Source organism: Mycobacterium paraintracellulare, from assembly GCF_000276825.1.
GTDB lineage: Bacteria > Actinomycetota > Actinomycetes > Mycobacteriales > Mycobacteriaceae > Mycobacterium > Mycobacterium intracellulare.
Genome location: NC_016948.1, coordinates 1,361,787 through 1,419,457, shown reverse-complemented (window position 1 = coordinate 1,419,457; position 57,671 = coordinate 1,361,787). Strand labels below are relative to the sequence as shown.

Genomic DNA, 57,671 nt, shown 5'->3' with positions numbered 1-57,671 from the left:
GCGGCGGCGGCCCGCGCCGAAGCGGTCGCCGCGCTCAGTGAGATTTCGGAGACGGCGTCGCGGGTGCTCGCCTCGTTCGGGCCGGCCATCCCCGACCGCACCGACGTGGTGTGGCTGGAACACGAGGAGAACCGGGGTGCACCGCGCCCGGTGTTGCGGGTGGCCCCGCTCTCGGTCGCCGGGCTACTTCGCCGACGCGTGTTCTCGCGTTCGACGGTTGTGTTGACATCGGCGACGCTGACGATCGGCGGCTCCTTCGACGCCATGGCCGCGGCGTGGGGCCTGACCGCTCCCACGAGCGACGACGGCGGCGACGCACGCTGGCGCGGCCTCGACGTCGGCTCGCCGTTTCAGCATGCCAAGGCCGGCATCCTGTACGTGGCCGCGCACCTGCCGCCGCCCGGGCGCGACGGCGTCGGCTCGGCCGAGCAGCTGGCCGAGATCGCCGAGCTCATCACCGCCGCCGACGGGCGCACCCTGGGCCTGTTCTCGTCGATCCGGGCGGCCCGCGCGGCCGCCGAGGCCATGCGCGAACGGCTGTCGACACCGGTGTTGTGCCAGGGCGACGACAGCACGTCGGCGCTGGTCGAGCAGTTCAGCGCCGACCCGCAGACCTCGCTGTTCGGCACCCTGTCGCTGTGGCAGGGCGTCGATGTGCCCGGGCCGTCGCTGTCGCTGGTGCTGATCGACCGCATCCCGTTCCCCCGCCCCGACGACCCCCTGCTGGGCGCGCGCCAGCGGGCGGTCGCCGCGCGCGGCGGCAACGGCTTCATGGCCGTCGCGGCCAGCCACGCGGCGCTGCTGCTGGCGCAGGGCTCCGGCCGGCTGTTGCGCCGCGTGACCGACCGCGGGGTGGTCGCGGTGCTCGACTCGCGCATGGTCACCGCCGGCTACGGCGGCTACCTGCGGGCCTCGCTGCCGCCGTTCTGGCAGACCACCAACGGGGCGCAGGTGCGTGAGGCGCTGCAGCGGCTGCGGACAGCAGAGGACTCGCAAGAAGGCCTGTCCGCCTGAGCGTTCCGGCTACCGGGCCAGGGTGACCAGACCGAGCTCGTTGCTGGCGGCCAGCATCGGATGGCGGGGCAGCACGCGCACGGTGTATCCCACCGATCCCGCCAGCGGCAGCGGTGTGGTCGTCGAGAACACCTGGTTGCCGCCCTCGGCGGTGCCGGTGTACGACATCTCGACGGTAATCGGCTCCAGCAGCGCATCGCCGGCGTCGACGCGGCCGACCACCGCCTGGACCGTGACCTCCTCGGGCGCCAGCCCGGCCAGCTGCACGGTGGCGGTCAGGGTCAGCTTCGAGCCGAGCACCGGGCTGTCCGGCAGGCCGGTGCTGTCGACGTCGGTGATCACGATCTTCGGCCAGGCCTCGTAGGCGCGCCGGCGATAGGCGGCCAGCTCGCGGGCGGCGCCGAACTCGCCGCCGCCGTCGGCGGGCGCGAGCGTCTTGCGCAGCGATTGCGCCGCGGGCGTGTAGTACTGCTCGACGTAGTCGCGCACCATGCGGGAAGCCAGGACCTTCGGGCCGAGCGTCTGCAGGGTGTGGCGCACCATTTCGATCCAGCGCGGCGGTACCCCGTGCTGGTCACGCTCGTAGAACTTCGGTGCCACGGCTTCTTCCAGCAGCCGATACAGCGCGCTGGATTCCAGGTCGTCGCGGCGCTCCGCGTCGGCCACGCCGTCGGCAGACGGTATCTCCCAACCGTTTTCGCCGTCGTACCATTCATCCCACCAGCCATCGCGGATGGACAGGTTCAGCCCGCCGTTGAGTGCGCTCTTCATTCCCGAGGTGCCGCAGGCCTCCAACGGGCGCAGCGGGTTGTTCAACCAGACGTCGCAGCCCCAATAGAGCAGCCTGGCCATGGACATGTCGTAGTCGGGCAAGAACGCGATGCGGTGGCGCACCTGCGGCCGGTCGGCAAATCGCACCACCTGCTGGATCAAGGCCTTGCCGCCGTCGTCCGCCGGGTGCGACTTACCGGCGACGATCAGCTGGATCGGCCGTTCGCTGTCCAGCAGCAGCTGCTCCAGCCGATCCGGATCGTGCAGCATCAGCGTCAACCGCTTGTACGTCGGCACCCGCCGGGCGAACCCGATGGTCAGCACTTCCGGATCGAAAGCTGTTGCTATCCAACCCAATTCGGCGTCCGAGGCGCCGCGTTCCAACCACGAGCGCCGCAGCCGGCGCCGCACGTCGTCGACCAGCAGGGACCTCAATTGCGAACGAATCCACCACAGGTGACCCGCATCGACCTGCTGCAGGCGCAACCACACGCCCGGATCGCTGAACGAATCCGACCCGGCCAGCTCGTAGCCCAGCTGCAGCCACTGCGGCGCCGCCCAGGTGCGCGCGTGCACCCCATTGGTGATCGACCCGATCGGCACCTCCCCGGGGTCGAATCCGGGCCACAGCTCGTTGAACATCGCCCGGCTCACCCGGCCGTGCAGCGACGAGACCCCGTTGGCCCGCTGGGCCAGGCGCAGACCCATGTGCGCCATGTTGAATTTCGTCGGGTCGTCCTCGGCGCCGAGCGCCAGGATGCGCGCCGTCGGCACCCCCGGCAGCAACACGGGCGCGCTCGTCGCGTCGGCCGCCGTGCCGTCGCCGCCGGATGCCGATTCGTCGGCAAGATGGTCGTCGAAGTACAGCCGCACCATGTCGATGGGGAAACGGTCGATGCCCGCGGGCACCGGGGTGTGGGTGGTGAACACGGTGCTCGAGCGCACGACCGCCAGCGCGGTGTCGAAGTCCAACGCCGCGCCCGTCATCAGCTCGCGAATGCGCTCCGCGCCCAGGAACCCGGCGTGCCCCTCGTTCATGTGGAACACCTCCGGCGCGGGCAGGCCGTGGATGGCGGTGTAGGCGCGGATCGCCCGCACGCCGCCGATGCCGGCCAGGATCTCCTGCCTCATCCGGTGTTCCTGATCGCCGCCGTACAGGCGGTCGGTGACACCCCGCAGATCGTGCTCGTTCTCGGGGACGTCGGAATCGAGCAGGAGCAGCGGGACCCTGCCCACCTGCGCGACCCAGATCCGGGCGTGCAGCTGCGCGGAGTCCGGCAGCATCAGCTCAACCAGGGCGGGGTCGCCGGTGGCATCGGTCAGCAACCGCAACGGCAGCCCCTGCGGGTCCAGCGACGGGTAGTTCTCGTGCTGCCACCCGTCGGCGGTCAGCGACTGCCGGAAGTAGCCGGACCGGTAGTAGAGCCCGACCGCGACCAACGGCACGCCCAGATCGGATGCGGACTTCAGGTGGTCACCGGCGAGGATGCCCAAGCCGCCGGAGTAGTTGGGCAGCACCTCGGCGATGCCGAACTCCATCGAGAAGTAGGCGATGGCGGCCGGCATCTCGGCGCCGTGGTCCTGCTGTTGCTGGTACCACAGCGGGCGGTTGAGGTAATCGTTCAATTCGGCGGTCAGCTCGTCGAGCCGGCGAAGGAAGGTCTCGTCGATCGCCAATTCGTCGAGTCGCGCCGGCTTGACCGCCCCCAGCAACGCCACCGGATCGCAGCCGCATCGCTGCCACAGGTCCGGGTCGATGCTCGCGAAAAGGTCCTGGGTCGGCGTGTCCCATGACCATCGCAAGTTGGTCGAGAGCTGGTCCAGCGCGGTCAAACGCTCGGGAAGGTGAGCACGGACGGTAAACCGGCGGAGGGCTTTCACGCGTCCCTACCTTACTGAGGATTCCGGCCCGCGCACGGCGGCGCGAAAGACCGCTTTTCGTTCGCTTTCCGTGGCGGGGTGTGACCGAAGACTAGGGTGGGTATCGGTTAGTTATCGGGGTCGCAACGATGCTTCCCCGCATAGAAAGTTCCCCACGACAGGAAGTTTCCCGACGAGCGGCGTTCCGCGCGGAGCACACCCCGGACTGGCCGCACACAATCTGGATCGCTCCCGGTGACGATGCGGCCCGCGGCGCGGGGCGCGGAGGAAGCGGGAAAATCGGAACGGAGTGGTGGTGCCCGGTCGTGTCGAGATCGATAACGTCCAGCCGGTCGTTTCCTGTGGCGCGTTTCCCGCGAAAGCCGTGGTCGGCGAGGTCGTGCCGGTCAGCGCCGCGGTGTGGCGGGAAGGCCACGAAGCGGTGGCCGCAACCCTGGTCGTGCGCTACCTCGGGCCGGGCTATCCGCAAGTCACCGAGACCCGGCGGGTCAAAGCGGTTCAGGCTCCGGCAAAGCCGGTGACCGATCGCGACGGCAAGGTCGACCAGCAAAAGGTCAAGCCGCTGGCGCTGCCGATGACGATGGGTCTGGAACCCTATGTGTTCCACGGCCAGTTCACCCCCGACCAGGTGGGGCTGTGGACCTTCCGCGTCGAGGGGTGGGGCGATCCGATCCACACCTGGCGGCACGGGCTGGTCGCCAAACTGGACGCCGGTCAGGGCGAGAAGGAACTGTCCAATGATCTTCTGGTAGGCGCCGGGTTGTTCGAACGCGCCGCGAGCGAGGTGCCGCGCGCCCGGCGCGAACCGCTGCTGGCCGCCGCCGCGGCGCTGCGCACCCCCGGCGACCCGGTCACCCGAACGGCGCTGGCGCTGGGGCCGGAGATCGAGGAAATCCTGGCGGACCACCCGCTGCGCGACTTCGTCACGCGCGGCGAGCAGTACAGCGTCTGGGTGGACCGGCCGTTGGCCAGGTTCGGCTCCTGGTATGAGATGTTTCCCCGCTCGACCGGCGGATGGGACGCCGACGGCAACCCCGTGCACGGCACATTCGCCACCGCAACCGCCGCGCTCGGGCGCATCGCGGCGATGGGGTTCGACGTCGTCTACCTGCCGCCGATCCATCCGATCGGCAAGGTACATCGCAAGGGGCGCAACAACTCCCCCACCGCCGCTCCGACAGATGTGGGTTCTCCCTGGGCGATCGGCAGCGACGAGGGCGGCCACGACGCCGTCCACCCGGATTTGGGCACCATCGAGGACTTCGACGCGTTCGTCGCCGCGACACGCGAATTGGGCATGGAGGTGGCGCTGGACCTGGCGCTGCAATGCGCGCCGGACCATCCCTGGGCGCGTAACCACCGCAACTGGTTCACCGAATTGCCCGACGGCACCATCGCCTACGCGGAGAACCCGCCCAAGAAGTACCAGGACATCTATCCGATCAACTTCGACAACGACCCGGCCGGCCTCTACGACGAGGTGCTGCGCGTGGTCCGGCACTGGATGGACCACGGCGTCAAGGTTTTTCGCGTCGACAACCCGCACACCAAGCCGCCGGACTTCTGGGCGTGGTTGATCGCCGCGGTCAAGGCCATCGACCCCGACGTGCTGTTTCTCTCCGAGGCCTTCACGCCGCCGGCCCGCCAGTACGGGCTGGCCAAACTGGGCTTCACGCAGTCGTACAGCTACTTCACCTGGCGCACGGCGAAGTGGGAGCTGACCGAATTCGGTAACGAGATCGCCGCTTTGGCCGACTTCCGCCGGCCCAACCTGTTCGTCAACACCCCCGACATCCTGCACGCCATCTTGCAGCACAACGGGCCCGGGATGTTCGCCATCCGTGCGGTGCTGGCCGCGACGATGGGACCGGCCTGGGGCGTGTATTCGGGATACGAGCTGTTCGAGCATCGCGCGGTGCGCGAAGGCAGCGAGGAGTACCTGGACTCCGAGAAGTACGAGTTGCGGCCTCGCGATTTCGCGGGTGCGCTCGCCGAGGGACGCTCGCTTGAGCCATTCATCACGCAGCTCAACGCGATTCGCCGACTCCACCCCGCCCTCGAGCAGCTGCGCACCATCCATTTCCACAGCGTGGACAACGACGCGCTGCTCGCCTACAGCAAGTTCGACCCGGCCACCGGCGACTGCGTGTTGGTGGTGGTGACGCTCAACGCCTTCGGCCCCGAGGAAGCGACCCTGTTTTTGGATATGGCCGCACTGGGTATGGAGCCCTACGAGCGCTTTTGGGTGCGCGACGAGATCACCGGCCAGGAATTCCAATGGGGACAAGCCAATTACGTTCGCATCGATCCCGGGCAGGCGGTCGCGCACATCATCAACATGCCGCGCGTACCGCATGACGCTCGAATGACGCTGCTGCGCAGGCATTGACACCAGACATGAAACGGACCGGAGGCGAAAGGGACATGAGCCAAGCCGACCAACTCGCTCGGACGCACCTGGCGCCCGACCCCGCCGACCTGTCGCGCCTGGTCGCCGGCACGCACCACAACCCGCACGGCGTGCTGGGGGCCCACGAATACGGCGACCACACCGTCATTCGGGCGTACCGGCCCCACGCGGTCGAGGTCGTCGCGATCGTCGGCGACGACCGATTCCCGATGCAGCACGTCGAGTCCGGGCTGTTCGCCGTGGCGCTGCCGTTCACCAACCTGATCGACTATCGGCTCCAGATCACCTACGAGGGCGCCGACCCCTACGTCGTCGCCGACGCCTACCGTTTCCTGCCCACCCTCGGCGAGGTCGACCTTCATCTGTTCGCCGAAGGGCGCCACGAGCGCCTCTGGGAAGTCCTTGGCGCGCATCCTCGCTCGTTCACCACGGCCGACGGCGTGGTCAACGGGGTGTCGTTCGCGGTGTGGGCGCCCAACGCCAAGGGCGTCAGCCTGGTCGGCGAGTTCAACGGCTGGACCGGCAACGACGCCCCGATGCGGGTGTTGGGCTCCTCGGGCGTGTGGGAGCTGTTCTGGCCCGGCTTCCCGCTGGAGGGGCTGTACAAGTTTCGCGTTCATGGCGCCGACGGAGTGGTCACCGAACGCGCCGACCCCATGGCCTTCGCCACCGAGGTGCCGCCGCACACGGCCTCCCGGGTGACGCGCAGCAAGTACACCTGGGAAGACGCGGACTGGATGACGCAGCGCGCCGGGCGCAACCCGGTGTTCGAGCCGATGAGCACCTACGAGGTTCACCTGGGTTCATGGCGACCCGGGCTCAACTACCGCCAGTTGGCCCGCGAGCTGACGGATTACGTTGTGGAGCACGGATTCACCCACGTCGAGCTGCTCCCGGTCGCCGAACATCCCTTCGCCGGATCCTGGGGATACCAGGTGACGTCGTACTACGCCCCGACGTCCCGGTTCGGCACCCCGGACGAATTCCGGGCCCTGGTCGACGCCCTGCACCAGGCCGGTATCGGCGTGCTGGTGGACTGGGTGCCGGCACACTTCCCGAAGGACGCGTGGGCGCTGGCCCGCTTCGACGGCACCCCGCTTTACGAACATTCCGACCCGCAACGCGGTGAGCAACTCGACTGGGGCACCTACGTTTTCGACTTCGGTCGCCGTGAGGTACGCAACTTCCTGGTGGCCAACGCCTTGTTCTGGCTCGAAGAATTTCACATCGATGGACTACGTGTGGACGCGGTCGCGTCGATGCTGTACCTGGATTACTCCCGCCCCGAAGGCGGCTGGACGCCGAACATCTACGGCGGGCGGGAGAACTTGGAGGCGGTCCAGTTCCTGCAGGAGATGAACGCCACGGCGCACAAGAGCGCCCCGGGCATCGTCACCATCGCCGAGGAGTCGACCTCCTGGCCCGGGGTCACCCGGCCGACAAACCTTGGCGGCCTGGGCTTTTCAATGAAGTGGAACATGGGCTGGATGCATGACACGCTCGACTACATCAGCCGCGATCCGATCTATCGGAGCTATCACCACCACGAGATGACGTTCTCGATGCTTTATGCGTTCAGCGAGAACTATGTGCTGCCGATCAGCCATGACGAGGTGGTCCACGGCAAGGGAACGCTGTGGGGACGCATGCCGGGCAACAATCACGTCAAAGCCGCCGGCCTGCGCAGCCTGCTCGCCTACCAGTGGGCTCACCCGGGCAAGCAATTGCTGTTCATGGGCCAGGAATTCGGCCAGCGCGCCGAGTGGTCCGAAGAGCGCGGTCTGGATTGGTGGCAGCTCGACGAGCAGGGATTCTCCAACGGCGTCCTACGCATGGTGCGCGACATCAACGACATCTACCGCAGCCACCCGGCGCTGTGGAGCCAAGACACCGTGCCCGACGGCTACTCCTGGATCGACGCCAACGACTCGGGCAACAACGTCTTGAGCTTCCTGCGTTACGGCAAGGACGGCTCGGTGATGGCGTGCGTGTTCAATTTCGCCGGTGCCGAGCACGGCGGCTACCGGCTGGGCCTGCCGTCGGCGGGGCGGTGGCGCGAGGTGCTCAACACCGACGCCACCGTCTACAACGGTTCGGGGGTCGGGAACATGGGCGGTGTCGATGCCACCGAGGACCCGTGGCACGGGCGCCCGGCCTCGGCGGTGCTGGTGTTGCCGCCCACGTCGGCGCTGTGGCTGGAACCGGAGTAGGGCCCCTTAACCCCATCGCCGAACGTGGACTAGTTGCGCGATTTCGGCGCTGTTGGCGCCAACAACTCGACGTTCGTGAGCCGATTTCGCGTCAGTACAGCGCGTTGGCGAGGTTGCGTCGCCCGACGACGACCTCGGGATCGGCCGGGTCGAACAGTTCGAACAGCTCCACCAGGCGGGTGCGCACCAACGCGCGATCATCGCCGGATGTGCTGCGCACCAAGGCGATCAGTCGCTCGAACGCGGCGGCGACCTCTTGGTTGAGGATCTGCACGTCGGCGGCCGCGAGGGCGGCTTCGATGTCGGTCGGCGCCGCGTCGGCGACCGCGACGGCGTCCGGGCGCTGGGCGGTCGCGCGCGTCAGGAACTCGATCTGGCGGATCGCGCCCTTGGCCTCCGCGCTGGCCGGGTTGGCATCCAGGATCGACTGATAGGACGCCTTGGCGGCCTCGAAGTCACCGTCCTCCAGCTGCTGGCGCGCCGCGGCCAACTCGGGGTCGACGACGTCGGGTTCCGCGGAACCCGTTGCGCCCCTAAGCTTCCCGGCGGTCGCGGAGAGGATCTGGTCCAGCCAGCCGCGCAGTTGCTCGGCCGGCTGCACGCCTTGGAAACTCGAGATCGGCTGCCCGGCCGCCAAGGCCACCACGGTGGGGACGGCGTCGACGCCGAAGATCTGGGCGACCCTGGGCGCGACATCGACATTGACGGAGGTCAGCGACCATTTGCCGTTGTCCTGGCCGGACAGCCCGGACAGCGTGTCGAGGAGCTGGACGCACGCGTCGCTGCGCGGCGACCACAGCAACACGACGACCGGCACTTCCTCGGACCGCAGCAGAACCTCGGCCTCGAAGTTGGCCTCGGTGACCGCGGTGATGCCACCCCCCTCGGTGGTCGGGGGCGTGGGCCCTCCCGGAGCGGCGCCGGGCGACTGGGCGCGCTGCTTGAGACCGGACAGATCGACAGCACCGGTCAGTGCGGGGCCGATGGAAGGTCGCGGACGCGTCACGCCGTCAAGTTTGTCATGCGCGCGGGCTACCGATCCACCCGGTGGCGGCGCCGCTTGGGCACGGCCGGGACGGGGCCGAAAATCCCCTCAAAAAGGGGCGTGATCGGCCCGTATGACGAAGATCACAAAATTCTTGCCGCCGCACGGCGCCAGCAACGTCGCGGGGAGCGTCGATCCCTGGCTAACCCGCCCGCAGAACCAGGGCGTCGCCCTGCCCTCCGGCCCCGCAGAGCGCCGCGACGGCGTATCCGGACCCCCGCCGCGCCAATTCCAGGGCCGCATGCAGCGTGATGCGCGCCCCCGACATGCCGATCGGATGCCCGACCGCGATCGCGCCGCCGTTGACGTTGACGATGTCGGGATTCACGCCGAGTTCGCGGGTCGAGGCCAGCGCGACCGCGGCAAACGCCTCGTTGATCTCCACGACATCGAGCTGGTCGACGGAGATGCCCTCGCGGCTGATGGCCTTCTTGATCGCGTTGGCCGGCTGCGACTGCAGGGTGGAGTCCGGACCGGCCACCACCCCGTGCGCGCCGATCTCGGCCAGCCAGCTCAGCCCCAGCTCCTGCGCTTTGGCCTTGCTCATCACCACCACCGCGGCGGCGCCATCGGAGATCTGGGAGGCCGAACCGGCGGTGATGGTGCCATCGCGGCGAAACGCCGGCTTGAGGCCGGCCAGCGACTCGGCCGTGGTGTTGGCGCGGATGCCTTCGTCCTCGGTGAACTGCAGCGGATCACCCTTGCGTTGCGGGATGTTGACCGGCACCACCTCGTCGGTGAAGACGCCGTCCTTCCACGCCGCGGCCGCCTTCTGATGCGACCCGGCAGCGAACTCGTCCTGCTCCTGGCGGGTGAACTTGTCGACGTCGTTGCGCTGTTCGGTGAGCGCGCCCATGGGCTGGTCGGTGAACACGTCATGCAGGCCGTCGTAGGCCATGTGGTCGAGGACCGTGACGTCGCCGTACTTGTAGCCCGAGCGGCTGTCCATCAGCAGGTGCGGCGCCTTGGACATGGACTCCTGGCCGCCGGCGACCACCACGTCGAACTCCCCGGCGCGAATGAGCTGGTCGGCCAGCGCGATGGAGTCGATTCCGGACAGGCACATCTTGTTGATGGTCAGCGCCGGAACGTCCCAGCCGATGCCGGCGGCCACGGCCGCCTGGCGTGCGGGCATCTGGCCCGCCCCGGCCGTCAACACCTGGCCCATGATCACGTAGTCGACCAGCGAACCCGGCTCTTGAACATTTGGGAAGGCCTTCTCCAGCGCGCCGGCGATCGCGATGGCGCCCAGATCGCTGCCCGAGAAATCCTTCAGCGAACCCATCAGCTTGCCGATGGGTGTGCGCGCTCCAGCAACGATCACCGACGTCGTCATGACTCTCTCCTAAGGCCTGCTGGGCGCTCCCCCGACGGCCGATTCGGACTCCCGGAGAAGCGCAATCTTTGCCGCCAGGTTACCGTTATGTGATGACGACCGATCAAGTTGACGCCCGTCAGATCCTGGCCACCTCACTGGTGACGGCGATCGATCACGTCGGCATCGCAGTCGCCGACCTGGACTCCGCCATCGACTGGTACCACGACCACCTCGGCATGATCCTGGTGCACGAGGAAGTCAACGAGGAGCAGGGAATCCGCGAAGCCATGCTGGCGGTGCGGGGCGCCCCGGCGGGCACCGCGCAGATCCAGTTGATGGCCCCGATCGACGAGTCCTCGACGATCGCGAAGTTCCTCGACAAGCGCGGGCCGGGCATTCAGCAGATGGCCGTTCGGGTCAGCGACCTCGACGCCATGGTCGAGCGGCTCCGCGAGCAAGGCGTGCGGTTGATCTACGACGCGCCCCGGCGCGGCACGGCAAACTCCCGGATCAACTTCATCCACCCCAAGGACGGCGGCGGAGTGCTGATCGAGCTCGTCGAACCGGCCGCCTGAAAGCCGGTAGTCAAGACCACTTCCTGGTGGGACCGCGGGTGGCGCGGTGCGCCCAGCACGGCGTGTGCCAATGCCGGCGGTCCTCGACGTGACCCGCGCCTGTCCCGGACACCGAATCGATCGGCCACACCACCAAATGAGCTGAGCCGGAGCGGATTTCGTGATCACAGCCCGGGCAGCGATAGGTCTTGACCGCTCGGGCCGCCGCGACGGGACGGACCTCGTACTCGTGTCCGTCGGGCCCGACCTCCACCCGGCGCAGCAGCGGCGCCGACGGCCGCTGCCTGCGTGGCGGTGGGCGGCGCCGAGGCATGCGATCAGTCTAGTGACGGGCTTCAGAACAGCCGGTACTCGTCGTTGTCCATGCCCCGCATCTTGTCGTAATCCAATGTCACACAACGGATCCCGCGATCGACGGCCAGGGTGCGCGCCTGCGGCTTGATCTGCTGCGCCGCGAAGACCCCTTGCACCGGCGCCAGCAGGCTGTCCCGGTTGAGCAGCTCGAGGTAGCGGGTGAGCTGCTCGACGCCGTCGATCTCGCCGCGCCGCTTGATCTCCACCGCCACCGAGCCGCCGCGTTCGTCGCGGCACAGCAGATCGACGGGGCCGATGGCGGTCATGTACTCGCGACGCACCAGCGTGTACCCCTCGCCGAGCAGCTGGACGTGCTCGGCGAGCAGCGCCTGCAGGTGCGCTTCGACGCCGTCCTTGACCAGCCCCGGGTCCACGCCGAGATCGTGGCTGGAGTCGTGTTCGATCTCCTCGACGGTGATGCGCAGTTGTTCGCCCGCCTTGTTTTCGACAACCCACACCGGGGGGTCACCGGCCTGCTCGCTCAGCCAGCACGGCGGGCTCATCCAATTCAGCGGTTTGTAGGCGCGGTCGTCGGCGTGCACACTGACCGATCCGTCGGCCTTGAACAGCAACAGCCTGCGCGCGGAGGGCAGGTGCGCGGTGAGCCGGCCGACGTAGTCCACGGTGCATTGAGCGATCACTAGACGCACCCGACTCACCTTAGAGCGTGGCCGACAAATTAGGCTGACGCCACCATGTCGGCCAACACGTCCTTGGCACAACGAATAGGCCGGGTGCTCGAGCGCGTCACCCGTCAGAGCGGCCGTCTGCCAGAGACGCCGGCGTACGGCTCCCTGCTGCTCGGTCGGGTGTCGGAAAGCCAGGGCCGCCGCCGGGTGCGCATCCAGATCATCATGACGGTGCTGGTGCTGGGCGCGAACCTGATCGGCATCGCCGTCGCGCTGTTTTTGGTGACGGTCGCCATCCCGGTGCCGAGCGTGTTCGACGACGCGCCGGCGTGGATCACGTTCGGTGCCTCCCCGGCCTACATCGTGGCGGCCTCGGCGTGGGGCACGTACTGGATCACCCGCCGGACCGTGATCGCCCTGCGCTGGGCGATCGAAGAGCGCGAGCCGACTCCAGAGGACGAGCGCAACACCTTTGTCGCGCCGTGGCGCATCGCCCTCGTCGACCTCGTCTTGTGGGGCGTCGGGACGATACTGCTGACGACGCTGTACGGCATGGTCAACACGCTCTTCATTCCGCGATTCCTGCTCGTCGTGAGCTTTGGCGGGGTGGTGGTCGCCACCGCTAGTTACCTGCTCGCGGAGTTCGCGCTGCGGCCCGTCGCCGCCCAGGCGCTCGAGGCCGGTCCACCGCCACGACGGTTCGCGGCGGGCATCATGGGCCGCACGATGGTCGTCTGGTTCCTCGGTTCGGCCGTGCCCGTCATCGGGATCATGATGCTCGCTCTGTTCGAGCTCGTGCTGCGCAATCTGACCCAGACGCAGTTCGCGGTGGCCGTGTTGATCGTGTCGATGGCTCCGTTGATCTTCGGGTGCGTCCTGATGTGGATCCTGGCCTGGCTCACCGCGACACCGGTGCGGGTGGTCCGTGCGGCGCTGGCGCGCGTCGAGCGCGGCGATCTGCGGGGGGACCTCGTGGTGTTCGACGGTACCGAACTCGGTGAGCTGCAACGCGGCTTCAACACGATGGTCGACGGCCTGCGGGAGCGGGAACGCGTCCGCGACCTCTTCGGCCGCCACGTCGGGCGTGAGGTGGCGCTGGCCGCGGAACGCGAACGGCCGAAGCTGGGCGGCGAAGAACGCCACGTCGCGGTCGTCTTCATCGACATCGTCGGGTCGACGCAGCTGGTGACGAGCCAGCCGCCGGCCGAAGTCGTTGCGGTGCTGAACCGTTTCTTCGCGATCGTCGTCGAGGAGGTCGACCGCTACTGCGGGCTGGTCAACAAATTCGAAGGCGACGCGACGCTGGCCATCTTCGGCGCGCCCAACCGCCTGGACAGTCCCGAAGATGCGGCGCTGGCCGCCGCGCGGTGTATCGCCGAGCGCCTGGCGGACGAGATGTCCGACCTCGAGGCCGGGATCGGCGTGGCCGCGGGCCAGGTCGTCGCCGGAAATGTCGGCGCCAAAGAACGATTCGAATACACCGTCATCGGGGAGCCGGTCAACGAGGCGGCGCGGCTGTGCGAGCTCGCCAAGTCACACACCAACCGTCTGCTCGCGACGGCCGACGCCATCGAGGGCGCAAGCGAAAACGAGCGGGCCCGTTGGTCATTGGGCGAAACGGTCACCCTGCGCGGGCACGAGCGCCCCACCCGTTTGGCGTCGCTCGTCGACGCCCCTTCATCCGCTCAGTAGGGCTTCGGCGGGCTCAGACCGCCACCTGGCGGTGGCGACTCTGGTTGCCGCCGCACCGTTTGGCTTCATACATCGCGGTGTCGGCCTGGGCGACCAATTGGTGGAACGCGTGCTCGGCATAGTCCGAGACGACGCTGCGCAACGCGAGGGTGGCGATCCCGACGCTGGCGGTCACCGATGCGTTCATCGCGGCTATCGCGTCACAGAGCTGTCGGCCCCACTCTGGCAGCTGGTCCGCGGTGACGATGTCGGCGACCAGGAACTCCTCCCCGCCGACGCGGCCGACGATCGCGGTCTCTCCGCAGGCGGTCGTCAGGGTGCCGGCCACCTCGATGAGCGCCTCATCGCCGGCCGCGTGCCCGCGGGTGTCGTTGAGCTCTTTGAAGCGGTCCAGATCGACCATGGCCACCGCCAAGAACATGTGATGCGCGCCCGCGAGCATCCGGCCGACTATCTCCCTGTCGCAGGCTCGCCGGTTCAGCAGGCCGGTCAGCGGATCGCGGTTGGCACGCGAGAGATCAACCCACAGGGCGCGCACCACGACCTGGATGGCGAGCGGAACGACCACGTTGAGTTCCAGAACCAGGAAGTAGCCGGTGAAGGCCAACACTGCTTGCCCCTCGGCGGCCAGACGCACCGCCTGCCAGGCCCCGATCGCGCTGGCCACGCCGAGGTTCAGCGCCATGAGCCTGGTGGTGTGGAAGAACGCGATGTAGCCGCCGGTCACCGAGAGCGCCGAGCAGGACATCAGCCCGACGAGCGGCTGGGGCTGCCACAGACAGCCGCCGCCAATGGATACGCAGCCGGTCATGATGTAGAAGATCGACTGGCGCCGGGTGGGCCATCCGCTCAACCACAGCACCGCCATGCCCAGTCCGATCACGGCGGACACGACCGAAACCGTCAGCGCCACATGGGGATACAACGGCTCGGGACCCCAGTACACATTGACGGGCACCAGCACCAACGAGGACGCCACGACAGCCAACACCCTGCGGGTGTTGGTGCTCAGCCCGTGCGCTTGCAAATAACCTGTCAGCCAATCGAAGTGGTCGTCCTGCCCCCACCACGTCGCCAGCCGCTTCATCGGTTCGCCTTTCCCCGAACTCACTCACCCCGTCGGGTCACGCCGTCAGAGCCGGCGAGTTGGGTCACAGTAAATACCATCGCGTGCGGGAAGTACCTCGAATCGACAAGAAAGCCGCTCCGACGTGAGGCCAACCGACACCGCCCACCACGATGTCGCTTTCCCGCTAGTTTTGTCGGTGCCCGGGTGTAAGTCTGGAAGCGTGCACGACGATTTCGACCGCTGCTACCGCGCCGTCCAGTCCAAGGACGCCCGGTTCGACGGCTGGTTCGTCACCGCGGTGCTGACCACCCGGATCTACTGCCGGCCCAGCTGCCCCGTGCGGCCGCCGTTCGCCCGCAACGTGCGGTTCTACCCCACCGCGGCGGCCGCCCAGCGGGCCGGCTTTCGGGCCTGCAAACGGTGCCGTCCCGATGCCTCTCCGGGTTCCCCCGAATGGAACGTGCGCGGTGACGTGGTGGCGCGCACGATGCGGCTGATCGCCGACGGCACCGTGGACCGCGACGGTGTGGGTGGTCTGGCCGCCCACCTCGGTTACACCACTCGCCAGCTCGAACGGCTCCTGCAGGCCGAGGTCGGCGCCGGCCCGCTGGCACTGGCCCGGGCGCAGCGCGCCCAGACCGCCCGCGTGTTGATCGAGACGACGGACCTGCCGTTCGGCGACGTCGCATTCGCCGCGGGCTTTTCCAGCATCCGTCAGTTCAACGACACCGTGCGATCGGTGTTCGAAGGCACACCGAGCGCCCTGCGCCGGCGCGCGGCCGCCCGTACCGCGTCCGAGGCCAATTCGCCTGGCACCGTGTGCCTTCGGCTCCCGGTGCGCACACCCTTCGCCTACGAGGGCGTCTTCGGCCATCTCGCGGCCGGCGCCGTTCCCGGTTGCGAGGAGGTCCGCGATGGCGGGTACCGACGCAGCTTGCGCCTTCCGTTCGGCAACGCCATCGTGACCCTGACGCCCGCCGTCGACCATGTCCGTTGCGTCCTCGTGCTCGACGATTTCCGCGATCTGACCACGGCGATCGCCCGCTGCCGGCGGCTGCTGGACCTCGACGCGGACCCGGAGGCGGTCGACGAAGCGCTGGGCGCGGACGCCGGTCTGCGACCCGTCGTGGCCAAGGCGCCCGGGCAGCGCATTCCGCGCACCGTCGACGAAGCCGAACTCGCGGTGCGCGCAGTGCTCGGGCAGCAGGTGTCGACCAGGGCCGCGAGCACCCATGCCGGCCGGCTGGTCGCCGCGTACGGACGGCCGGTCAACGACGCCGAGGGAACGTTGACCCACACCTTCCCCTCGGTCGAGGAGCTCGCCGAGATCGATCCCGTCCATCTGGCGGTGCCCAAGGCCCGCCGCCGCACGCTGAGCGCATTGGTTGCCGGCCTCGCCGACGGCAGCATCGTGCTGGACACCGGATGCGACTGGGACAGTGCCCGCAGACAGTTGCTCGCGCTGCCCGGGGTGGGCCCCTGGACCGCGGAAGTGATCGCGATGCGCGGCCTTGGCGACCCCGACGCCTTCCCCGCCAGCGACCTCGGGCTGCGCCTGGCCGCCAAACAGCTGGGATTGCCGTCCGACGAACGCTCCCTCGTGGAACGCGGCGCCCGTTGGCGCCCCTGGCGTTCCTATGCCACCCAATATCTTTGGACCACTCTCGAGCATCCCGTAAACCATTGGCCGCCACAGGAGGTCGCATGATCGAGTACCGCACCATCGACAGCCCCATCGGATTGCTCACCCTGGCCGGTCGCGGCTCCGTATTGACGAACCTACGGATGGTCGACCAGACCTATGAGCCGAGCCGCGCCGGCTGGTCGCCGAACCCGCGGGCGTTCGGCGCCGCCGTCGAGCAGCTGGCCGCCTATTTCGCCGGCGAGCGCACCGACTTCGATTTCGAGTTCGACCTGCACGGCTCCGAGTTCCAGCGGCGCGTGTGGAAGGCGTTGCTGACGATTCCCTATGGGGAGACGAGGTCATACGGATGGATCGCCGAGCAGATCGGCGCTCCGGGGTCCGCGCGCGCCGTGGGATTGGCCAACGGGCACAATCCGATCGCGATCGTGGTGCCCTGCCACCGGGTGATCGGCTCGAACGGCAGCCTCACCGGCTACGGCGGCGGCCTGCAGCGCAAGCGCGCCCTGCTGGATCTGGAAAAGACCCACAGTTGCGCAACGCTGTTCGACTGACCGCCGGCGGTGGTCGCGTTTCTTTTGCGAGGTCCGTCGTACGACGCTATCGTCCATATTTGTGGACGACAGTGCGAAGGATCCGGCGGTGGTGCTGCCGTATCTGGTCGGTAGACCCCTGGCGGCCACCGAGGTCTACGAAGCGTTCGGCTACCGCAAGTCCGCGTACTACAAGGCGGCTCGCGAGGGCAGGCTGATCACCGCCGACAACCTGATCAGGGCGGCCAAGTATTTGGGGTTGAACCCGGTCGACCTGCAGGTCCGCTACGGTCTGATCGACCCCGACTCGGTCACCGAGTACCTGGAGTCCCAGACCGGCCCGCCCAGGCTGCGCGACCTTCGCCCCGATCCCAACAGTCCGCCCGTCTGAGCGGCACTGCCGGACCGTTTGGATGATCAAAACCGCACTCATCGTCGTCACCTTGGCCGCCCTTCTGTGCAGCCTGTGGATCCGGCGTTACACCTGGCGCTCCCGATGGGAGGCCGGCGCCACCCGCAACATCGCACTGCATGGCTGCGCGGTGCTGCTGATGTCGCACTGGGCCGCGGCCGCGCTCGGACCCCCGCTACACCGCGTCTTCGGGCTGTGGAACGTGCAACACCTGCTCGGACACATCTGCTGGATCTTCGCGGTGACGGCGATCATCCGCCATGGGCTCATCCGCCTGGTCGACGAAGCCCACGAGAGCGAGCTGTTGCGCAAGCACGTCACGCGCCCGCTACGCATCGCGGTTCCGCTGCTGGTGGTTCTGTTCGTCATCGCCGACGAGGGCCATCACCTCGACTTCTTCGCGGCCCCCGCCGACTTCTGGCTGCTGGCTTACTGGCTGGTCCTGGGCGCCCTGATGATCTACCTGCTCTCCTACGCCGGGCGAGTGCTGCTGATCCTGCGGACGGATCCCCGCTCAACGACGACCGTCGACCTCTACCTGATCTCGGCGGGATTCGGGGTGGCGGCGAGCGTGATTCAAATCGGCACCGCCTGGGCGGGCACGGACATCGCCTTGCCCGTCTGGTTGTGCGCCTGCCTGAGCGCCATCGGCTTCGCCTACGGATCCGCGCGATCGTGGCAGGCCAAGGTGGCCTGGTTCACGTCCGGCAAGTAGGCCATCCCGCGCCTTCGGCGACCTGAGCGTTTATCCGCCCACCACGTGCCGCGCTACCACCATCGGGCGGAACCCGTACCGCTGCCCGACGATCTTGCCCCCGGCCCCCCGGCCCGTGCCCGACAGCGGGATGCCGCGGAGCAACCCGCTTCCCTTGGCTTCGGCGCCGGCGCCGACGGTGCTCACCGCCGGCGCGGCTGTGTCCGCGCTTGCCGCCGGAGCCGCGGCGGCCCAACTCTGCGGCACCGACAAGTGACCCACCGTGGCCGCCCTGCCCAGACCCGCCGACACGGGCGAGGACGCACCCGAGGACACCGGGCCACCGCCGAGCGTTCCACCCACACCGCGCAAGCTTGCCGCGGCCGTCGCGCCTTTGCCGTCACCGGCGGCCGGCATCACGCCTTCCCAGATCTTCATCATGTGCTCCCAGTCGCCCGCGTGGTTGTAGGCCATACCAAGGTGGTTGGTATACAACGAGGTCAACTTTTTCCAGGACTCCGATGCCGACGATTCGGATGCCCCTGACGAGCCTTCCACCACTGCGCTGGAGACCAACGTTGGGTTTGCTAACCCCGAGGTGGAGGCACCGGGTTGCGTGCTTGTTTCGGCCGCCGTGTCGGCGGCATGGGCGACCGCGGCCGCTTGACCGCCCTCCCCCGCCGGGTTGGTGGTGGAGGGCGGCTGGTCGAACGGGGGCAACGCCGAGGCGCCGGCCGACGCCGCGGCATAGCCATACATCGCGGCCGCGTCCTGGGCCCACATCTCGGCGTAGTGGGCCTCGGTGGCCGCGATCGCGGGCAGGTTCTGGCCGAAGAAGTTCGTCGCGATCAGCATCATCAATTGGGCGCGGTTGGCCGCGATCACCGGTGGCGGAACCGTCATCGCGAACGCCGCCTCGTAGGCCCCCGCGGCGGCCTTCGCCTGGACCGCCGTCTGTTCGGCCTGTGCGGCGGTCGCGGTGAGCCACGCCACGTAGGGGGCCGAGGCGGCGGCCATCGTCGCCGACGCCGGGCCCAGCCACGCGCCGGTGAGTTCGGCGATCAACGAACCGTAGGAGGCTGCGGTGGTGTACAGCTCGATGGCCAACCCGTCCCAGGCTGCGGCGGCCGCCAGCATAGGCCCCGAACCCGCACCGACGTACATCCGCCCGGAGTTGACCTCCGGCGGAAGCGCCCCGTAATCCACTAAGTGGTCCCCTCGTCTTGTCGGCGACGGCTGTCGCACGCGCGCCGACGCCCCCCGAAACTGTGGTCAGATACTTGTGCGCGGGTACCGTCCAGCGCAGCCGCCGGCGTCGGCCGTCGAATCACGAACGCGATGCCGATCCTCGGGCACGGCGGTCATCTCTTATGAGTGGACGTTTGTACACATATGTGATCGTAAGAACATATATGTACATATGAGTTCACAGATATGAACTGAATCTAGCTGAAGATGAACACTTGTCTTTAGCAATACACTATTGGGCGCGCAGCCCTTAACCTCGCGGTGGAGCGGCTTTCAGCGGCCGTTCAGCACCGTTGAATCGGAACCAGCGAGGAGAGAATCACCGTGTCGTTCGTGACCACCCAGCCCGAAGCGTTAACCGCCGCAGCCCAGAACTTGGCTGCCATCGGCTCGGCGCTGGCCGCACAGAATGCAGCGGCATCGGCGCCGACGATGGGAGTGGTACCCGCGGCAACCGATGAGGTCTCCGTGCTGGTTGCCGCGCAGTTCGCCACGCACGCCCAGATGTATCAGACCGTCTGCGCCCAGGCCACGGTGATTCACGACAGCTTCGTGAGAATGCTGCACTTCGGCGCCGGCTCATATGCGGCAACCGAAGCCATCAACGCCGCCGCGTCCAGCTGAGGCGGGTGCGACGTGCTGGATTTCGGAGCGTTACCCCCGGAGATCCATTCGGAGCGCATGTATTCCGGCCCGGGCTCGGCCTCGATGATGGCCGCCGCGTGGGCCTGGAATCTGCTGGCTGCGGAGTTGGATTCCGCGGCCAACGACTACGACAGGATCATCACGCAACTGGTGAGCGAAGAGTGGATGGGCCCCGCCTCGGCCCAGATGGCCGAGGCCGCCAAACCCTATGTGGCGTGGATGCGCACCACCGCCGTGCAGGCCGAACAGGCCGCCGTTTCGGCCAGGGCCGCGGCGGGCGCCTACGAAGCGGCGTTTGCCGCCACGGTGCCCCCACCGCTGATCGAAGCCAACCGCGCCCAACTCGTCCAGGCGGTGTCGACCAATGTCCTGGGCCAAAACACGCCGCTGATCGTTCAGCTCGAGACGCAATACGCCGAAATGTGGGCGCAAGACGCTACGGCGATGTACGGCTACGCGGGTCAGGCCGCGCCGGTCACCCAGGTGACACCGTTCACCCGGCCGGCGGAGACCACCAATCCGGCCGGCGAGGCCATGCAGGCGGCCTCGGTCGCTCAGGCGGCCGGCACCTCGGCCGGGGCGGAGTCGGCACAATCACAGTTGCTGTCCTCGGTACCGCCCACACTGCAGGCACTCTCGTCGCCCGCGGCGGCGAACACGGAACTGCCGCCGATCACCGACGTGCTGGAACAGAACCCCGTGTTCGACATGTGGGCCGAATACGCCAGCCCTGCCCAGAACACCCTCGCGATGATGTATCGCGTTACCGGGATGTCGACCCACTTCCTATCGCTCTCAAAGGGTTTGGCTCCCGCAGCCAAGGCCGCCAGTGAGGGAGCGAAGGCCGCCGCGAGCCTGCCCGCCGTGGGCGCATCGCTGCGCGGGCTGGCCGGTGGCGGCGGCGCCATATCGGCGACTTTGGCTTCTGCGGCGCCGGTCGGCGGCCTCTCCGTGCCCCCCGCCTGGACCTCCGCGGCGGGCCCGGCGGTCGCCTCCGGAGCCTCGTCGATTCCGGTCAGCCGCTTCATCACCACTCCCGAGACATCGGGACCCGGAAACCTGTTGGGCGGTATGCCGCTGGCGGGTGTCGGCGGGGGTTCGACCGGCGCCGGCCCGCGCTACGGGATCCGCCCGACGGTGATGGCCCGCCCGCCGTTTGCCGGCTAGCCGAGCAACAACGTCCCGAGCAATCGGGTCGAGATCCGGCTCAGCGCACCGCCGTTGGCATCGCGGAGGGCGCTGCACCCGGCTCGGCCGTGGCCCGTCGACCGCGCGTACCGCGTCGCCGGCTTACGGACACGGGACGCTGCGATCCCGCATGCCGGTGTAAATCCCTGTGCGCCAGTGGTTTTGGCTACGAATGCAAAAACACCCCCGTTGCCGGGGGTGTTTTTGTGTATGTTCGGCGGTGTCCTACTTTTCCACCCGTATGGGCAGTATCATCGGCGCTGACAGGCTTAGCTTCCGGGTTCGGAATGGGACCGGGCGTTTCCCTGTCGCTGTGGCCGCCGTAACTCTATTTAAATTTGTTTGGTGGGGGGTGCGGTGTTCAAGCTTCCAGCGGCAAAATGCCGCCGAAATGGACTGTGGTTGCGATTGTGTGTTGGTAAGTTTTCGGCCGGTTAGTGCCAGTTCCCTGCACTCATTGCTGAGCTTCCAGGTCTGGCCTATCGAACCCGTGGTCTGCGGGGGGCCTTATCCCTCTAAAAGGGTGAGAAACCTGATCTTGGAGAAGGTTTCCCGCTTAGATGCTTTCAGCGGTTATCCTGTCCGAACGTGGCTATCCAGCCGTGCTCCTGGTGGAACAACTGGTATACCAGAGGTTCGTCCGTCCCGGTCCTCTCGTACTAGGGACAGGTTTCCTCAAGTTTCTGACGCGCGCGGCGGATAGAGACCGAACTGTCTCACGACGTTCTAAACCCAGCTCGCGTGCCGCTTTAATGGGCGAACAGCCCAACCCTTGGGACCTGCTCCAGCCCCAGGATGCGACGAGCCGACATCGAGGTGCCAAACCATCCCGTCGATATGGACTCTTGGGGAAGATCAGCCTGTTATCCCCGGGGTACCTTTTATCCGTTGAGCGACACCCCTTCCACTCGGGGGTGCCGGATCACTAGTCCCGACTTTCGTCCCTGCTTGACTTGTAAGTCTCGCAGTCAAGCTCCCTTGTGCACTTACACTCGTCACCTGATTGCCGTCCAGGTTGAGGGAACCTTTGGGCGCCTCCGTTACATTTTAGGAGGCAACCGCCCCAGTTAAACTACCCGCCAGGCACTGTCCGTGAACCCGATAAGGGTTCGACGTTAGGTGTCCAATACGATCAGAGTGGTATTTCAACAACGACTCCATACAAACTGGCGTCTGTATTTCACAGTCTCCCACCTATCCTACACAAACCGTACCGAACACCAATACCAAGTTGTAGTGAAGGTCCCGGGGTCTTTTCGTCCTGCCGCGCGTAACGAGCATCTTTACTCGTAGTGCAATTTCGCCGAGTCTATGGTTGAGACAGTTGGGAAGTCGTTACGCCATTCGTGCAGGTCGGAACTTACCCGACAAGGAATTTCGCTACCTTAGGATGGTTATAGTTACCACCGCCGTTTACTGGGGCTTAAATTCTCCGCTTCACCTTACGGTTAACGGGTCCTCTTAACCTTCCAGCACCGGGCAGGCGTCAGTCCGTATACATCGTCTTGCGACTTCGCACGGACCTGTGTTTTTAGTAAACAGTCGCTACCCACTGGTTTCTGCGGCCGGATCCCGCTCCCACCGCAAGGGTGTTCACGGTATTCCGGCCCCCCTTCTCCCGAAGTTACGGGGGCATTTTGCCGAGTTCCTTAACCATAGTTATCTCGTACGCCTTGGTATTCTCTACCTGACCACCTGTGTTGGTTTGGGGTACGGGCCGTGTATGTGCTCGCTAGAGGCTTTTCTTGGCAGCAGAGGATCACCGAATTCACCTCAATCGGCTATGCATCACCTCTCAGGATTAATGAGCGACGGATTTGCCTATCGCTCTCCCTACAGGCTTGCCCCAGTATTACCACTGACTGGTACGGCTACCTTCCTGCGTCACCCCATCGCTTGACTACTACCAGCGAAGGTCCCACGCAGCCCCGAAACTCCATGCCCCCGAAGGGGAATGGTCGATCCGGTTTTGGGTGGTTAGTACCGCTGATTCATCAGGGACGCCCATACACGGGTACGGGAATATCAACCCGTTGTCCATCGACTACGCCTGTCGGCCTCGCCTTAGGTCCCGACTCACCCTGGGCGGACTGGCCTGGCCCAGGAACCCTTGGTCTTACGGCGGGCAAGGTTCTCACTTGCCTTATCGCTACTCATGCCTGCATTCTCACTCCCCCACCCTCCACCACCGGTCACCCGGAGGCTTCGCTGAATGAGGGACGCTCCCCTACCCACATCCACGTAAACGTGAATGTGCCGCGGCTTCGGCGGTGTGCTTGAGCCCCGCTACATTATCGGCGCATAATCACTTGACCAGTGAGCTATTACGCACTCTTTCAAGGGTGGCTGCTTCTAAGCCAACCTCCTGGTTGTCTCTGCGACTACACATCCTTTTCCACTTAGCACACGCTTAGGGGCCTTAGCCGGCGATCTGGGCTGTTTCCCTTTCGACGTACGGAGCTTATCCCCCGCCGTCTCACTGCCACGCTTTACACCACGGCATTCGGAGTTTGGCTGACGTCAGTAACCTAGTAGGGCCCATCGGCCATCCAGTAGCTCTACCTCCGTGGTGAACCACGCAACGCTGCACCTAAATGCATTTCGGGGAGAACCAGCTATCACGGAGTTTGATTGGCCTTTCACCCCTACCCACAGCTCATCCCCTCAGTCTTCAACCTAAGTGGGTTCGGGCCTCCACGCGGTCTTACCCGCGCTTCACCCTGGCCATGGGTAGATCACTCCGCTTCGGGTCCAGAACACGCCACTACACCCCAAAGGGGATGCGCCCTATTCAGACTCGCTTTCGCTGCGGCTACCCCGCACGGGTTAACCTCGCGACGTGTCCCTGACTCGCAGGCTCATTCTTCAAAAGGCACGCCATCACCCCACAAGGAGGCTCTGACGGATTGTAGGCACACGGTTTCAGGTACTATTTCACTCCCCTCCCGGGGTACTTTTCACCATTCCCTCACGGTACTAATCCGCTATCGGTCATCGAGAAGTATTTAGGCTTACCGGGTGGTCCCGGCAGATTCACAGCAGATTCCACGGGCCCGCTGCTACTCGGGAATTGATACAAGGTAGGTGACGGGTTTTCGCGTACCGGGCTCTCACCGTCTACGGCAGACCATCCCAGGCCACTTCCGCTAACCACGACACTTTCTGACTACCCCTCAGCCAGGTAGAGCTGAGATGTATCCTCCCACAACCCCGCACACACAACCCCTACCCGGTATCACATGCGTGCGGTTTAGCCTGTTCCGCGTTCGCTCGCCACTACTTACGGAATCACAATTGTTTTCTTCTCCTACGGGTACTGAGATGTTTCACTTCCCCGCGTTCCCTCCCGCACCCTATATATTCAGATGCGGGTAACACGACATCACTCGTGCTGGGTTTCCCCATTCGGAAATCCTCGGATCAATGCTCGGTTGACAGCTCCCCGAGGCATATCGCAGCCTCCCACGTCCTTCATCGGCTCTCGATGCCAAGGCATCCACCATGCGCCCTTAAACACTTACTTACACACAAAAACCAAAGAAGAAATTACACATTTCGACGAACGCATCAGCCCTAAGGACTATGCGCTCATCTAGATGCTCGCAACCACTATCCAATACTCAAACACCACACCCCACCACCAAGATGGAGGGACTCCACACGGATCGACCGAGTGTTGTCTCAGGGCCCAATAGTGTGTCTGGCAATCATTTGCTGTTGTGCACCCGGCCCCCGTCCACTACAGACGGGAACCCCTCACGGCTCGCACCCCACCAATTGGAGTGCTTTTCGTGGTGCTCCTTAGAAAGGAGGTGATCCAGCCGCACCTTCCGGTACGGCTACCTTGTTACGACTTCGTCCCAATCGCCGATCCCACCTTCGACAGCTCCCTCCCAAGGGTTAGGCCACTGGCTTCGGGTGTTACCGACTTTCATGACGTGACGGGCGGTGTGTACAAGGCCCGGGAACGTATTCACCGCAGCGTTGCTGATCTGCGATTACTAGCGACTCCGACTTCATGGGGTCGAGTTGCAGACCCCAATCCGAACTGAGACCGGCTTTAAAAGGATTCGCTTAACCTTGCGGCATCGCAGCCCTTTGTACCGGCCATTGTAGCATGTGTGAAGCCCTGGACATAAGGGGCATGATGACTTGACGTCATCCCCACCTTCCTCCGAGTTGACCCCGGCAGTCTCTCACGAGTCCCCGGCATTACCCGCTGGCAACATGAGACAAGGGTTGCGCTCGTTGCGGGACTTAACCCAACATCTCACGACACGAGCTGACGACAGCCATGCACCACCTGCACACAGGCCACAAGGGAACGCCTATCTCTAGACGCGTCCTGTGCATGTCAAACCCAGGTAAGGTTCTTCGCGTTGCATCGAATTAATCCACATGCTCCGCCGCTTGTGCGGGCCCCCGTCAATTCCTTTGAGTTTTAGCCTTGCGGCCGTACTCCCCAGGCGGGGTACTTAATGCGTTAGCTACGGCACGGATCCCAAGGAAGGAAACCCACACCTAGTACCCACCGTTTACGGCGTGGACTACCAGGGTATCTAATCCTGTTCGCTCCCCACGCTTTCGCTCCTCAGCGTCAGTTACTGCCCAGAGACCCGCCTTCGCCACCGGTGTTCCTCCTGATATCTGCGCATTCCACCGCTACACCAGGAATTCCAGTCTCCCCTGCAGTACTCTAGTCTGCCCGTATCGCCCGCACGCTCACAGTTAAGCCGTGAGATTTCACGAACAACGCGACAAACCACCTACGAGCTCTTTACGCCCAGTAATTCCGGACAACGCTCGCACCCTACGTATTACCGCGGCTGCTGGCACGTAGTTGGCCGGTGCTTCTTCTCCACCTACCGTCAATCCGAGAAAACCCGGACCTTCGTCGATGGTGAAAGAGGTTTACAACCCGAAGGCCGTCATCCCCCACGCGGCGTCGCTGCATCAGGCTTGCGCCCATTGTGCAATATTCCCCACTGCTGCCTCCCGTAGGAGTCTGGGCCGTATCTCAGTCCCAGTGTGGCCGGACACCCTCTCAGGCCGGCTACCCGTCGTCGCCTTGGTAGGCCATCACCCCACCAACAAGCTGATAGGCCGCGGGCCCATCCCACACCGCAAAAGCTTTCCACCTAAAGACATGCGCCTAAAGGTCCTATCCGGTATTAGACCCAGTTTCCCAGGCTTATCCCGAAGTGCAGGGCAGATTGCCCACGTGTTACTCACCCGTTCGCCACTCGAGTACCCCCGAAGGGGCCTTTCCGTTCGACTTGCATGTGTTAAGCACGCCGCCAGCGTTCGTCCTGAGCCAGGATCAAACTCTCCAAACAAAAACTCCTCGATGAACGAGGTGAATTTCAAATCAGAGATACCTGACAAGACACCAAATAACTGGCATCAAAAATTGCCATACCCACACACGGGGAGTGCTAGGTATGGCCAAAAAAACAACAACAAATAAAAAGACCAAACACACTATTGAGTTCTCAAACAACACTTGTTTCGCCCGTTTTGGGGCAACCCTGCCAGCTTAATACAAGTCCGGCAGTGGAGTCAACTCCCAGTTTTGGTCTTCCAGAGACCGAGTCGGGAGCAGCCGTGCCAGGCTAGTACCAATCCAGCGAGGGAGTCAAGGCCCCGCTCTCGTCCACCTTCGCGTCGGTGATCGCGCTTGTGGGGCACTGACTTTGGTTACTCTACCCGCTCGATCTCCGCTCCCAAAATCGCCAGGTTTTCCACGAACAACGGGTAGCCGCGATCGATGTGGAAGACGTCGTGAACCTCGGTGTCGCCGTCGGCGACGAGCCCCGCCAACACCAGGCCGGCGCCGGCCCGGATGTCCGAACACCACACCGGCGCGCTCGACAATTGCGGCAGCCCACGCACGACGGCATGGTGCCCGTCGGTGCGGGCGTCGGCGCCCAGCCGGATCATTTCCTCGACGAAACGAAAGCGCGCCTCGAATACGTTCTCGGTGATCATCGACGTGCCATCGGCGATCGACGCCAGCGCGATCGCCATGGGCTGCAGGTCGGTGGGAAACCCGGGAAACGGCAGGGTCGCGACATTGACGGCCTTCGGGCGCTCGTACTGGGCCACCCGGAAGCTGCTTTCCGTTTGGGTGACGGTGGCGCCGGCGTCGTGCAGCTTGTGCAGCACCACCTGCAGGTGCGCCGGGTCGACACCGGTGACCGAGATGTCTCCGCGGGTCATCGCGGCGGCGATGCCCCACGTGGCGGCGACGATGCGATCCCCGATGACGCGGTGTTCGGTCGGGTGCAGCCGCGGGACGCCGGTGATGGTCATCGTCGGCGAACCGGCGCCTTCGACCTGCGCGCCCATCTGGTTCAACATCGTGCAGAGGTCGACGACGTCGGGTTCGCGCGCGGCGTTGTGGATCGTGGTCACGCCTTCGGCCACGACCGCGGCCATCAGGATGTTCTCGGTGGCGCCCACCGACGGAAACTCCAACTGAATCTCCGCGCCGCGCAACGTATCAGCCTGCGCCACGACGCATCCGTGTTCGATGTTGCATTGCGCGCCCAGCTGGCGCAGGCCGGCCTGGTGCATGTCCAGCGGCCGCGAGCCGATCGCGTCTCCGCCGGGAAGGGCGACGCGGGCCCGCTTACACCGACCGACCAGTGGACCAAGTACGCACACCGAAGCCCGGAACTGGCGCACCGCCGCGAAGTCGGCATCGTATTTCGGCTCGTCGGGCGAGGTGATCCGGGCGACGTCACCGTCGAGTTCGACGGTTGCCCCGAGGCCGCGCAGCACCTCGGCCATCAGCGGCACGTCGAGGATGTCGGGGCAATTGGTGATGGTGCTGGTGCCTTCGGCCAACAACGCCGCGGCCATCAGCTTGAGCACGCTGTTCTTTGCGCCCCCCACCGCGACTTCGCCGGACAACCGGTTGCCGCCGGTCACCACGAATCGCTCAGCCACCCGGGTCAGTCTAGTGAAGCGGTATCGGCTTGTCAGTCGGCCGGCTTGCCAGCGAGCCCGTATGCCAACGAGCCAAGTCTTGGCCCCTACACGCGCCGCAGTACCGTTTTGCTCATGGCAGTGCACCTGACCCGCATCTACACGCGGACCGGCGACGACGGCACCACGGGATTGAGTGACTTCTCCCGGGTCCCGAAAACCGACCCCCGCCTGGTGGCCTACGCCGACTGCGATGAGGCCAACTCGGCGATCGGCGTCGCCGTCGCCGTCGGTCAGCCCGACGACGAGCTCAAGGCCGTGTTACGCCAGATCCAAAATGACCTCTTCGACGCCGGCGCGGACCTGTCCACCCCGGTGGTGGAAAACCCCGAGTACCCGCCCTTGCGGGTCACCCAGCCCTACATCGACCGGCTCGAAAAGTGGTGTGACACATATAACGAGTCGTTGCCGAAGCTGAATTCCTTTGTGCTGCCGGGCGGTTCGCCGCTGTCGGCGTACTTGCACGTGGCGCGCACCGTGGTGCGCCGAGCCGAGCGCTCGGCGTGGGCGGCGGTCGACGCCGCCCCGCAGCAGGTCAACGTCCTGCCCGCGAAATACCTGAACCGCCTGTCGGATCTGCTCTTCATCCTGTCGCGCGTGGCCAACCCGGACGGCGATGTGCTGTGGAAGCCGGGCGGCGGGCAAGCCCCCACAAGTTAGCCGGCACCGCAGGACGTTCGGTGATGCGGGCTAGATGCTGCGCCGGCGGGAACGCGGCGACGGGCGCGACTCCAGCCACGACAGGAACGCGGTCAGCGCACCCTTGTCGAAGGCGATCTCGTAGCCAGACCTGCGGTCCTGGGTCGTGTCGCGCAGTTCGATGACGACGATCTCGTCGGTCATGATGTCGAATTCGTCGCCACGCGGCGCGCGCCGGGCCACGATCTCAACGCCTCGCCGGCTCAGCCGCCGGTCCGGCCACAGTCGCAGGCTGGAGAGCCGGTAGAACGCGGCTTCGCCGCCGCGGTAACGGATTACACCATGCCGCCAGCCGTGACCGCCCACCGCGGGAACGTCGCGCATGATCCCCGCCGTGCCGCCCTGGCGCAGCTTCCACAGCCGATAACTCAACGCAACGACGGCGGCCGCCAGCACGACGACGAGCACGACCATGGCGGTCATGGGCGCGCTCATCGGCGCTTAGTCGATCGCGCCGACGGCGCGCAATCTGGCGCGCCCCCTGGCGGCGATACGCGGATCGTCCGACTCAGAAGCCTCTCTCGCGGCGCTCTCGTCGATCTCCGACTCGAACTCGGCGGATTCGGCCAGGATGGTCACCGTCTCCTCGGTGACCGACAAGAATCCGCCATCCACCGCGACCCGGAGATCGTCGTCGCCCTCTCGTTCGACGCGCACCATTGCGTCGTCGACCAATTGCGCTACCAACGGGATGTGCCGCGGCATGATGCCGATCTCACCGACGGTGGTGCGGGTGAACAGAAACGTTGCCGCACCCGACCAGATCTTTCGGTCGACGGCGACGATCTCAACGTTCAATTCGGCCATGCCACAGACCCCTTCGATAGCGTGCGAGCCCGTTTCGGCCCGGGTGCAAGTTAGAGCTTGGCGCCAAGGCTCTCTGCCTTCTTGGCCAGGTCGTCCAGACCGCCGATCAAGAAGAAGGCCTGCTCGGGCACGTGGTCGAACTCGCCCTTGGTCACGCGGTCGAACGCCTCGATGGTCTCCTTCAGCGGAACCGTCGAACCCGGCTGACCGGTGAACTGCTCGGCCGCCATCATGTTCTGCGACAGGAACCTCTCGATGCGCCGCGCCCGCTGCACCAGCTGCTTGTCCTCTTCGGACAGCTCGTCGATACCGAGGATCGCGATGATGTCCTGAAGGTCCTTGTACCGCTGCAGGATTCGGATGACTTCCTGGGCCACGCGGTAGTGCTCGTCACCGACGACGCTCGGGTCGAGGATGGTCGAGCTAGAGGCCAGCGGGTCCACCGCGGGGAAGATGCCCTTGGAGAACACCGAACGCGACAGCTCGGTGGTGGCATCCAGGTGCGCGAAGGTCGTCGCCGGCGCCGGGTCGGTGTAGTCGTCGGCGGGCACGTAGACCGCCTGCATGGACGTAATCGACTTGCCTCGCGTCGAGGTGATGCGCTCCTGCAGTTCGCCCATCTCGTCGGCCAGCGTGGGCTGGTAGCCGACCGCCGAGGGCATACGACCGAGCAGCGTCGACACCTCCGAACCGGCCTGGGTGAACCGGAAGATGTTGTCGATGAACAACAACACGTCCTGGCCGGCCTCGTCACGGAACCACTCGGCCATGGTCAGCGCGGAAAGCGCCACTCGCATACGGGTACCGGGCGGCTCGTCCATCTGACCGAACACCAGCGCGGTGTCCTTGAGCACGTCGGCCTCTTGCAGTTCGACCCAGAGGTCGTTGCCCTCGCGGGTGCGCTCCCCCACCCCGGCGAACACCGACGTACCACCGAAGTTACGGGCGATGCGGTTGATCATCTCCTGGATGAGCACCGTCTTGCCGACACCCGCACCACCGAACAGCGCGATCTTGCCACCACGCACGTACGGGGTGAGCAGGTCGACGACCTTGAGGCCGGTTTCGAGCATCTCGGTGCGAGGCTCGAGCTCTTCGAACGGCGGTGGCTTGCGGTGAATCGACCAGTGCTCGAGCTCTTCTCCGTAGCCCGGCTTGTCGAGGCAGTGCCCCAGGACGTTGAAGACGTGGCCCTTGACCTCCTGGCCGACGGGCACCGAGATGGAACGACCCGTGTCGGTCACCTCGACCCCACGCACCAGGCCGTCGGTGGGCTGCAGCGAGATGGTGCGCACCAGGTTGTCCCCGAGGTGCTGGGCGACCTCGAGCGTGAGGGTCTTCGCCAGTTCCTCGAACGTGATCTCCGCGTTGAGCGCGTTGAACAGTTCCGGCACGGAACCGCGGGGGAACTCGACGTCGACGACGGGCCCGGTGACCCTTACCACCCGGCCGCTGGTGTCGCTCTTGGCCGACTTCGTGGACTTCTCGTCGGTTGCTGTCGTAGCAGGCATAATTTCTTTCGCTTCCTAGTGGTGCTACCTAGCGGGCGTCGGCGAGCGCGTTTGCGCCACCGACGATTTCGCTAATCTCCTGGGTGATCTGGGCCTGCCGCTCGCGGTTCGCCATCAGCGTCAGGGCCTTGATGAGGTCGTCTGCGTTGTCGGTGGCCGACTTCATCGCGCGTTGGCGCGAGGCCAGCTCCGATGCCGCCGATTCGAGCAGCGCCTCGTAAACACGGGTGGTCAGGTACCGCGGCAACAGCGACTCGAAAAGCGTTGTCGCATCCGGCTCGAACGAATACAACGTTCGCACTTCGGGCGGTTCCTCGACATATTCGACCACCATGGGGGCGATCCGGTGTGCGACCGCCGCCTGCGACAACATCGACTTGAACTCGCTGTAGACGATGTGCAACTCGTCGACGCCCTCGACGTCGGACTGGCCTTCGTCCTCGTCGCCGGTGCCCAGCATGAACGCGTTGACCAGCGTCTCGCCGATCTCGGCGGCGTTCTCGTACTGCGGCTGCTCGGAGAAGCCGGTCCAGGAGCCGCTGATGTCCCAGTTGCGGAACTTGTAGTAATTCAGCGCTTTACGGCCGACGGCGTACAGCACCGGCGTCTTGCCTTGTTCCCGCAGCAAGGAGAAGAGCTCCTCGGCGCGGCGGAAGATGCTCGCGTTGTAGGCACCGCACAGACCTCGGTCCGACGTCACCACCAGCACGCCCGCCCGCTTCGGTTCGGGCCGCTCGACGAGCAACGGGTGGTCGAGGGCGGCCTCGGCGGCCAGCGTGGTGAGCATCGCGGTGATCTGGAAGGCGTACGGTCTGGCGGCGTCCAGCCGCGCCTGAGCGCGACCGATCCGCGACGTCGCGATCAGCTCCTGGGCCTTGGTGATCTTTTTGATCGACCCGGCCGAGCGGATGCGTCCGCGCAATTCACGAAGTGTGGCAGCCATAGGTTGCTACTTCTTTGCCTTCTTCTTGGGTGCGGGCTTGGTGACCTTCACCGATTCCTTTTCGAGCTCGCCCTCATCGAGCGCCTCGACGTGCTCGTCGGGCACCACCGATCCACCACCGGTGGCGGCGAAGCCCTTCTTGAAGTTGTTGATGACCTTCTCGAGTTCTTCGGCCGCCTCGTCGGAGAGCTTCTGGGTGTCGCGGATCCCCGACAGGAGTTTCTCTTCGGAGGCCCGGATGTGGTCCAGCAATTCGGTTTCGAAGCGCCGGACGTCCTCAACGGGCACCGAGTCCAGGTGGCCACCGGTGCCGAGGAAGATCGAGATCACCTGCTCCTCGACGGGCATGGGCTGGTACTGGGGCTGCTTGAGCAGCTCCACCAGCCGCGCGCCACGGTCCAGCTGGGCCTTCGACGTCGCGTCGAGGTCGGAGGCGAAGGCCGCGAACGATTCCAATTCGCGGAATTGCGAGAGGTCCAAACGCAGCGAGCCCGCCACTTCCTTCATCGCCTTGATCTGGGCGGCGCCGCCCACGCGGGACACCGAGACACCGACGTTGATGGCCGGCCGCACACCCTGGTTGAACAGGTCGGACTCGAGGAAGCACTGCCCGTCGGTGATCGAGATGACGTTGGTGGGGATGTAGGCCGAAATGTCGTTGGCCTTGGTCTCGATGATCGGCAGACCGGTCAGCGAGCCGCCACCGAGTTCGTCGGAAAGCTTGGCGCAACGCTCCAAAAGCCTTGAGTGCAGGTAGAACACGTCACCCGGGTAGGCCTCGCGGCCGGGCGGGCGGCGCAGCAGCAGCGAGATCGCGCGGTATGCCTCGGCCTGCTTGCTCAGGTCGTCGAAGACGATCAGCACGTGCTTGCCGTCGTACATCCAGTGCTGGGCGATCGCCGAACCGGTGTAGGGCGCAAGCCATTTGAACCCGGCCGAGTCGGACGCCGGCGCCGCGACGATGGTGGTGTAGTCCATCGCACCACCCTCTTCGAGCGCGCGCCGGACCGAGGCGATCGTGGTGCCCTTCTGGCCGATGGCCACGTAGACGCAGCGCACCTGCTTGCGCTCGTCGCCGGACTCCCAGTTCTGCCGTTGGTTGAGGATGGTGTCGACGCAGACGGCGGTCTTGCCGGTCTTGCGGTCGCCGATGATCAGCTGGCGCTGGCCGCGGCCGATCGGCGTCATCGCGTCGATGGCCTTGATCCCGGTCTGCAGGGGCTCTTTCACGCTTTGCCGCTGAACCACCGAGGGCGCCTGGATCTCCAGGGCGCGCCGGACGTCGGTTTCGATGTCGCCCTGACCGTCGATCGGCTGGCCCAGCGGGTTGACCACGCGGCCCAGGAACGCGTCGCCGACGGGGACCGAGAGGACCTCGCCGGTGCGCTTGACCTGCTGGCCCTCTTCGATCTTCTCGAAGTCACCCAGGATCACCGCGCCGACGTTGTGCTCGTCGAGGTTGAGCGCGACGCCGAGCACGCCGCCGGGGAACTCGAGAAGTTCCTGGGTCATCACGGACGGCAGGCCTTCGACGTGGGCGATGCCGTCACCGGCGTCGACGACGGTACCGACCTCTTCGCGGGCGGTGTCGGAGGTGAAAGAGCCTACGTACTCCTCGATGGCGCTCTGAATGTCACCAGCGGAGATTGTCAACTCGGCCATGGCTTTTCGTCTTCCTACTTGATCTTCGTAACGCGTGCGTCGGGATGGATTTGTGGTTGGTCTGGGGTGGTCAGTCGGGCAACTGCGCCTCGGCCGCGGTCAGACGGGACGCGAGCGTTCCGTCGATCACTTCATCGGCCACCGAGATGAGCAGCCCGCCCAGCAGTTCGCTGTCGATCTGCAGCTGCACCGCCACCGGGTGACCATAGATGCGGCTGAGCACCTCGGTCAGGCGGGTGCGCTGGGCGTCGCTCAGGTCGGCCGCGGCGCTGACCTGCGCGACGACTTCGCCGCGGCGCGCCACCGCGACCTCTGCGAGGAACTGGATGGCCTCCTCGGCCGGCTGGCCCCTGAGCAACTCGACCGTCTGGGTCAGCAGCGCGGCCGCGATCGGATGAACCTTGGTGCTCGCGCTGTCGAGCACCTTGCGCAGCAACGCAACTCGGCCTTCCACCGGAACGGCGTAGTCGCCCAACAAGATCGCCAGTCGTGGTTGCGCGTCCAGGATGCGCGAGAACCGGAACAGTTGTTCCTCGATCTCGTCGACCTTGTCCTCACGTTCGGCGACTTCGAGCAGCGCCTGCCGCGAGACATGCTCGAGGGCGTCGATGAGGTCGGAACTGGCCGACCAGCGCTCCGATACGGCCGAGCGCAGAACGTCGAGGGTAGCGTCGCCGACCTGGCCGGCGAGCAACCGCTCGATCAACCGGGTCCTGGGTTCCGCGTCCTCGGCGGGCACGGTGAGGTACCGGGTGACAACGATTTCGCGGTCCAGCATCTGCGCCACGGAGACGAGTTCGCCGGACAGGGTGGAAAGTCCCTTGTTGTCAAGGTCTTTGGTGATGGTGCTGAACCACTCCGAGAGGTTGGTCAGCGCGACACGGCTCGACGAGCGCATCTTGGTCATCAGCGGATACTGGACATCCGCCGAGGCGGGCGCCATCGCGTCGAGGTCGTCGAGGAATCGATCCACGGTGGCCGATTGCTGTGCGGAGTCGGCGACGAAGTTACGCACCAGCTCGCCGGCCTGGCGCACCGCTTCGTGACCGAGTTCCAGGCGCAGCTGACGACTCAGCTGGGTACGCAGCAGGTCGACCTGGCGGCCGCCCTGCGACTTGATGCGTTCCGCCTCGACACCGGCCTGGGCCGACAACTGCTCGGTGATGCGCTTGGAGTCCGACTCCGCCTCTTCGACAACGCGTTTCGACTCTGCCTTGGCGTCCTCCACGGCCTTGCTGTGGGCGGTGGTCGACTCGGTCAACCGATCGCTCGCCGCGGCCGCGTCCTTCAATTGCTGGCGCACCGTGGCCTGCCGCGCGGCCATCAACCGACGCACCGGCGGCACGACATAACGCACCACCAGGAACACGATGGCCGCAAAGCCCACCAACTGGCCGATGAAAGTCGACATACGTAATTACCGTCCGGATGTCTTGGTTGCGGATGTGGTCGCTGCAGCGGGGGCGACGTCGACGCCGAGGATGCGACTGGCCAACGTCGCCGCCATGGACGCCACGTTGGCACGCAGATCCAGTTCCACGGCGTCCCTTTCCCGCTTCAGTTGCTGGGCGGCCAGCTGCAACGTCGAGGACACCTCTTGCTCGGCCCGGGCCCGCGCCTCTTCCACGACCTTACGGCCCTCGGCGCGCGCGTTGTCGCGTAACGACGACGCCTGCACTCGGGCTTCGGTCATGGCTTCTTCGTAATCGGCCTGGGCGGCCTCGAACTGCTCGGCCGCCTTCTTGGTGTCGGCGGCCGTCTTGGCAACCATGGCGTCGCGTTCGCGCAACACCTTCATGACCGGCGGCACGACGAACGTGCCGATGACGGCCAGCACGATCAGGAAGATGGCCAGCACGAAGAAGAAGGTGCCGTTGGGAACGAGGAAGTTGTTGCCTCCCTCTGCCACCACCTGGCCGGACGCCAGAACGCTCAGGCTCGCGTCACCCATCACAGCGAACTAGGTGCCGACGGGTGTTGCGAAGACGAACAGCGCCATGAAGGCCAGGTTGATGAAGTAGGCCGCCTCAACCAGACCGACGGTGATGAAGAACGGCGTGAACAGCCGACCTTGCGCCTCGGGCTGCCGGGCGATCCCGGAAACCAGCGCGTTACCGGCGATACCGTCACCGATACCGGCACCGATCGCGCCGCCGCCCATGATGAGTCCACCGCCGATGAGTGCAGCGGCAGCGACTTGGGGGTCCAGAGCCATTCTTATCCTCCTTGATATCTGGTAGGGGTCTACCAGGCCTCTGTAATGGTGCGTGGGACAAAACAATTCATGGTGGCTTTAGTCATGGTGATCCTCGATCTCCATGGCTTGACTGAAGTACAAGATGGTCAGAATCGAGAAGATGAAGGCCTGGATCGCCCCGACGAACAGGTCGAAGGCCTTCCAGATCGCGTTGGGCGCCCACATGATGTACGGCGGGAACAGCGCGATCAGCGCGACCAGGATGCCGCCGGCGAAGATGTTGCCGAAAAGTCGCAGCGACAACGAGATTGGCTTGGCCAGCTCCTCGACGACGTTGATCGGCGCCAGGAACGCCACGTGGCCCTTGAGCACGGCGAGGGGGTGTCCGACGACGCCGCGGCGCCAGATGCCGGCCACGTGGTAGCAGACAAAGACGAAAAGGGCCAGCGCCAGAACGTAATTGATGTCCGCCGCCGCCGACTTCAGCAGCTCGGTGGTGTGCCCGGAGGCGTCGGTGTACTGCAGCGGGAGCACCGACAGCCAGTTGGAGATCAGGATGAACACAAAGATGGTGACGGCCAGCGGCAACACGAACGGCGCGATCCGCATGCCGACCGCGCTCTCGATCTGGTCGCGCATCTGGACCGTGATGGCTTCCCAGAACAACTGAACACCGCTGGGGACACCGGTCGAGGTGATCTTCGCCCGCAGGAAGAAGGCCAGCGCGAGCACGATCAGCGCGGCGATCCCCGTCGACATGATGGTGTCGGTGTTGACGGTCATGCCGAGCCAGGTGGCGTGGTTGTGTTCGCCGACCTCGATCGCACCTTCGGCCAGGAACGTCGTCTCAGGCATCGGTGGTGTTCCTTCCTTCCGTACCTTCCGATCCTGCGTTGACGCCGCCTCCGGCACCGTCCGCGGATTCCACCCAGTCGCCGGCGCGCAGCTTCTTCCACACCGGCAGCGCCGTCGATGCCACCAAGAGGATCTGGAAAAGCGCCAATCCGAACACCACGCCCAGGCCGGCGGGCCGGAAGACGTAGGCGATGATCAGCCCGATGACGGTGATGATGGCCAGCCGAGACGCCGAGTTGACGGCCATCGACCTTTTCAGCGGGTGATCCTTCGCGGTGATCGACTCAACGGAGCGACGCACCAGTACCGCATTGAGCAAACCCAGCAGCAGCCCGATCCCGAAGAAGACGCCAACCATCAGGTGACCGGACAGCCCGGCTGCGAGCACCGCCACCGCCGTGATGGCAATGCTGATCGCGAAGAGCCGAACCGGACGGAAAGCAACAGAGGGAAACACCAACGGCGCGTCCTGCGCTGGTGTCGTCACTGCAGCACCTCAATCCCAGGTTGGTGAAACGGGAACCCCTCGACCGACTGATCGGTGGTCCGCCGAGCGTATCGCACGTCACAGTTGAATCACCCAAGGGGTATCTCCCGAGGCCGGTCTTGAACCAGCCCGATCGGATGAGCCTCCGAGGGGCCGGTCGCCTGTGCGGCTTTTTGGGGTTCTACCTGGACCGTACCACACAACACGCCCCTACTACTACCCCTCGTCGTAGTAGTCGTCACCCCGGCGCAAGAGCGGGATCGCCGTCGCGACGCCGGCGACCACGATGGCGCCCAGCATCACCGCGGCGGTGTCGCGGGGGCGGAAAAAGATCGTGCTCGCCGCGCCGAACGCGACGATGCCGACCCACAGATAAATCAGCAACACCACGCGGCGGTGGGAATGGCCGATCTGCAGCAACCGGTGATGCAGATGCATCTTGTCGGGGCTGAACGCGCTGCGGCCCGCGCGGGTGCGGCGCACGATCGCCAGCAGCAAATCGAGCATCGGCACGAAGATGACGGCCGCGACCAGCAGGAACGGTGACAGCAGGGCGAACACGTCGCGGGCGCCGTAGGCGTTTTGCGAAACGGGGCCGGCCGCCGTCGTGGAGGCGGCGGCCAGCATCAAGCCGATCAGCATCGAGCCGGAGTCGCCCATGAAGATCTTGGCGCGATGAAAGTTGTGCGGCAGAAAGCCCAGACACGCCCCCGCGAGCACCACCGAGATCACCGCCGGCGGATAGAAGAGGACGTCGCCGCCGTGGTCGCGGAGCAGCCCGACCGAGAACATGCAGATCGCCAACGCGGTGATCAGGCCCAGCCCGGCGGCCAGACCGTCGAGCCCGTCGACGAAGTTCATCGCGTTGACCACCGATACGGTGAGCGCCAGCGTCAGCAGGATCGACGACGCCTGGTCGAGCACGATGGTGCCGACCCCGCCCATGGGGATGTACAGGACGCTCCAGGCCACACCCATGGTGACCAGCACGCTGGCCGCGGTGATCTGGCCGGCGAACTTGGTCAGGGCGTCCAGGCCCCACCGGTCGTCGATCAGCCCGATCCCCATGATGACCGCGCCGGCCACCAGGACCGCTGGCATGCCCGTGGAGTAGACGAACCCGCGGGTGAGCGCGGGAAGCTGGGAGGCCAGGAACACCGCGGTGACGACGCCGAGAAACATCGCCAGCCCGCCCATGCGCGGGGTGGGTGTGACATGTACGTCGCGCTCCCGAGGGTAGGCGACGGCGCCCAGCCGGGTCGCCAGCACGCGGACCGGTCCGGTGGCGAAATAGGTGATGATCGCCGCGGTGAGTCCCACCAGCGCCAGCTCGCGTAGCGGAACACCGGCGCCGCGGTCAGAAAGGGCGAGCAAACCACCGGCAAGGTTGGTCATGTCGCTGGACACCAACGAGACCGTAGTGCACAAACCTGGGAGCTCGCGACAACCGCTCCAGTCAGGCCTCGGCGGTCAGGCCCTCAGGATCGACACCGAGGACTTCGGCGATGCGCTCCGCGCTGACCGGGCCCGGCCGCAGGATGCGTGGCGTGGGTCCGGTCAGGTCCACGATCGTGGAGGCGGCGCCCTGCTCGGACGGACCCGCTTCCAGGTAGACGTCGACGAGATCGCCGAGTTGATCTCGCGCCTCACCGGCGTCCACGGCGGCCGTACGGCCGGAGATGTTGGCGCTCGAGACCGCCAGCGGTCCCACTTCACGCAGGAGTTCGATGGCGACCGGGTGCAGCGGCATCCGCAGCATCACGGTGCCGCGGGCATCGCCGAGGTCCCACTGCAACGACGGCGCCTGTGTGACCACCAGGCTGAGCGCGCCCGGCCAGAACGCGCGGATCAGGTCGCGGGCGCCGTCCGGCATGGTGTAGACGAGCCCCTCGATGGTGTGCCAGGAGCCGACCAGCACGCCCACCGGCATGTCGCGCCCACGCCCCTTCGCCGAGAGCAGCGCCGAGACCGCGGCGCTGTTGAACGCGTCGGCACCGATGCCGTACACCGTGTCGGTCGGCATGACCACGAGCCGCCCGCCCTTGAGAGCTCCTGCCGCCGCGGCGATTCCGAGCGCGCGCTGCTCGGGATCGGCGCAGTCAAAGACGTCGGTCATTGGCGCCACTCCTCCTCATCGCTGCGCTCTGCATCGTCGCGACGCGCGTCATCGGCGCCACTCCTCCTCATCGCTGCGCTCTGCATCGTCGCGACGCGCGTCATTGGCGCCACTCCTCCTCGCCGTCACGAACCGCGGCCGGCCGGTCAAGTCCTGACGCGCCTGGACGTCCTCGAAAAGCCCGGTGCGAACGAACAATTCCATGGTCTCGCGCGAGGTGGTGTCGTCATGCTCGATGCCGATCAGCCCCCCGGGACGCAGCCAACGGCCGGCGAGGCGCACTATCGGAGCAATCACCGCCAGACCGTCCGGCCCGCCGAACACCGCCTGGTAGGGATCATGTTGGGCGACTTCAGGGTCCAGCACGGCGCCTTCGGGAACATAGGGCGGGTTGGCCACGATCAGGTCGACCCTTCCGTCCAGTTGCGGAAGCAGACCGGGTTCGGTGACGTCGGCCCGCACGATCTCGACCGCCGTGCCCTCAGCGTTACCGCGCGCGTACTCGAGGGCGGCGTCGGAGTTGTCGAGAGCGACGATTCGTGCCTCCTGCCCCAATTCGGCCCGGTGGTGGGCCAGCGCCACCGCCAAAGCGCCGGACCCGGTGCACAGGTCGACGATGACCGGCCGGGGCGCAAGTCGTTGCGCGCGGGCCCATTCCAGCAGGGCCTCGGTTTCGGGGCGGGGTATGAACACGCCGGGGCCGACGCGCAGCTGCACCGGACCGAATGCCGCCGTCCCCAGCAGATGCTGCAGCGGCACGCGTCGCGAACGGACGGCCACCGCGTCGCGGTACCGTCCGAGAAAGTCCTCGCCGGGCGATTCGAGCAACGCCAGGCGACCGCGGTCGATGCCCGCCAGGTGCGCGGCCAGCTGCTCGGCATCCCAACGCGCGGAGTCGATTCCCGCTTCGGCGAGGGTGGCCGTCGCATCGTCGATCGCGCGCCGCAGGCTGAGCTGGCGTGTCCCGCTCCTCATCGCTTCGCTCCGCGTCGCCGCTGGGACGTCATGCTTGTTGCAGCCGGCTTTGCTTGTCGGCCGCGGCCAGGGCATCGAACAACGCATCCAGGTCGCCGTCGAGCACTTGATCGAGATTGTGCGACTTGAAGTTGATGCGGTGGTCGGCGATCCGGTTCTCCGGGAAGTTGTAGGTGCGGATGCGCTCGCTGCGGTCCACCGTGCGGATCTGGCTGGCCCGGTCCGCCGACGCGTCCGCCAGCGCCTGTTCTTCGGCCAAGGACTGCAGGCGCGCCGCCAGAACCTGCAGCGCCCGCGCCTTGTTCTGTAGCTGCGAGCGCTCGTTTTGACAGGTGACCACGATTCCGGTGGGCAAGTGCGTGATCCGCACCGCGGAGTCGGTGGTGTTGACACCCTGGCCGCCCTTGCCCGACGAACGGTAGACGTCGATGCGCAGGTCCGACTCGTCGATCTGCACCTCGCCGATTTCTTCGGGTTCGGGATACACGAGCACACCCGCCGCCGAAGTGTGAACGCGGCCTTGGGATTCCGTCACCGGGACGCGTTGAACCCGGTGCACCCCGCCCTCGAACTTCATCCGCGACCAGACCCCGTCGGCCGAATCACCCTTGCTGGCGATGGACAGCGTCGCGTCCTTGTAACCGCCGAGGTCCGAGGTGGTTTCGTCCAGCACGGTGACGGTCCAGCCGTGCCGCTCGGCGTAGCGAATGTACATCCGGGCCAGGTCGGCGGCGAACAGCGCCGACTCTTCCCCGCCCTCACCGGATTTGACCTCGAGCACGATGTCGTCGGCGTCGTGCGGGTCGCGCGGGGCCAGCATGTCGGTGAGCTGGGTGTCCAACTCGGCCACCCGGGATTCCAGATCGCTCGCCTCGGCGGCGAAGGAATCGTCGTCGGCGGCCAGTTCGCGCGCGGCCTCGAGGTCGTCACGGGCGGCCATCAGCTTGCGGTAGGTGCCGACGATCGGGGCCAGCCGCGCGAAGCGCCGTCCGGCCTTGCGGGCCTCGTCGGGGTTGCTGTGCAGTTCGGGGTCGGCCAGCCGTCGCTCGAGGTCGGCGTGCTCGGCCAGCAGCACGTCAATGGTCTGTACCGGCTTCGTCATGCCACACCTCCTGCCCCGTTGTCGCCCGTCACTGCCGCAAACGCAAACCGACGCCCGGCCTGTGCGACTGCACGCACAGTTCGGGCGTCGGTAACCGAGCTATTTGTCGGCAGCGGCTCCGGCCTTGCGCTTGCCGTAGCGCTTCTCGAAGCGGGCGACCCGGCCACCGCTGTCCAGGATCTTCTGCTTGCCGGTGTAGAAGGGGTGGCACTGCGAGCAGACCTCGACGGTGATGTGGCCACCCTCTTTGGTGCTGCGCGTCTGGAAGGTGTTGCCGCATCCGCAGAGCACGGTGGTCTCCGCGTAGGCGGGGTGAATGTCAGCTTTCATGGTGTCCTCTTCGATCGTTTCAGCGTCCGATTATGCCGGGTCAACCGTCATGCCCCAAAACAGCGGGATGGGCTTCGCCATTCCCGGGGCGGTCGCCGCGAACTTAAATCACGGCGCTGGCGCCCGGCGTGTCTTGTGCGTGGTTTAGCGGGAGCGACGGTCCCCCTAGTCGTTGTCCATCCCGGGCGTCGTCTTGGACACCTGGACCAGGAACTCGTAGTTGGTCTTCGTCTTGCGCAGCTGCGACATCAGCAGGTCGATGGCCTGGTGGGAATCCAGGCCCGACAGCACGCGGCGCAGCTTGTGCACGATGCCGAACTCGTCCGGCGACAGCAGCAGTTCGTCCTTACGGGTGCCGGAGGGGTTCACGTCGACCGCCGGGAAGACCCGGCGTTCGGAGATCTTGCGGTCCAGCTTGAGCTCGGCGTTACCGGTGCCCTTGAACTCCTCGAAGATGACCGTGTCACCGGTGGACCCCGTCTCGACCATCGCGGTGGCGATGATGGTCAGCGAGCCGCCCTCCTCGATGTTGCGCGCGGCGCCCAGGAAGCGCTTGGGCGGGTACAGCGCGGTGGAGTCGACACCACCGGACAGGATGCGGCCCGACGCCGGCGAGGCGTTGTTGTAGGCGCGCCCGAGGCGTGTGATCGAGTCCAGCAGCACGACGACGTCCTTGCCCTGCTCGACGAGCCGCTTGGCCCGCTCGATGGCCAGCTCGGCGGCCTGGGTGTGATCGGACGGCGGCCGGTCGAAGGTCGAGGAGATGACCTCACCCTTGACCGAACGCTGCATGTCGGTGACCTCCTCGGGCCGCTCGTCGACGAGCACGACCATGAGGTGGCATTCCGGGTTGTTCTTGGTGATCGCGTTGGCGATGTCCTGCAGGATCGTCGTCTTACCCGCCTTGGGCGGCGACACGATCAGCGCACGCTGGCCCTTCCCGATCGGCATGATCAGGTCGATGACCCGCGTGGTCAGCCGGTCGGGCGTGGTTTCCAGGCGAAGACGCTGGTTGGGATACAGCGGCGTCAGCTTGGAGAAATCGGGGCGCTTCTTGGCGTCCTCGACCGAGCCGCCGTTGACGCTGTCCAGGCGTACCAGCGGGTTGAACTTCTGCCGCTGGTTGGGCTGCTCGCCTTCCTTCGGCACGCGCACCGCGCCGGTGACGGCGTCACCGCGGCGCAGGCCGTTCTTGCGCACCATGTTCATCGACACGTAAACGTCATGGGGCCCGGCCAGGTAGCCGGAGGTGCGCACGAACGCGTAATTGTCGAGGACGTCAAGAATGCCGGCTACCGGCTGGACGACGTCGTCCTCGCGCAGTTCGGCGTCGCCGCCCTCTCCGGAGCGCTCGCCCCGGCGCCGGCGGTCGCGGAAGCGGCGTCCCCGCCGGCCGCCGCGTCCTTCGCCGTCGTCGTCCTGCTGGTTCGACCCGCCACGGCCCTGCTGGCCGCCGGAGCCCTGTTGATCCTCGCTCCCGCCACCCTGGCCGCGGTTCTCGTTCTGGTTGTCTTTGTCCTGCTTGCCTTCGCGGCCGTCGGTCTCGCCGGTGGCGCCGCCATCTCGGCCGCCGGCGCGCTCGCGATCGGCATCCTCGTTGGCGCGGTCGGTCGATCCCGCGTCGCGGGAAGCGCCGCGTCGTTCGCGGCGGGGCGCCTCGGTGGGGGCCGCGCCGTTCTGGCCTTCCTTGGCCGCCGGTGCGTCAGCGCCGTTGTCGTCCTTGGTGTCTTTGGTGTCGTCGTCTTTGGTGTCCGGCTTGCCGCTGTCCTCAGTGGACTTCGTGCCGTTGGCGGGCACGCCGTTGGCCTGTCCCCTGACTTCTTTGATCGCGGCGATCAGTTCGTTCTTACGCATTCCCGACGTCCCTTTGACGCCGACCTGGTTAGCCAGCGCGCGTAGCTCGGGCAGCACCATGGTGGACAGGGCGCCGGCCGAAGCGTTCGTCTTCGCGTCGGGAGTGTCGGTGGTCACGGCATTAGACAGTTGATTGGCGTCAGTGTTTTCGCCAGCCGTGAACAGGTCCGTATCAGTCACGGAGTTCCTTTCTTCCCCCAATGATCACGTCATACGGGGGGTTCGTTGCATTCAGCCAAATTGCCGAGTGCGCCCAATCATCGACTCTGCAACGGTGATCGCCTGGATCGGCGGAGTAAACGGCGAACCTCGTCCACAAGAAGAATTGGTGTTGTCCTAGCGGCAAGGCAGTATGGATGCAGATGCAGATGCTGCGATTGCTGGACGGCTCCGAGGATAGCCCCCATCCCTGCTGGAAGCAAGCAAACCCTCCGGCCACGCTGTTGATCAACCCGCGACGGTGACTCCCGGACTCCAGCGAACTCGTTCGCCGGCAGCCATCTTGATGAGGGCAAATCCGCTTGTGGCGGCGTACTCCACCGCCTCCGGGGGCAACCCCGCCGCCGTGGTCATCGCGATCACCGATGGACCAGCCCCGGACAGCGTCGCTGCCACGTTATGACGCCGCAGCAGCCGCAAATATTCCGCCGAGGCGGGCATGGCCGGTGCGCGCTGCGGCTGGTGGAGCACATCTTCGGTGGCCGCCATGAGCAGGTCCGGGCGTTCGGTCAGCGCGACCACCAGCAACGCGGTGCGGCTGACGTTGAAGCGTGCGTCGTCATGGCTGACCTGCGCCGGCAGCAGCACGCGGGTCTCGGCCGTCAGGGAGCGTTCCTCGGGAACGGCGCAGTACAGGTGGATGTCGGGGTGAAGCCGCAGCGGCACCGCCGCGTACCGCGGGTGATCACCGCTGCGGTCGACCCACGACACGACCGCACCGCCCAGCACGGCCGCCGCCGCGTTGTCGGGATGACCCTCGAAGTCCGAGGACAATTGAATCAGCTGGGTGTCGTCGAGCGTCTGCCAATCCGTCTGCGCGACAAGGCCGTTCGCGGCCGCAAGCCCGCCCACCACCGCCGCCGCTGACGAGCCCAGGCCGCGGGAATGGGGGATGGCGTTGCGGCACCGCACCACCAGCCCGGGGGCGCGGACCCCGACAGCTTGCAGGCCGCGCTCGAGGGCGCGCACCACCAGATGGTCGGCGTCCACCGGCAGTTGGCCGGCACCTTCCCCCTCTACCGTGACGACCAAGCCGGAAGAAGTTGTCTCCACGGTGATTTCGTCGCACAGACTCAACGCCAGACCGATGCTGTCGAAGCCCGGCCCGAGGTTTGCGCTGGAGGCCGAAACCACGGCGGTGGCTACCAGCCCGGCGGGCAGCATCGAGGTCACCAACGTGACCGCCGAGTGTGGGCGCTATGTACGTGGCCTGCCTGGAATTCGTCCATAGGCCCCACGCTCGGTGACCGCACTACGCCAGCCCCAGTTTTTCGACGACCAGGACCGGATCAACCGGCAGCGCGGTCACGGTGGGCATATCCCGTAGTGCCGTGTCGGGATCCTTGAGCCCGTTGCCCGTCACCGTGCACACGACCGTCGACCCGCGGGCCACCCAGCCGTCGTCGACGGCCTTGAGCAGACCCGCGATGCTGGCCGCCGAGGCGGGTTCGACGAAGACACCTTCGGACTCGGCCACCAGGTGGTAGGCGGCCAGGATCTCCTCGTCGGTGGCCGCCAGGAAGCGGCCGTTGGATTGGCGCTGCGCGTCGACCGCGGCCGTCCACGACGCGGGCGCGCCGATGCGGATCGCGGTCGCAATCGTTTCCGGGTTCTTGACCGGCGCACCGTTCACCAGGGGGGCCGCGCCGGCCGCCTGGGTGCCCAGCATCCGCGGCAGCTTTTCGATCAGGCCCTCGTGGTGATACTCGGTGTATCCCTTCCAGTACGCGGTGATGTTGCCCGCGTTGCCGACCGGAAGGGCGTGCACGTCCGGCGCTGCGCCGAGCGCGTCGACGATCTCGAACGCGGCCGTCTTCTGGCCCTCGATGCGCACCGGGTTGACCGAATTGACCAAGGAGATCGTCGGGAAGTCGGCGGCCATCTTTCGGGCCAGTTCCAGGCAGTCGTCGAAGTTGCCGTCGATCTGGATGATCTTGGCGCCGTGCATCACCGCCTGCGCCAGCTTGCCCATCGCGATCTTGCCCTGCGGGATCAGCACCGCGCAGGTGATCCCGGCGCGGGCGGCATAGGCCGCCGCCGACGCCGAGGTGTTGCCGGTCGAGGCGCACAACACGGCCTGTTGGCCGCGCGCCACCGCATCGGTGACCGCCATCGTCATCCCCCGGTCTTTGAAGGAGCCGGTGGGATTGAGGCCCTCGACCTTGAGATGGACTGTGCAGCCGGTCTTTTCCGACAGGCGGGTCGCCGCGATCAGCGGGGTGCCGCCCTCGAGCAGGGTGACCGGGGTCCAGTCGTCGCCCACCGGCAACCGGTCCCGGTAGGCCTCGATGAGCCCGGGCCAGGGTTGGTGGACGGCGGTGCGCGGCGCGCTCATAGGGTGGTCCCTTCCAGTCGCAGCACGCTCGTCACGCTCTGCACGGCATCGAGGTCGGCGAGCGCGTCGACGGTTTCGGACAGCGCGGCGTCCGTGGCGCGGTGGGTGACCACGACGATCCGTGCCCCCACCCGTCGTCCGCCCTCGTCCGCGACGCCCTCCTGCCGCACCTCGGCGATGCTGACCTCGCGTTTGGCGAATTCGGCTGCCACCGAGGACAACACGCCGGGCTTGTCCGCCACGTTCATGCTGACGTAGTAGCGCGTGGAGATCAAACCCATTGGGGCTACGGGGAGTTGGGCGTACTTGGATTCCCGCGGCCCGCGGCTTCCCAGCACCCGGTTGCGCGCGGCCATCACCAGGTCCCCGGCCACGGCGGACGCGGTCGGCGCGCCGCCGGCGCCCTGGCCGTAGAACATCAGCCTTCCGGAGGCCTTGGCCTCGACCACGACCGCGTTGAACGCCCCGTTGACCGTGGCCAGCGGATGCGACAGCGGCACCAAAGCCGGATAGACGCGGGCCGAGACCCGCTCCTGGCCATCGCCGTCCGTGATGCGCTCGCAGATGGACAGCAGCTTGATGGTGCAGCCCAGCGCACGGGCGGACTCGAAGTCGGCCGGCGTGACCTTGGTGATGCCCTCGCGATAGACGTCGTCGGCGGTCACCCGCGTGTGGAACGCGATGGACGCCAGGATCGCGGCCTTGGCGGCGGCGTCGTATCCCTCGACGTCGGCGGTGGGGTCGGCCTCGGCGTAGCCGAGCGCGCTGGCCTCGGCCAGCGCGGTGTCGTAGTCGGCGCCGGTGCTGTCCATCGCGGACAGGATGTAGTTCGTGGTGCCGTTGACGATGCCCGCGACCCGCAACACCGTGTCGCCCGCAAGCGACTGGGTGAGCGGCCGGATGACGGGAATCGCGCCCGCCACCGCCGCCTCGAAATACAGGTCGACATGCGCGCTTTCGGCCGCCTGCGCCAGCTCGCCGGTGGAGATGGACAGCAGCGCCTTGTTCGCCGTGACGACCGATTTGCCGTGTTCGAGGGCGCACAGGATGGCCTTGCGGGACGGCTCGACCGGTCCCATGAGCTCCACGACGATGTCGACGTCATCGCGCGCGGCGAGCCCTTCGATGTCGTCGGTGAGCAGCTCGGCGGGAACGCCACGGTCGTCGGCGACGCGGCGCACTCCGACGCCGCGCAGCACCAGGGGCGCGCCGACGCGGGCCGCGAGGTCATCGGCGCTTTCCTCGATGATTCGGACGACTTCGCTGCCGACGTTGCCCAACCCGAGTACCGCTACACCGACCGGCTTTTCCTCACGCGGCACCAGTTCACCTCACTTCCAGACTCAGCAGATCGTCGACCGTCTCGCGGCGCAGGAGCAGGCGCGCGCGCCCGTCACGCACCGCGACGACGGCGGGACGGCAGACCATGTTGTACCGACTCGACAACGAATAGCAGTAGGCGCCGGTGGCGGCCACCCCGATGAGGTCGCCGGGATGCAGGTCGCCGGGCACCCACGTGTCGCGCACGACGATATCGCCGCTCTCGCAATGCTTTCCGACAACACGCGCCAGCTCGGCGGGTGCATCGCTGAGCCGGGAGACCAGCCTGGCGTCGTATTGGGCGTCATACAGGGCGGTGCGGATGTTGTCGCTCATGCCGCCGTCGACGCTGACATAGCGCCGGTGTGCCGTGGCACTGACGTCCACGTCCTTGACGGTGCCCACCTCGTAGAGGGTGATGGTGCCCGGTCCGGCGATGGCTCGTCCGGGCTCGACGACCAGCCGCGGTGTCGGCAGCCCGACAGCCTCCGACTCGTTCTTCACGATCGCGCTCAGCTTGGCGGCCAGTTCGCCCATCGGCGGCGGGTCGTCCGCGGCCAGATACGAGATACCAAGTCCGCCACCGAGATCCACGGTCGAGATCTGCGCGGTCTTGTCCACGCCGAACTGCTCGACGGCCTCGTGCAGCAGGCCGAGGACACGGCGCGCGGCGAGTTCGAAGCCGGCGACGTCGAAGATCTGCGAACCGATGTGGCTGTGCAGACCCACCACCCGCAGGTGTTCGGCTTCGAATACCCGGCCGACGGCGGCCAACGCCGCGCCGCTGGCCACGGACAGTCCGAACTTCTGGTCCTCGTGTGCGGTCGAGATGAACTCATGGGTGTGCGCTTCGACGCCGACCGTGAGACGGACGAAGACGTCCTGGACGATACCCGCCTCGCCCGCAATGGTATTCAGACGCTCGATCTCGGTCATCGAGTCCAAAACGACGTGGCCGACACCGGCTTTGACCGCCGCGGTCAATTCCGCGACCGACTTGTTGTTGCCGTGGAAGGTGATCCGCTCCGGCGGGAAGTTGGCGTGCAGCGCAACGGCCAGCTCGCCGCCGGTGCACACGTCGAGCGACAGGCCTTCCTCGTCGATCCAGCGCGCGATCTCGCTGCACAGAAAGGCTTTCGCGGCATAGTGCACGTTCTTGCCCCCACCGAACGCCGACGCGATCTCGCGGCAGCGGGACCGGAAATCGTCCTCGTCGACGACGAACAGCGGGGTGCCGTACTCCTGGGCGAGGTCGGTCACCGCAACCCCTGCGATGCTGGCGACTCCGCCTTCATCGCGAGTCGTGTTGCGGGGCCACACGTTTGGCGCCAACAGCAGCAGCTCCTCGGCGGATTGCGGCCGCGGCGGGCTGTCGGCGTGGCGGGTCTCTTCGGCGTGCCGAGGACCGGCGGGATGAACGTTCACATTCGCTCCGGGGCAGTGACGCCGAGTATCGCCAAGCCATTGGCGATCACCTGGCGGGTCGCCTGGCACAGCGCCAGGCGCGCGGTGTGCAGATCGGTGGGCTGCTCGTCGCCCTGCGGCAGCACCCGGCAGGAGTCGTAGAACCGGTGGTAGTCGCCGGCGAGGTCTTCCAGGTAGCGGCAGATCCGGTGCGGTTCGCGCAGCGACGACGCCGTCGTGAGCACCCGCGGGAATTCGCCGAGGGTGCGCAACAGCGTCCCCTCCTTGTCGTGGTCGAGCAGCCCGAGGTTCCCGGTGTCGGGGATGAGACCGAGTTCGGCGGCGTTGCGGGCCAGCGCCGAGAGCCGGGCGTGCGCGTATTGCACGTAATAGACCGGGTTTTCGTTGGACGCCGACGACCACAGCGCGAGGTCGATGTCGATCGGGGTGTCCACCGAGGACCGGATCAGGCTGTAGCGGGCGGCGTCGACGCCGATCGCCTCGACGAGATCGTCGAGGGTGAGCACGGTTCCGGCGCGCTTGCTCATCCGGACCGGCTGGCCGTCGCGGACCAAGTTGACCATCTGGCCGATGAGCACCTCGACGGTGGCCGGGTCCTCGCCGAGGGCGGCGGCGACCGCCTTGAGGCGGGCGATGTACCCGTGGTGGTCGGCGCCGAGCATGTAGATGCACAGGTCGAAGCCGCGTTGCCGCTTGTCCAGGTAGTAGGCGATGTCCCCGGCGATGTAGGCGGGCTTCCCGTCGCTCTTGATCACGACGCGATCCTTGTCATCACCAAAGGCACTGGCGCGCAACCATGTTGCGCCGTCCTTCTCGTAGATGTTGCCGGTCTCGCGCAGCTTGGCGAGGGCCTCGTCGACCCGTCCGCTGGTGTGCATCGCGTCTTCGTGGGTGTAGACGTCGAAGTCGGTGCCGAATTCGTGCAACGACTCCTTGATGTGGGTGAACATCAGGTCGACGCCGATGGCGCGGAAGGTCTCGTGCATCTCGGGGGCGGGCAGGCTCAGCGCGTCGGGGGCCTTCTGCACGATCTGGGCGGCGATGTCGTTGATGTAGGCGCCCGCGTAGCCGTCTTCCGGGGTGGGTTCGCCCTTGGCCGCGGCGATCAGCGAGCTGGCGAAGCGGTCGATCTGGGCGCCGTGGTCGTTGAAATAGTATTCGCGCACCACGTCGGCGCCCTGGGTGGACAGCAGCCGGCCCAGCGCGTCGCCGACCGCGGCCCAGCGGGTTCCGCCGATGTGGATCGGCCCGGTCGGGTTGGCCGAGACGAACTCCAGGTTGATGTGGTGACCGGCCAGCGCGTCGGAATGGCCGTAGCGAGCGCCGCCGTCGATGACGTTGTTGACCACGACCGCCTGCGCCGACGCCTCGAGGCGCAGGTTGATGAAGCCCGGTCCGGCCACCTCCGCGGAAGCGACGCCGTCGGCCTGCGCGAGTGCCTCGGCGAGCCATCCGGCGAGCTCGCGGGGGTTGGCACCGACCTTTTTGCCCAGCTGCATCGCCAGGTTGCTGGCGTAATCGCCGTGCTCGGGATTGCGGGGCCGCTCGACGGTCACCGTCGCCGGCAGCATGGCAGCGTCCAGCCCGCGCTCGGCCAGCACCGCGGCGGCGGTGTTTTTGAGCAGCTCAGCGAGGTCAGCGGGGGTCACGAGCGTCCATCCTATTGGCTCGCATGCCCGCGCCCCGAATCCGTTGCGGTGGCGGGGCGGCCGCCTGGATGCGCTAGTCTGTCGGAGCCCAATGGTGCAACAACAAAGTTGTAGCGCCCCCGTAGCTCAGGGGATAGAGCGTCTGCCTCCGGAGCAGAAGGCCGCAGGTTCGAATCCTGCCGGGGGCACCGGTGTTACCGCAGGTCAGATGGTACTTTTGCGCTTAATCCGACGACTTGTCCGACTCATCGGAGTCCTCTGGCCCGTCGGAGTCCTCTGACTTCTCCGCCTTTTCGGACTCGTCGGACTCGTCGGACTCCTCGGCCTTGGCAGACTCCTCGCCCTCGCCGGACTCCTTGGCCTTATCGGAATACGTCGCCTCGTCGAGCTTGTCCGCATACTTCGTCAGCAGCCCCGCCAGGTCGCGCGCCTCCTCGGCGGCCAACGAATCCTCGAAAAGGCGCTCGTCGCTGTCCGAGATGCGCTCGACGTAGACCGCGGCGGCCTTGATTCCGACGTCCCATCGGCCCCCCTCGTGACGAACCATGTGCTGCCGCCTTTCGACCGGTGACTCGCTCTCGAACTTCTGCGCCGCGCGCTAGTGCGTTGTTTACCCACTTCTGCTGTAGGCCAGACGGTCACATTCGCTCGAACGACGCGTCGCACGCCCGTCTTCTGAAAACACCGCCACACAGGTCACAGGCGACATTAAGCTGCTGGCCGTGGGCGTGAGAGTGTTCGCCAAGGGCGCTGGCCGATGGCTGGCGGTCGCGGCGTCGCTCGTCGTCTCGGCCGCCATGATCCACGCCCAGGGCACCAAGCCGCGGTGTTGCGCCGAGACGCCGGCGGCGGCCCCCACCAGCGCCACCGCGGCGGCGGCCCCGCCACCCAGCCCACCGCACACCGCCAGTCCCGCGGAGGTGGAGGCGCTCACCGCCCTGGCACCACCCGCCCCCTCCGCCGGCCAGCAGTTCCAGCTCGCGTTGCCCCGCGGCGTCGCGTCCGAGGATCGGCTACAGGTCAAGACCATCTGGGCGGCCCGCGCGATCGGAGTGCTCTTTCCGCAGATCAAGACGATCTACGGGTATCGGGAGGACCCGCTGCCGTGGCATCCCAAGGGGTTGGCGATCGACGTGATGATCCCGAACTTCCACACCCCCGAGGGCATCGACCTCGGCAACCAGATCGCCGGGTATGCGCTGGCGAACGCCAAGCGCTGGGGCATCAATCACGTGATCTGGCGCCAGAAGATCTACCCGGGCGTCGGCGGGGGCAACTGGACGGCCGACCTGGGCTCGGAGACCGCCAACCATTACGACCACGTCCACATCGCCACCGACGGTGGCGGCTATCCGACCGGTCACGAGGTGTATTACATCGCCTCCATGACCAGCGCGCCGGATTGATCGGCGTCGCCTTCGTCAGGCCGTCCCGGCGGCAAACGCCGCCACCGGCATTTCGACCGTTCCGCGGCACGGGCCGCCGTTGATGTCGGTGTGCCAGACACCGCGCAACGATCCGTCCGCCTGCGGCGTGTAGAAGGCCCACGACCGCGCGGGCGCCCACACCTTCGGCGCGCCCTCGCCCATATAGCAATCCCACTGAAAGTCGAAGCGCTCCACCCATTTCGCCCCGTCCCAGGTGTAGCGCGACGGCTGGGGCAGGGTCGGATTCTTGGGCGTGGGCCCGTCGGTGGCGGTGGCCACACACCGGCCCGACGAGCATGCGGTGGTGAAGACGTAGTCGGCGCTGAACGTGGCTTCGGCCTGCGTCGCGGCGACGCTGGTGCCGGTTTTGCCGGCCGCATACCGCACCAGTGAGTATTTGCCGTTCCACGACGGCGACACCGCATGGGCGCAGACGGCGGGGGCGCCGGCGACCGAGGCAGTCACGGCTGCGAGGACCGCAACTACCCGAAGCCTCGGTCGCATCGGTCAATGGTGAGCGTCCGATGACGCGGTGTGATCTCGGCGAGGACACGATCACGGTTTTCAGCGCAACAGGAACAGTCCGTAGGCGGCGATCGACTGCGCGTCGGCGATGACGCCCTCGCGGATCATCCGCTCCACCTCGTCGCGGGCGAACCACGCGCTGCGCATGTCCTGTTCCTCGTGTTCGCGGTCGGCTTCGCCCTCGATGATGCCCGTGGCCAGAAACACCCAGCCGCGCTGACTGGTCATCCCCGGGGCCGCGTCGAGCTCGCCGAGCGCCTCGAACGTCGTTGCGCGCAATCCGGTTTCCTCGCGCAGCTCACGCGAGGCCAACTCGGCCGGGTCGGCGTCGGCCAGGTCCGGGGCGGTGCCTTGGGGAAACTCCCAACGCCGCTCCCCGATGGGGTAGCGAAACTGCTCGACCAACCGGAAGCGTCGCCCGTCATAGGGCATCACGAGCGCGTAGCCCGGCTTGTCGACGACGCCGTAGAGGCCGGTGCTGCCGTCCGGGCGGCGGATGTCATCCTCGCGCAGCACCATCCACGGATTCCGGTAGATCTCGCGGCTCGCGAGGCATTCGATGAACGTCACGCCGCCAGTATTGCCGTGCACACCGCACCCGAAGCGGTGGCCATGGCGAGGGAGTAGCGTCCGAATCCATGCCGTCCCCGCAAGCCATCACCGAGACCGTCAATCGCTACCTCGCGCTCGTCGCCACGGGCACCGCCGACGACATCGTGACCCTCTACGCCGCCGATGCCACCATCGAGGATCCGATCGGCGCCGACATTCGCCGCGGGCATGACGCCATCCGCGCGTTCTATGCGGGATTCCAAGACGCCAAGAAGGACACCGAACTCGCCGAATTGCGGGTCTCCGGCAGCGAAGCCGCCTTCTTCTGGCACCTCACGCTCGACGCCGGTGACAGCCGCACCCGAATCTCCCCCATCTCGACGATGTCGTTCGACGCGGACGCCAAAATCACGTCGATGCGCGCCTTCTGGTCACCGGCTGACGTCCAGGTGTTGTAGCCCGGTCGCCAATCCCGTTGGCATATGGCTTAACTCGGATTCGCACCCACGATCGCAGTGCCTTTGGCCGCGGCCCACCGCCCGCCCGCCCGCCCAATCAATTCGCGCTTGAGCACATGTCGCACTGGCGTCAACCGGCACGGTGCCCGATAGTCATAGCAACACGTGAGCGCCAATGTCATCAGAGGTGGGGTTTATGGGTGGCATCATCGTCAGCGGCGACGACGTGCTCGCGACCACGATCGCCACGGAACTGAACCGCGCGGGCGCCACAGTCGTCAAGCTGCCGAGCGAGGACCTCACCGGCGCGGACCTCACCCAAGCAAGCGCCATCGTCTGCGCCGGGCGTGACGACGCCAAGAATCTCGAAAACGCTTTATTGGCAAGGAAAACGAATCCGAATCTGCGCGTGGTCGCCCGGTTGGGCAACGACGTGCTGCGGGGAGCGGTGGCCGCCGACAACGGCCCCGGGGCCATCCTCGATGTCGCCGACCTCGCGGCGCCGTCGGTCGTCGAGGCGTGCCTGGCGAGCAACACCCACCCGGTCGAGGCGGCCGGCATCAACTTCGTCGTGTCGGGCGCCGAGGCGCCACGCGACGCGACCCTTCGAGAGATCTACGGCGACCTGGCACCGGTGGCCGTGATCCACGGCCAGGACGCCGCCACCCCCGGCGAGGTGGTGCCCTGTCCGGGCCGCGACCATCGGGTGCGCGCCGGTGATTGGACCGCCATGATCGGCAGCGCCGACGAACTGGCCGCCCGCGGCATCAAGACGCCCCGGCCGACCGCGACGCGCTCGCGCCGCTCGTGGGTGCGGCGGGCCTCGGACGCCGCACGCGCAATGCGCGACGACGTCAACCCCCTGCTCTTCCCCGCCATGCTGCTCGCGCTCACCCTGCTGCTCGCGTCGACGATCGTCGTGCACTTCTCCTACACGAAGCCGCGCCTGTCCTGGCTTGACGCAATGTATTTCACCGCGGAGACCATCACCACTGTGGGATACGGCGAATTCACCTTCGCCCAACAATCCGCGTGGCTACGCATCTTCGCCGTCGGCCTGATGTTCGCCGGCGTGACCACCACCGCGCTGCTCGTCGCCTTCGTGGCGGACTTGCTGTTGTCGCGCCGCGTCCTGCAATCGGCCGGCGTCCGGCGGGCGCGCCACCTGCGCGACCACATCATCGTGGTGGGGCTGGGGTCCTTCGGCAGCCGCGTCGTCGGCGATCTGACCGCGGCCGGATACGACGTCGCGGTGATCGAACGCGACGAGAACAACCGGTTCCTGTCGACCGCGGCCGAACTCGACGTGCCGGTGATCTTCGGGGACGCCACGCTGCGCCAGACGCTGGAGTCGGCCCGCGTCGACCGCGCCCGCGCCGTGGCCGTGCTGACTCAGGACGACATGGTCAACATCGAGATCGGCATCGTGCTGCGCGAGATGCTGGGTCCCCGGGTGATGCCCGAGGTCAACCGGCCCGACGTGCCGATCGTGCTGCGCATCTACGACCGCACGCTGGGCGACGCGGTGGCCAAGCGGTTCGGGTTCGAGAACGTCCGGTCGACGGTCGACCTGGCCGCCCCGTGGTTCATCGGTGCCGCGATGGGTTTGCAGGTGCTGGGCACGTTCTCGGTCGGGCAGCGATCCTTCATGGTCGGCGCCATGCACGTGGCGGCCGGCAGCGAACTCGACGGGCTGCGGATGTTCGAAATGTCCACCCAGACCCGGGTCATCGCCATCACCCGTCGGGACGCCCCGGTCGAGCTACACCCGCGCCGCGACGCCTGGCTTCGCGGCGGCGACACCGTCTACCTGGTCGGGCCGTACCGGGAGCTGCTGGAGACGCTGCGCAAGGGGCAGCCACCGCAGGAGCCTGCCGTCGACGACGAGCGCCCGGCGGACAAAGCGGCGACCTGACGCCCGCACATCCAGGTCAGGAGGCGGACCAGTCCACCGGGGTGTCGGGTTCGCCCGCGCGGGCGCGGTGCCGGGCACACCAGCCGGCCAATTCCTGGCGGGCCGCGATTGTCACCGGATGCTCGTCGCCGAGGACGCGGGATTCCTCCTCGACCAGCGCCTCCCATGCGGTGACCCCGTCCGTCACGCCGGCCCGGTTCGGGGCCCACAGCGTGAACATGTGCCGCGCCATGAGCAGATGAACGTGGTCGCTGCCCAGCTTGTCGCGCAGCTCGCCGATCAGCCACTCGAGTTCGGTGATCGCCGCGGGGATGTCACCGGCCCGCCCTCGCCAGATCGCCAGCATCAACCGCGTCCCGAGGGTGTCGGCGTGGTCGTCGCCGAGCACCCGCCGCCGCGCGGCGAGCACATGTTGGCCCTCGGTCATAGCTCCGGCGAAATCACCGGTCTCCCAACGCTTCTCGGCGACCCTCTCGCGGGCCATCAGCGTGCTCTCGTGGTCGGGCCCCAGAATCCGCTGTTCGTCGGCGACGAGCTGCGACCATTCGGACAGCGACGACACCGGCGCTTGTTGGCGACCGGCCAGCAGGTGGCGCGCGGTCAAGGTGCTCAGGTGATCGCGACCGAGCACCTCGACGAGATCGGGTATCAACTCCTTTAGGTCGGCGTAGACGGCGGCGTCCTCGCCCGCCCGCAGCTGCACGGTGGCCAGCGCCACCTTGAGCTCGAGGACGTTGGGATCGCGCTCCCCCAGCGTTGCCCGGCACAGGGTCACCAGCTCGTTCGCCTGCAGCGCGGCCCCGGCGAAATCGCCGTTGTTCGCGCACTGCGCCATCAGCCCGGTCATTTCGGCCAGCGGGGCGGGCAACTCCTGCTGCGTCATGTCGCTAATGAAAACCCCGCGGCGCCGATGCGGCAATTCACCCTGTGCCGCCGCTCGGCCCGAGCTGGACTACAGCCGCCCGGCGACCTCCGCGGCGCGGCGCAGCTGATCGACATCCGAGCTCGTCGGGATGAGCTGAACCTCGTCGGTGCCGATCTCCTCGAACCGGCGCAGCACGTCCAGCAGCTCGTCTTCGCTGCCGGCCCACCCGGTCATCGGCGCCATGGCGTCGACGTATTCGGCCGGTATCCAGTTCATGTAGCGACGTAGATGGCGGTGCACCTGGGCGCGGGACTCCTCGGGGGACCCGAAAGCGAACCAAAACGAGGTGATGAGGTGGGGTTTGGGCTTGCCGGCCCGCGCCCAGGCGTCTCGCGTGACGTCGAACAGCTCGTTCTGCTTGGCGACGTCGAGGTCCAGGGTGGTGCCCGCCAGCCCGTCGGCCCACGCCGCGGCGCTGCGGATGGTCTTCGGACCGATACTGCCGACGAACAGCGGTGGACCGCCGGGCTGCACCGGCGCCGGACCGACGGGCCGCACCGAGTCGGTGGTCTTCTCCCCCGCCCAGACGCGCTTCATCACCGCCACCCGTTCGGCCATGCCGCGCATGGTCTGTGTGGCGGGGTCGGCGCCGACGGCGTGGTAATCCTCGTGCCGGCCGCCCACCCCGATGCCGACGGTCAACCGGCCGCCGCTGAGCATGTCGCCGGTCGCCAGACCCTTGGCGAGCATGACCGGGTCGTGCAGTTGCGGCACGATCACCGTCGTCAGCAGCCGCACCCGATCGGTCCAGGCGGCCAGCGCGCCCAGCAGCGTCAGGTTGTCCGGATTGTCGAACGCGATGCGCTCACCCCAGCACAGTGACGAGAACGGCCCCTCGTCAATGGTGCGCGCCCAGGTCTCGAGCACCGTCGCATCCAGATCCGGTTCCATCACCGGCATCGTCATCGCTATCTGCACGACGGCGATTCTGGCATGTTTAACATGCGACCCATCAGTGGAACCATGGACCGAATGGACTTCACCAGCACTTCCATCGCGCATGTCCGACTGACCGTGACCGATATCGAGCGATCCCGGCAGTTCTACGAGAGCGTGTTCGGCT

At 66.6% G+C, this 57,671-nt stretch carries 50 protein-coding genes, 1 tRNA gene and 3 rRNA genes (2 of these 54 cut by a window edge); 17 read left to right on the top strand and 37 right to left on the bottom strand.

Features of this window, described 5'->3' with window-relative positions; all coding sequences use genetic code 11:
- Positions 1-1,014, top strand: the end of a protein-coding gene (locus OCQ_RS06810) for an ATP-dependent DNA helicase (protein ID WP_014384084.1). The gene continues 1,014 nt to the left of window position 1, outside the view; the window shows 1,014 of its 2,028 coding nt (coding positions 1,015-2,028); the start codon falls outside the window, past its left edge; the stop codon is at positions 1,012-1,014.
- Positions 1,015-1,023: 9 nt separating this feature from the next.
- Here the strand turns inward: OCQ_RS06810 and glgP are convergent, their stop codons facing one another.
- Positions 1,024-3,666: an alpha-glucan family phosphorylase gene (glgP, locus tag OCQ_RS06805; protein WP_014711093.1), complete on the bottom strand. Its 2,643-nt coding sequence runs from the start codon at positions 3,664-3,666 to the stop codon at positions 1,024-1,026.
- A gap of 295 nt (positions 3,667-3,961) precedes the next feature.
- On the opposite strand from glgP, the gene OCQ_RS06800 reads away from it, so the two are divergent.
- Together OCQ_RS06800 and glgB are read left to right on the top strand one after the other, a co-directional pair.
- Positions 3,962-6,055, top strand: coding sequence for an alpha-1,4-glucan--maltose-1-phosphate maltosyltransferase (locus OCQ_RS06800; RefSeq protein ID WP_198763772.1), 2,094 nt, complete (start codon positions 3,962-3,964; stop codon positions 6,053-6,055).
- Between the two features lie 35 nt (positions 6,056-6,090).
- Positions 6,091-8,286 (top strand): 1,4-alpha-glucan branching protein GlgB, encoded by a 2,196-nt coding sequence (glgB, locus tag OCQ_RS06795; RefSeq protein ID WP_008254871.1) that lies wholly within the window; start codon positions 6,091-6,093, stop codon positions 8,284-8,286.
- 91 nt (positions 8,287-8,377) lie between these two features.
- Here glgB and OCQ_RS06790 read toward each other — a convergent pair whose 3' ends face one another.
- Together OCQ_RS06790 and OCQ_RS06785 are read right to left on the bottom strand one after the other, a co-directional pair.
- Positions 8,378-9,292 (bottom strand): tetratricopeptide repeat protein, encoded by a 915-nt coding sequence (locus OCQ_RS06790; RefSeq protein WP_008254864.1) that lies wholly within the window; start codon positions 9,290-9,292, stop codon positions 8,378-8,380.
- A gap of 181 nt (positions 9,293-9,473) precedes the next feature.
- Entirely contained in the window at positions 9,474-10,667 is a 1,194-nt protein-coding gene (locus OCQ_RS06785; RefSeq protein ID WP_008254863.1) for an acetyl-CoA C-acetyltransferase, read from the bottom strand.
- An 89-nt stretch (positions 10,668-10,756) separates the two neighbouring features.
- On the opposite strand from OCQ_RS06785, the gene mce reads away from it, so the two are divergent.
- On the top strand, positions 10,757-11,224 hold the full coding sequence (mce, locus tag OCQ_RS06780; RefSeq protein ID WP_008254861.1) for a methylmalonyl-CoA epimerase: 468 nt from the start codon (positions 10,757-10,759) through the stop codon (positions 11,222-11,224).
- A 10-nt stretch (positions 11,225-11,234) separates the two neighbouring features.
- Here mce and OCQ_RS25860 read toward each other — a convergent pair whose 3' ends face one another.
- Both OCQ_RS25860 and nucS read right to left on the bottom strand, forming a co-directional pair.
- Positions 11,235-11,537 (bottom strand): hypothetical protein, encoded by a 303-nt coding sequence (locus tag OCQ_RS25860; protein ID WP_080552542.1) that lies wholly within the window; start codon positions 11,535-11,537, stop codon positions 11,235-11,237.
- Positions 11,538-11,559: 22 nt separating this feature from the next.
- The gene (gene nucS / locus OCQ_RS06775; protein ID WP_008254859.1) at positions 11,560-12,228 is read right to left on the bottom strand and encodes an endonuclease NucS; all 669 of its coding nucleotides are present in this window, start codon (positions 12,226-12,228) and stop codon (positions 11,560-11,562) included.
- A gap of 45 nt (positions 12,229-12,273) precedes the next feature.
- On the opposite strand from nucS, the gene OCQ_RS06770 reads away from it, so the two are divergent.
- Positions 12,274-13,899, top strand: a complete 1,626-nt coding sequence (locus tag OCQ_RS06770) for an adenylate/guanylate cyclase domain-containing protein (protein WP_014384080.1) — start codon at positions 12,274-12,276, stop codon at positions 13,897-13,899.
- Positions 13,900-13,912: 13 nt separating this feature from the next.
- Here OCQ_RS06770 and OCQ_RS06765 read toward each other — a convergent pair whose 3' ends face one another.
- Positions 13,913-14,986 carry a GGDEF domain-containing protein gene (locus OCQ_RS06765; protein ID WP_008254855.1) on the bottom strand — a complete coding sequence of 358 codons (1,074 nt, stop codon included), beginning with the start codon at positions 14,984-14,986 and terminating at the stop codon, positions 13,913-13,915.
- 202 nt (positions 14,987-15,188) lie between these two features.
- On the opposite strand from OCQ_RS06765, the gene OCQ_RS06760 reads away from it, so the two are divergent.
- From OCQ_RS06760 to OCQ_RS06745, 4 genes are all read left to right on the top strand, one after another.
- Positions 15,189-16,676: a DNA-3-methyladenine glycosylase 2 family protein gene (locus OCQ_RS06760; RefSeq protein ID WP_008254852.1), complete on the top strand. Its 1,488-nt coding sequence runs from the start codon at positions 15,189-15,191 to the stop codon at positions 16,674-16,676.
- Entirely contained in the window at positions 16,673-17,164 is a 492-nt protein-coding gene (locus tag OCQ_RS06755) for a methylated-DNA--[protein]-cysteine S-methyltransferase (RefSeq protein ID WP_008254850.1), read from the top strand. The genes OCQ_RS06760 and OCQ_RS06755 overlap by 4 nt, the downstream gene beginning before the upstream one ends.
- A gap of 61 nt (positions 17,165-17,225) precedes the next feature.
- Positions 17,226-17,534, top strand: a complete 309-nt coding sequence (locus OCQ_RS06750; RefSeq protein ID WP_008254847.1) for a hypothetical protein — start codon at positions 17,226-17,228, stop codon at positions 17,532-17,534.
- Positions 17,535-17,556: 22 nt separating this feature from the next.
- Entirely contained in the window at positions 17,557-18,270 is a 714-nt protein-coding gene (locus tag OCQ_RS06745; protein WP_008254846.1) for a hypothetical protein, read from the top strand.
- Positions 18,271-18,300: 30 nt separating this feature from the next.
- Here the strand turns inward: OCQ_RS06745 and OCQ_RS06740 are convergent, their stop codons facing one another.
- Positions 18,301-19,455, bottom strand: coding sequence for a PPE family protein (locus tag OCQ_RS06740; protein ID WP_008254843.1), 1,155 nt, complete (start codon positions 19,453-19,455; stop codon positions 18,301-18,303).
- Between the two features lie 366 nt (positions 19,456-19,821).
- Between OCQ_RS06740 and OCQ_RS06735 the strand changes: the two genes are divergently transcribed.
- Both OCQ_RS06735 and OCQ_RS06730 read left to right on the top strand, forming a co-directional pair.
- Positions 19,822-20,121 carry a PE family protein gene (locus OCQ_RS06735; protein WP_008254840.1) on the top strand — a complete coding sequence of 100 codons (300 nt, stop codon included), beginning with the start codon at positions 19,822-19,824 and terminating at the stop codon, positions 20,119-20,121.
- A 12-nt stretch (positions 20,122-20,133) separates the two neighbouring features.
- A complete protein-coding gene (locus OCQ_RS06730) occupies positions 20,134-21,309 on the top strand; it encodes a PPE family protein (protein WP_014384078.1) in 1,176 nt (391 codons plus the stop codon).
- A 233-nt stretch (positions 21,310-21,542) separates the two neighbouring features.
- Here the strand turns inward: OCQ_RS06730 and rrf are convergent.
- The 4 genes from rrf to murA all read right to left on the bottom strand — a co-directional run bounded on the left by rrf (position 21,543) and on the right by murA (position 28,281).
- Positions 21,543-21,655, bottom strand: a 5S ribosomal RNA gene (gene rrf, locus OCQ_RS06725).
- Positions 21,656-21,744: 89 nt separating this feature from the next.
- Positions 21,745-24,853: ribosomal RNA gene (locus tag OCQ_RS06720) — 23S ribosomal RNA — on the bottom strand.
- A 282-nt stretch (positions 24,854-25,135) separates the two neighbouring features.
- A 16S ribosomal RNA gene (locus OCQ_RS06715) occupies positions 25,136-26,666 on the bottom strand.
- The 16S, 23S and 5S rRNA genes sit together here, the layout of an rRNA operon.
- A 361-nt stretch (positions 26,667-27,027) precedes the next feature.
- Entirely contained in the window at positions 27,028-28,281 is a 1,254-nt protein-coding gene (gene murA, locus OCQ_RS06710; protein WP_008254832.1) for a UDP-N-acetylglucosamine 1-carboxyvinyltransferase, read from the bottom strand.
- 114 nt (positions 28,282-28,395) lie between these two features.
- Here murA and OCQ_RS06705 point away from each other — a divergent pair, with 114 nt between their 5' ends.
- Entirely contained in the window at positions 28,396-28,980 is a 585-nt protein-coding gene (locus tag OCQ_RS06705; protein ID WP_036454908.1) for a cob(I)yrinic acid a,c-diamide adenosyltransferase, read from the top strand.
- A gap of 30 nt (positions 28,981-29,010) precedes the next feature.
- Here OCQ_RS06705 and OCQ_RS06700 read toward each other — a convergent pair whose 3' ends face one another.
- The 21 genes from OCQ_RS06700 to argS all read right to left on the bottom strand — a co-directional run bounded on the left by OCQ_RS06700 (position 29,011) and on the right by argS (position 50,806).
- Positions 29,011-29,454 carry a DUF2550 domain-containing protein gene (locus OCQ_RS06700; RefSeq protein WP_009955321.1) on the bottom strand — a complete coding sequence of 148 codons (444 nt, stop codon included), beginning with the start codon at positions 29,452-29,454 and terminating at the stop codon, positions 29,011-29,013.
- A 6-nt stretch (positions 29,455-29,460) separates the two neighbouring features.
- Positions 29,461-29,826 (bottom strand): F0F1 ATP synthase subunit epsilon, encoded by a 366-nt coding sequence (locus OCQ_RS06695; protein WP_008254826.1) that lies wholly within the window; start codon positions 29,824-29,826, stop codon positions 29,461-29,463.
- A 50-nt stretch (positions 29,827-29,876) separates the two neighbouring features.
- Entirely contained in the window at positions 29,877-31,337 is a 1,461-nt protein-coding gene (gene atpD / locus OCQ_RS06690; RefSeq protein ID WP_014384076.1) for a F0F1 ATP synthase subunit beta, read from the bottom strand.
- Positions 31,338-31,365: 28 nt separating this feature from the next.
- Positions 31,366-32,280: a F0F1 ATP synthase subunit gamma gene (locus tag OCQ_RS06685; RefSeq protein ID WP_008254818.1), complete on the bottom strand. Its 915-nt coding sequence runs from the start codon at positions 32,278-32,280 to the stop codon at positions 31,366-31,368.
- Between the two features lie 6 nt (positions 32,281-32,286).
- Positions 32,287-33,942 carry a F0F1 ATP synthase subunit alpha gene (gene atpA, locus OCQ_RS06680; protein ID WP_008254816.1) on the bottom strand — a complete coding sequence of 552 codons (1,656 nt, stop codon included), beginning with the start codon at positions 33,940-33,942 and terminating at the stop codon, positions 32,287-32,289.
- Positions 33,943-34,012: 70 nt separating this feature from the next.
- Complete coding sequence (locus OCQ_RS06675; protein ID WP_008254814.1) at positions 34,013-35,353, bottom strand: F0F1 ATP synthase subunit B/delta; 1,341 nt, start codon at positions 35,351-35,353, stop codon at positions 34,013-34,015.
- A gap of 6 nt (positions 35,354-35,359) precedes the next feature.
- Entirely contained in the window at positions 35,360-35,893 is a 534-nt protein-coding gene (locus tag OCQ_RS06670) for a F0F1 ATP synthase subunit B (protein ID WP_008254811.1), read from the bottom strand.
- Between the two features lie 9 nt (positions 35,894-35,902).
- Positions 35,903-36,151, bottom strand: a complete 249-nt coding sequence (locus OCQ_RS06665) for a F0F1 ATP synthase subunit C (protein WP_024636915.1) — start codon at positions 36,149-36,151, stop codon at positions 35,903-35,905.
- A gap of 84 nt (positions 36,152-36,235) precedes the next feature.
- On the bottom strand, positions 36,236-36,994 hold the full coding sequence (gene atpB / locus OCQ_RS06660) for a F0F1 ATP synthase subunit A (protein ID WP_008254800.1): 759 nt from the start codon (positions 36,992-36,994) through the stop codon (positions 36,236-36,238).
- A complete protein-coding gene (locus OCQ_RS06655) occupies positions 36,987-37,481 on the bottom strand; it encodes an ATP synthase subunit I (RefSeq protein WP_008254797.1) in 495 nt (164 codons plus the stop codon). Before OCQ_RS06655 ends, atpB begins: the two co-directional genes overlap by 8 nt.
- 216 nt (positions 37,482-37,697) lie before the next feature.
- Positions 37,698-38,876, bottom strand: a complete 1,179-nt coding sequence (rfe, locus tag OCQ_RS06650) for a UDP-N-acetylglucosamine--decaprenyl-phosphate N-acetylglucosaminephosphotransferase (protein WP_008254794.1) — start codon at positions 38,874-38,876, stop codon at positions 37,698-37,700.
- Between the two features lie 61 nt (positions 38,877-38,937).
- A complete protein-coding gene (locus tag OCQ_RS06645) occupies positions 38,938-39,597 on the bottom strand; it encodes an L-threonylcarbamoyladenylate synthase (protein WP_008254793.1) in 660 nt (219 codons plus the stop codon).
- Positions 39,598-39,645: 48 nt separating this feature from the next.
- Positions 39,646-40,572: a peptide chain release factor N(5)-glutamine methyltransferase gene (prmC, locus tag OCQ_RS06640; RefSeq protein WP_008254791.1), complete on the bottom strand. Its 927-nt coding sequence runs from the start codon at positions 40,570-40,572 to the stop codon at positions 39,646-39,648.
- Between the two features lie 28 nt (positions 40,573-40,600).
- Positions 40,601-41,674 (bottom strand): peptide chain release factor 1, encoded by a 1,074-nt coding sequence (gene prfA / locus OCQ_RS06635; RefSeq protein ID WP_008254789.1) that lies wholly within the window; start codon positions 41,672-41,674, stop codon positions 40,601-40,603.
- Positions 41,675-41,773: 99 nt separating this feature from the next.
- Positions 41,774-42,004 (bottom strand): 50S ribosomal protein L31, encoded by a 231-nt coding sequence (gene rpmE, locus OCQ_RS06630; RefSeq protein WP_008254787.1) that lies wholly within the window; start codon positions 42,002-42,004, stop codon positions 41,774-41,776.
- A gap of 165 nt (positions 42,005-42,169) precedes the next feature.
- Positions 42,170-44,038, bottom strand: coding sequence for a transcription termination factor Rho (gene rho / locus OCQ_RS06625; RefSeq protein ID WP_008254784.1), 1,869 nt, complete (start codon positions 44,036-44,038; stop codon positions 42,170-42,172).
- A gap of 267 nt (positions 44,039-44,305) precedes the next feature.
- Entirely contained in the window at positions 44,306-45,253 is a 948-nt protein-coding gene (gene thrB, locus OCQ_RS06620) for a homoserine kinase (protein WP_165576447.1), read from the bottom strand.
- A gap of 76 nt (positions 45,254-45,329) precedes the next feature.
- A complete protein-coding gene (gene thrC / locus OCQ_RS06615; protein WP_008254781.1) occupies positions 45,330-46,412 on the bottom strand; it encodes a threonine synthase in 1,083 nt (360 codons plus the stop codon).
- A complete protein-coding gene (locus OCQ_RS06610; protein WP_009955311.1) occupies positions 46,409-47,734 on the bottom strand; it encodes a homoserine dehydrogenase in 1,326 nt (441 codons plus the stop codon). Before OCQ_RS06610 ends, thrC begins: the two co-directional genes overlap by 4 nt.
- 4 nt (positions 47,735-47,738) lie before the next feature.
- On the bottom strand, positions 47,739-49,157 hold the full coding sequence (gene lysA / locus OCQ_RS06605; RefSeq protein ID WP_008254777.1) for a diaminopimelate decarboxylase: 1,419 nt from the start codon (positions 49,155-49,157) through the stop codon (positions 47,739-47,741).
- Positions 49,154-50,806: an arginine--tRNA ligase gene (gene argS / locus OCQ_RS06600; RefSeq protein WP_008254775.1), complete on the bottom strand. Its 1,653-nt coding sequence runs from the start codon at positions 50,804-50,806 to the stop codon at positions 49,154-49,156. The genes lysA and argS overlap by 4 nt, the downstream gene beginning before the upstream one ends.
- A gap of 115 nt (positions 50,807-50,921) precedes the next feature.
- Between argS and OCQ_RS06595 the strand changes: the two genes are divergently transcribed.
- Positions 50,922-50,994, top strand: a tRNA-Arg gene (locus OCQ_RS06595).
- A 35-nt stretch (positions 50,995-51,029) separates the two neighbouring features.
- Here OCQ_RS06595 and OCQ_RS06590 read toward each other — a convergent pair.
- Complete coding sequence (locus OCQ_RS06590; protein WP_008254773.1) at positions 51,030-51,353, bottom strand: hypothetical protein; 324 nt, start codon at positions 51,351-51,353, stop codon at positions 51,030-51,032.
- A 175-nt stretch (positions 51,354-51,528) separates the two neighbouring features.
- Between OCQ_RS06590 and OCQ_RS06585 the strand changes: the two genes are divergently transcribed.
- Positions 51,529-52,212, top strand: a complete 684-nt coding sequence (locus OCQ_RS06585) for a hypothetical protein (protein WP_026071516.1) — start codon at positions 51,529-51,531, stop codon at positions 52,210-52,212.
- A 15-nt stretch (positions 52,213-52,227) separates the two neighbouring features.
- Here OCQ_RS06585 and OCQ_RS06580 read toward each other — a convergent pair whose 3' ends face one another.
- Both OCQ_RS06580 and OCQ_RS06575 read right to left on the bottom strand, forming a co-directional pair.
- Positions 52,228-52,737 (bottom strand): Rv2253 family sensor-like surface protein, encoded by a 510-nt coding sequence (locus OCQ_RS06580; protein ID WP_263646012.1) that lies wholly within the window; start codon positions 52,735-52,737, stop codon positions 52,228-52,230.
- A gap of 60 nt (positions 52,738-52,797) precedes the next feature.
- Positions 52,798-53,328, bottom strand: coding sequence for an NUDIX domain-containing protein (locus tag OCQ_RS06575; protein WP_008254768.1), 531 nt, complete (start codon positions 53,326-53,328; stop codon positions 52,798-52,800).
- 68 nt (positions 53,329-53,396) lie between these two features.
- Here OCQ_RS06575 and OCQ_RS06570 point away from each other — a divergent pair, with 68 nt between their 5' ends.
- A complete protein-coding gene (locus OCQ_RS06570; RefSeq protein ID WP_008254766.1) occupies positions 53,397-53,768 on the top strand; it encodes a nuclear transport factor 2 family protein in 372 nt (123 codons plus the stop codon).
- Positions 53,769-53,964: 196 nt separating this feature from the next.
- Complete coding sequence (locus OCQ_RS06565) at positions 53,965-55,683, top strand: potassium channel family protein (RefSeq protein ID WP_008254764.1); 1,719 nt, start codon at positions 53,965-53,967, stop codon at positions 55,681-55,683.
- A gap of 16 nt (positions 55,684-55,699) precedes the next feature.
- Here the strand turns inward: OCQ_RS06565 and OCQ_RS06560 are convergent, their stop codons facing one another.
- Positions 55,700-56,566, bottom strand: coding sequence for a tetratricopeptide repeat protein (locus tag OCQ_RS06560; RefSeq protein ID WP_008254762.1), 867 nt, complete (start codon positions 56,564-56,566; stop codon positions 55,700-55,702).
- Positions 56,567-56,635: 69 nt separating this feature from the next.
- Entirely contained in the window at positions 56,636-57,514 is an 879-nt protein-coding gene (locus OCQ_RS06555) for an LLM class flavin-dependent oxidoreductase (RefSeq protein ID WP_008254760.1), read from the bottom strand.
- Between the two features lie 66 nt (positions 57,515-57,580).
- On the opposite strand from OCQ_RS06555, the gene OCQ_RS06550 reads away from it, so the two are divergent.
- Positions 57,581-57,671, top strand: the beginning of a protein-coding gene (locus OCQ_RS06550) for a VOC family protein (RefSeq protein ID WP_008254757.1). 323 nt of this gene lie beyond the right edge of the window; 91 of the gene's 414 nt are visible here — the first part of the coding sequence; its start codon is at positions 57,581-57,583; its stop codon lies beyond the right edge, outside the window.

Excerpts from the sequence above, each read along its gene's own strand:
- rfe (WP_008254794.1), bottom strand. The coding sequence starts at position 38,876 with ATGACCAACCTTGCCGGTGGTTTGCTCGCCCTTTCTGACCGCGGCGCC.
- OCQ_RS25860 (WP_080552542.1), bottom strand. The coding sequence starts at position 11,537 with ATGCCTCGGCGCCGCCCACCGCCACGCAGGCAGCGGCCGTCGGCGCCG.
- rpmE (WP_008254787.1), bottom strand. The coding sequence starts at position 42,004 with ATGAAAGCTGACATTCACCCCGCCTACGCGGAGACCACCGTGCTCTGC.
- atpD (WP_014384076.1), bottom strand. The coding sequence starts at position 31,337 with ATGCCTGCTACGACAGCAACCGACGAGAAGTCCACGAAGTCGGCCAAG.
- atpB (WP_008254800.1), bottom strand. The coding sequence starts at position 36,994 with ATGCCTGAGACGACGTTCCTGGCCGAAGGTGCGATCGAGGTCGGCGAA.
- prfA (WP_008254789.1), bottom strand. The coding sequence starts at position 41,674 with ATGACGAAGCCGGTACAGACCATTGACGTGCTGCTGGCCGAGCACGCC.
- OCQ_RS06745 (WP_008254846.1), top strand. The coding sequence starts at position 17,557 with ATGATCAAAACCGCACTCATCGTCGTCACCTTGGCCGCCCTTCTGTGC.
- OCQ_RS06670 (WP_008254811.1), bottom strand. The coding sequence starts at position 35,893 with ATGGGTGACGCGAGCCTGAGCGTTCTGGCGTCCGGCCAGGTGGTGGCA.
- OCQ_RS06555 (WP_008254760.1), bottom strand. The coding sequence starts at position 57,514 with ATGACGATGCCGGTGATGGAACCGGATCTGGATGCGACGGTGCTCGAG.
- atpA (WP_008254816.1), bottom strand. The coding sequence starts at position 33,942 with ATGGCCGAGTTGACAATCTCCGCTGGTGACATTCAGAGCGCCATCGAG.
- OCQ_RS06700 (WP_009955321.1), bottom strand. The coding sequence starts at position 29,454 with ATGAGCGCGCCCATGACCGCCATGGTCGTGCTCGTCGTCGTGCTGGCG.
- prmC (WP_008254791.1), bottom strand. The coding sequence starts at position 40,572 with ATGAGGAGCGGGACACGCCAGCTCAGCCTGCGGCGCGCGATCGACGAT.
- thrC (WP_008254781.1), bottom strand. The coding sequence starts at position 46,412 with ATGAGCGCGCCGCGCACCGCCGTCCACCAACCCTGGCCCGGGCTCATC.
- OCQ_RS06580 (WP_263646012.1), bottom strand. The coding sequence starts at position 52,737 with ATGCGACCGAGGCTTCGGGTAGTTGCGGTCCTCGCAGCCGTGACTGCC.
- OCQ_RS06755 (WP_008254850.1), top strand. The coding sequence starts at position 16,673 with ATGATCGAGTACCGCACCATCGACAGCCCCATCGGATTGCTCACCCTG.
- OCQ_RS06565 (WP_008254764.1), top strand. The coding sequence starts at position 53,965 with ATGGGTGGCATCATCGTCAGCGGCGACGACGTGCTCGCGACCACGATC.
- OCQ_RS06770 (WP_014384080.1), top strand. The coding sequence starts at position 12,274 with ATGTCGGCCAACACGTCCTTGGCACAACGAATAGGCCGGGTGCTCGAG.
- OCQ_RS06785 (WP_008254863.1), bottom strand. The coding sequence starts at position 10,667 with ATGACGACGTCGGTGATCGTTGCTGGAGCGCGCACACCCATCGGCAAG.
- glgB (WP_008254871.1), top strand. The coding sequence starts at position 6,091 with ATGAGCCAAGCCGACCAACTCGCTCGGACGCACCTGGCGCCCGACCCC.
- OCQ_RS06645 (WP_008254793.1), bottom strand. The coding sequence starts at position 39,597 with ATGACCGACGTCTTTGACTGCGCCGATCCCGAGCAGCGCGCGCTCGGA.
- OCQ_RS06560 (WP_008254762.1), bottom strand. The coding sequence starts at position 56,566 with ATGACGCAGCAGGAGTTGCCCGCCCCGCTGGCCGAAATGACCGGGCTG.
- OCQ_RS06590 (WP_008254773.1), bottom strand. The coding sequence starts at position 51,353 with ATGGTTCGTCACGAGGGGGGCCGATGGGACGTCGGAATCAAGGCCGCC.
- OCQ_RS06685 (WP_008254818.1), bottom strand. The coding sequence starts at position 32,280 with ATGGCTGCCACACTTCGTGAATTGCGCGGACGCATCCGCTCGGCCGGG.
- OCQ_RS06695 (WP_008254826.1), bottom strand. The coding sequence starts at position 29,826 with ATGGCCGAATTGAACGTTGAGATCGTCGCCGTCGACCGAAAGATCTGG.
- OCQ_RS06705 (WP_036454908.1), top strand. The coding sequence starts at position 28,396 with ATGGCAGTGCACCTGACCCGCATCTACACGCGGACCGGCGACGACGGC.
- OCQ_RS06765 (WP_008254855.1), bottom strand. The coding sequence starts at position 14,986 with ATGAAGCGGCTGGCGACGTGGTGGGGGCAGGACGACCACTTCGATTGG.
- OCQ_RS06570 (WP_008254766.1), top strand. The coding sequence starts at position 53,397 with ATGCCGTCCCCGCAAGCCATCACCGAGACCGTCAATCGCTACCTCGCG.
- OCQ_RS06675 (WP_008254814.1), bottom strand. The coding sequence starts at position 35,353 with ATGTCGACTTTCATCGGCCAGTTGGTGGGCTTTGCGGCCATCGTGTTC.